The sequence below is a fragment of the Parahalioglobus pacificus genome (genome assembly GCF_014652275.1).
In the GTDB taxonomy this organism is placed as follows: Bacteria; Pseudomonadota; Gammaproteobacteria; order Pseudomonadales; family Halieaceae; genus Parahalioglobus; species Parahalioglobus pacificus.
In genome coordinates, this window is the sequence record NZ_BMYM01000002.1 from 57,672 (window position 1) to 115,202 (window position 57,531).

The window sequence follows — 57,531 nt, forward strand, 5'->3', positions numbered from 1 at the left end:
CCACCAGTGGAGACCTTCAAGGCAATGGCTGAGGGTTTTTCGAGGGGATTGCGTGCGTGGGAAGCCATGCGCGCTGCAGTCAGATAACGTGGGGGACGCTTGCCGCTGGTATCTGGATAATCGGGACATACTGCGCCGGTGATAGACCGTGGATAAACACATACCCCGCAAACGTTTTGGTCAAAACTTCTTACAAGACGCGGGAGTGATCAACAGTATTGCGTCGGCTATCGCGCCCTCTGGCAGTGATCATCTCGTAGAAATTGGCCCTGGGCAAGGTGCCCTAACCGAGGCACTGGTGCGCGCCGACTGTCGCTTAGACGTGGTCGAACTCGATCGGGACTTGCACGCCGGACTACTCGCCGCCTTCAGTATTTACCCTGGATTTACGCTCCATCGGGCAGACGCCCTTGAGTTCGACTTTGCCCAGCTGGCCATTGCAGAAAAGCCAATGCGCATCGTTGGCAATTTGCCCTACAACATTTCCACACCGTTGATATTCAAATTGCTGGAATCGGCGGGCGTTATTCAGGATATGCACTTCATGCTGCAGTTAGAGGTGGTGCAGCGTCTCGCAGCACAACCTGGTAACAAACATTGGGGCAAGCTGGGCATCATGGCCCAGTACCACTGCCAAGTTGAACAGCTGTTTGTCGTACCACCAGAGGCCTTCTATCCACCGCCGAAGGTGCAATCTGCCGTGGTGAAGTTAGTACCCTACACAACTAACCCCTGGCAGTGTGATGAACACGCCTTACGCAAGGTCGTCACTGCTGCATTCGCTCAGCGGCGCAAGACCTTAAGAAATAACCTCAAGCAAATCACTAGCGAAACCACGATGATTGACGCCGGTATCGACCCGGGGGCTAGGGCTGAAACACTGACGCTGCAACAACTGGTTGACCTCACACGGGCAATTGGGGCTTCATAGTCAGCTTCTACTTCTGCTGACATTTTCTCTACTATGCATCATCGCAAACGCGTACTTGTCACCGGCGGCGCCGGTTTTCTAGGCTCTCATCTGTGTCGGAGACTGATTGCAGAAGGTGCAGACGTCCTGTGTGTCGATAACTTTTTCACTGGCACCAAAGACAACATTCTGGACCTGCTGGATCACCCTCATTTCGAGGTGATGCGTCACGATGTGACTTTCCCGCTGTATGTAGAGGTCGACGAAATTTACAACCTCGCCTGCCCGGCCTCACCCATTCACTATCAGCACGACCCCGTGCAAACCACAAAAACATCGGTGCATGGGGCCATCAATATGCTGGGGCTTGCAAAGCGCATTGACGCCAAGATTCTACAGGCCTCCACCAGCGAAGTTTACGGTGACCCCTCCGTTCACCCTCAAACAGAGGATTACTGGGGCAATGTAAACCCTATAGGTATTCGCTCCTGCTACGATGAAGGCAAACGCTGCGCGGAAACACTGTTCTTCGACTACCACCGCCAACACGGTCTAAACATCAAGGTGGCTCGAATCTTCAATACTTACGGACCCAACATGCACCCCAACGACGGAAGGGTGGTATCAAACTTTATCGTGCAGGCGCTGGCTGATGAGCCCATCACTATTTACGGCGATGGCAGCCAAACACGCTCATTTTGCTATGTTGATGATCTGATAGATGGCTTCATACGCCTCATGGCCAGCGACGATGATGTGACTGGACCAATCAATCTGGGGAACCCCGGAGAATTTACCATCAAGGAACTGGCTGAGCAGGTCATCAGTCTCGCTGGCTCATCCTCACAGATAACCTATCACCCCCTACCCAGCGACGATCCAATGCAGCGCCAACCCGACATCACACAGGCGCGAGGCGTCTTGAGATGGGAGCCTTCAGTACCCCTCCAAGAAGGGCTGAAACACACCATTGCCTATTTCCGCCGTTAGACAGAGTCCTGACGATGACCACGTATGTTGTAGGGGACTTACAGGGCTGCATCCAGCCTTTGAAGTGCCTAATGCGACAAGTGAAATTCAACCCAGATAAAGATGTGCTCTGGTCTGCCGGAGATATCGTCAATCGAGGGCCGAAGAGCCTGAAAACCCTGCGCTGGTTCCATGAGCGGCGCGATAATATAAAAATGGTACTGGGTAATCACGACCTGCATCTGCTCGCAGTGGCTGCGGGCGCCAGGCGCCCCTCCCGATCAGACACTTTACGCAAGATCCTGGCCGCCAAGGACCGGCAAACCTTGATCGACTGGCTTCTAAGACAGCCCCTGGTTTACCAGGAACACGATCACACGTTGGTGCACGCCGGCATCCCACCTCAGTGGAGCGTCGGGGAGGCAGCAGGCTTTGCTCGCGAAGTTGAAGCTGCATTGACCGGCCCGCAGTGTCTGGATTTTCTGCATGACATGTACGGGAATGAACCCATTGTTTGGTCTGATGACTTAACCGGAACCACTCGCCTTCGGGTGATCACCAACTACCTTACACGTATGCGCTACTGCAGCAAGAAGGGAAAACTGGACCTGGTCAGCAAGGGCACAAAGCCCGACAGTCAGGCGCTCAAATCGGCAGGCATAAACAAGGTATCTGCCTGGTTTAGCCAACCCAAGCGCAAATCGGCGCACGACAAAATTCTGTTTGGCCACTGGGCCTCACTGGAAGGCAGAACGGACACTCCCAATGCTATCGGCCTGGATACGGGTTGCGTGTGGGGCGGGCACCTATCGTTGTACGCCCTAGAAACCGGCGAGTGGGTGCGGTGCCGTTGCAAAAACGGGCGATGCAAGGACTGAGTGGGTTAAGGCTCTTTGAACCCCTGCGGGTTGCTTGATTGCCACCGCCAGGTATCCCTGCACATATCATCGACCGAGCGTATGGCTCGCCATCCGATCGTCTTCGCCGCGAGTGATGCGTCGGACCAATATTGCGCGATATCGCCAGGCCGACGTGGCGCCACTCGATAGGGAATGGTCTGGCCACTTGCCTGCTCAAACGCAGTGACCATTTCCAGCACACTGACACCCTGGCCCGTACCCAGGTTCACGGGGAGGTAACCACCCTCGGTAGTTAAATACTCAAGCGCTGCAACGTGCCCCTCGGCGAGGTCCATCACATGTATGTAATCCCTGATACCGGTGCCATCGCGGGTGGGGTAGTCATCACCAAAAACGGCGAGCTCATCACGTCGCCCGACCGCCACCTGTGCAACGTAGGGCATCAGATTGTTGGGGATGCCTTGCGGGTCTTCACCAATAAGCCCGCTCTCATGGGCACCCACAGGATTGAAGTAACGCAGCGCCGCTATGTTCCATTCAGGATCCGCTTCAATAAGGCGCTTCAAGGCAACCTCAACGGCCGCTTTCGTGTCGCCATAGGGGTTCTGTGGGTTAAACGGGAAGGTTTCCCTCATTGGGTTTTCAGCCGGCTCTCCATACACCGTAGCCGAAGACGAAAACACAAACGTGCGGCATTTGCCCGTTTGCATTGCACGCAACACACTCAAGCTGCCCTCTACATTACAGCGGTAATACTTGAGCGGATTGGCCACTGACTCGCCGACGGCCTTCAACCCGGCAAAGTGGATGACCGCAGTTATGTCGAACTCTTCGAGCAGCGATGCCACCAACGCTTGATCCAGAACATCTCCTTCTACGAACTGGAAAGACTGACCCGTGATTCGCTCAAGCCGATCCAGGACGGCGCGGTGCGAGTTGTTCAGATTATCCAGGATGACCACACGATAACCCTGCGACGCAAGAGCCACACACGTGTGTGAACCGATGTACCCCAGCCCGCCGGTTACCAAAATCGACTGCGTTGCCAAACTAATCCCTACCGATTGAATCAAGACAAGGCCGAATTTTACCGACCGCCACGGCCAGTTCCAGCGCTAATTCGCATGACGGCGAATACTTGGCTGGATAAACTTGCGCCCATGCAAACCTATCTTGTTGGCGGCGCAGTTCGCGATGAGCTTCTCAACTATCCCGTGCATGAGCGCGACTGGGTGGTTGTAGGCGGCACACCACAGGCCATGTTAGACCAAGGCTACACGCAGGTGGGGAAAGACTTTCCTGTGTTTTTACACCCCGAGACTAAAGAGGAATATGCCTTAGCGCGCACTGAGCGTAAGAGCGGCCATGGCTATACTGGCTTTGAAGTTCACTACGCACCAAACGTGACACTGGAAGAAGACCTCGCCAGGCGCGATCTTACGATTAACGCGATAGCCCGCGCACCTTCCGGCGAGTTGATTGACCCCTACGGTGGCCAGCGCGATATCGAGGATCGGGTCCTCCGACACGTCTCGAGCGCGTTTATCGAAGACCCGCTGCGGGTGCTGCGGGCTGCCCGTTTCGCCGCGCGCTACCACCACTTGGGATTCGCAGTTGCGCCCGAGACCATCGCGCTCATGTTACAGATTTCCCGTGATGGAGAGTTGGGTTATCTGCCACCTGAGCGGCTGTGGCAAGAAATGCAACGCGCATTGGGAGAAAGAAACCCCGATGTGTTCATACACGTGCTCCGCAGTTGCGGCGCGCTCGCGGCGCTGCTGCCGGAACTGGATGTGCTCTTCGGTGTTCCCCAGTCGGCGGAGCATCACCCCGAAATCGATACCGGCATCCATACGCTGATGGCCCTGCAACGGGCCGCAGACCTTGATGCCGGCAACGATGTCCGATTTGCCGTACTGGTACATGATCTCGGTAAGGGCACTTCGCCGAGAGCAGAGTGGCCACGCCATATTGAACACGAGGTGCGCGGCGTTGCTCTGGTCGATGGCGTTTGCGATCGTCTGAAAGTGCCCAATCACTACCGCAGTCTGGCGCTGAGTGTGTGCCGGTATCACCTCCATGCCCACCGCGGCATGGAACTGCGCGGGAAGACGCTGCTCAACATGTTGGAGTCCATAGGCGCGCTGCGCCAGGCTGACAACCTCACTCCATTTTTGCTGGCTTGCCAGGCAGATAGCCAAGGTCGAAAGGGCTATGAGACGCGCCCCTACCCGCAAGCGGACTACCTGCAGGGAGCTCTGGCAGTCATCAAGGCAATTACGGCAGCACCTTTCAAGGCAGAAGGTCTTGAGGGGCGCGCAATTGGTGATGCTATGCGGGTCGCCAGAATCAGGGCTTTGGATGACTACCGGGAGGCCTATCGTTCGGGTTAACACCTGCTTGAGGTTGCCGGTATGTTTGCAGCTCCCTGCGGTTTTCGCTAGCGAGCCCTAATCCCTACGCCTTAACAATATTGGGCTTGGGCGCCCGGTAACGTCCTCGTGTATCCACGATCAGTTGAGCATGACTTGCAATAGCCGCGTAATCGAAAGCATCGTGATCTGTAACCAGCACCACCGCATCGAAGGCCGCAATATTCTCCGGTGACAGTGTTTCGCTGCTCAGCTCAAAACTGTAATCCCGTTTAGCCGGAAACTCGGGCACAAAGGGGTCAGAATAGGCGATCTTGGCGCCCCGCTCTTCCAACAGCGCCAAAATCTCTACCGCCGGTGATTCACGGGAGTCACCCACATTCTTCTTATACGCCAATCCCAACACCAGCACGCGGCTTTCGCTGATTGCTTTGCCGCGCTCGTGCAGCGCATCCACCAACTTGGCAATGACGTATGCGGGCATAGCGCGATTGATCTGGCCCGCCAGCTCGATAAAGCGCGTCTCAACGCCATACTCGCGCGCTTTCCATGTGAGATAGAACGGGTCTATGGGGATGCAGTGACCACCCAGGCCTGGACCGGGGTAATACGGGGTGAAGCCGAAGGGTTTGGTGGCCGCGGCGTCCACTACCTCGAAGATATCAATGCCCATGCGATCGGCGACGAGCTTCATCTCATTGACCAAGCCGATGTTCACGGCACGATGAATATTTTCAAGGAGTTTGGTCATCTCCGCAGCATCGGTCGAACTTAGCGGCACCACCTCATCAATCACTGCCTCATACAGCGCGCGGCCGACCCTCAGACATTCCTCGGTCACACCACCTACAAGCTTTGGGATCGTTTGAGTACTGAAATTGGCGTTGCCCGGGTCCTCGCGCTCCGGCGAATACACGACGTGAACCTCACCCAACTGAAGGCCGGCATCGGCCAGCCGGGGCAACACCTCTTCGCGCGTGGTGCCGGGGTACGTGGTGCTCTCCAGAGAGATTAACTGCCCGGCCCGCAGGTGAGGCTGCAAGCTATCCAGAGTGCCCCGTACGAAACTAAGATCCGGCTCCAGTCGTTCGTTCAGGGGTGTGGGAACGCAGATGATCAACGCGTCACAGCCGGCTGCCTCGCTGAAATCCGTGGTGGCATGAAATCCCTGACTGTTCGCCTGTGCCACAGCAGCCGCCGGAATGTGATCAATATAGCTCTGTCCCGTATTCAGGATACCGGCCTTGCCCGAGTCCACGTCGAAGCCGAGCACTGAGAACCCCTCGGCTACAAAGCGCAGAGACAGTGGCAGACCGACATAACCCAGGCCAATGACGCCGACCTTGGCAGCTCGCTGCTCGATCACCCTCAATAGTTGCTGCGCAGCACTCATGACGCCAATTCCAGGGGAGCATCATCACCCAATGTGCGGCCGCGCCACGCGAGTGCCAACCGGGTAAGTGGCTGGGACGGCTGATCGTAGCTTGCCCAGAGGGACGAAAACGTCTGATTCATCGTCGGATGAACGTGCCTGGGTGCCAGCTCTGCCAGCGGACGCAGCACAAACGCGTTTTCGAGGACTTCTCCACGAGGAAGAGCTACACCATCGATATCACCGGCCAGCGTTCCCACAAGAAGAATATCAATGTCGAGACGACGCGAACTAAAGCGCTTGGCATTTTTTGGCCGCCCGTGTGCGTACTCAATGTCACGCAGTGCCCGCTGCAATGCACCCACGGCAAGCTCTGACTGGGCGCGAACGACCATGTTGAGGAAAGGGTCGCCCGAAAAGCCGATCGCTTCGCTCTCGTAAACCGCCGACGTCCTGAGATCGCCGAACAATGCTGATAGCGCATCGAGACCAGCGATGAGATTCGACTCGCGATCAATATTGCTGCCGACCCCCAAAAATACTTCGGTCATCAGGCGCGCTCTCCCCGCTCAATGACCACCCCCACGTCCCGCGCCTGTGACACGGCACCGGGCTTACTCACGCGCAAACGGAGCCAGGCAACAGCGAACTCAGAGAGCACCAATGCTGCGACGTGTTCGGCGACGGACTCAATCAGTTCGAAGCTACTCGCCTCTACCAGCGCCAAAACGCCACTGGACACAGCGGCGTAATCCAGGGCATCGCTAACAGCATCCGAGGCACCCGGCGTGGCGACATCAGCTGCCATTTCCAGGTCCAATACCAGGGTCTGCTTGATAGTCCGCTCCCAGTCGTACACGCCGATAGTGGTCTCAACCGAGAGGCCCTGAATGTACACGATGTCGGTCATGCCGCAGCCACCCCGATGGGCGGCAACTCGCTCATGGGCCAGCGAGGACGCACGCGGGTGTCCTCATTGTCGCGCTCGCCAGCCAGCAAGCGTTGAGCGCCCGCGTAGGCAATCATCGCGCCGTTGTCAGTACAGAACTGGGGCGCGGGATAGAACACCATTGCACCCTTCTTGGACAATGCCTTCGCCAATTCCGCACGCAGGTTGCGGTTGGCACTCACGCCACCGGCCATTACCAGCGTGCTCAGCCCCTCCTGCTCTAGCGCTCGTCGACACTTGATAACCATGGTGCCGACGACGGCATCTTCGAACGCCCGCGCAATATCGGCTTTGTCTCGTGCTGACAGCCCACCTTCACTCTCGCAGGTGTGCACCGTGTTGAGGGTGTAGGTTTTAAGTCCACTGAAACTGAAATCCAACCCCGGGCGGTTGGTCATGGGGCGGGGAAAGTCGAAACGTGCCGGATCGCCGGATTCTGCCAACTTCGCCACGTGGGGGCCGCCCGGATAGGGCAAGCCCAGCATTTTGGCGACTTTGTCGAAGGCCTCCCCAGCGGCATCATCCAAAGATTCGCCGAGCAGTTTATAACGGCCAATACCGTCAACCCTCACCAACTGGGTGTGGCCGCCAGACACCAAAAGTGCCACGAACGGGAAGTTCGGCCGCTCTTCTTCCAGCATCGGAGCGAGGAGATGGCCCTCCATGTGGTGTACACCCAGTGCCGGAATACCCCAGGTCCACGCCAGTGTTCGCGCAAGAGTCGCGCCCACCATGAGTGCGCCCACCAATCCAGGCCCCGCGGTATAGGCAATGGCGTCCACATCAGCGGTCGTCAGACCCGCAGATTCCAACACCTGTTGTATCAAGGGAAGCGCTTTGCGAACGTGATCACGCGAGGCGAGCTCGGGAACGACGCCGCCATATTCCACATGTACGTCAATCTGACTGAACAGCGCGTGCGACAGTAGGCCCCGTTCAGTGTCATAGAGGGCGATGCCCGTCTCATCACAGGATGTCTCTAAACCTAGAACGCGCATGGAATATGGCACCATTGGTTGGCAACAGGGGCTAATTGTTCACTGCATTAACCCGCAAAGCGCGCATGATAGTTCACGGCTGACGGCAGTGAAATAGCCCCTGGGGGATACGGGCGTGTGGGCAGGAAGGCGGCGTCTGTCTAGACTGCCGCCCAGTCGCCTGGCAGTCGGCTCCGCGCGGCTGCTTGTGTCCGCCCCCAAGCCCCGAAATTCGGTGGTATTTGGGCTTTGCAAAAGCCCGTGTAGGGGTATAGAATGCGCGCCCTTTCGGACGTTGGCGGGGGATTTCCCGTCTGCGTTAGAACCCAACAGGAATGACAGAGAAGAGTTCATGCCTCACATCAAGGTAAAGGAAAACGAGCCGTTCGACGTGGCTCTGCGCCGTTTTAAGCGCTCCTGCGAAAAAGCGGGCGTACTGGCCGAAGTTCGCAAGCGCGAGCACTACGAAAAGCCCACTACAGTGCGCAAGCGCGCTGCAGCAGCGGCCGTTAAGCGTCACCTGAAGAAGGTGTCTCGCGAAAACCGCAAGCGCGTCCGTCTCTACTAAGGACACGTAGCCCTCCATGAGTGACCAAACTCTCACGGAGACCATCAAGGCGGACGTAAAGACCGCCATGAAGGCGCGTGATAAAGAGAAACTGGGCACTCTCCGGCTGATTCAGGCCGAATTCAAGCGTATCGAGGTGGACGAGCGTATCGAGGTCGACGACGCTCGCGCGCTGGTGGTACTCGACAAAATGCTCAAGCAGCGTCGGGATTCAGCCCAGCAGTTCCACGACGCGGGGCGTGATGAGCTTGCCGCCCGGGAAGAGGCCGAGATAGCCGTTATCCAGTTGTACCTCCCTGAGCAAATGAGTGACGACGACATCATCGCGCTCATTGATGAGGCCCTTGCTGCCTCGGGGACTACCGGCATGCAGGCAATGGGCGCCGTGATGGGCAGCCTGAAGCCGCAGGTACAGGGCCGCGCCGACATGGGCAAGGTCAGTCAGCTAGTGAAGGCTCGCCTCACCGCCTGACGGTTGTCGATTTATCGCTGCCCGAGCGATTCACCGCGTCAGCGCCTTCGAGTCCTCACCCCCACCCCTTAAGAAAGCTTACAAGTGCCGAATAATACGTCGGTATCGACCCCAAGTCGGCGCATTTGGCGCTAGACTGTTCCGCTATTCGATGACATTGCTCTGAGAGCCCACCAATCACCCATGGCAGGACGCATACCACAGAAGTTCCTCGACGACCTTTTGGACAGGGTCGATATCGTTGAGGTGGTGGATCGCCGGGTGAAGCTCAAGAAAGCCGGTAAGAACTACTCGGCGTGCTGCCCTTTCCATGACGAGAAGACACCCTCCTTCACGGTCAACGGTGATAAGCAGTTCTTCTACTGCTTCGGCTGCGGCGCTGGCGGCAACGCGCTTGGCTTCATCATGGACTACGAGAATGTGGATTTTCCCCAAGCGGTGGAAACGCTGGCCAGTAGCGTCGGTATGGAGGTTCCGCGCGAACCCAGCCGCCCCGGAGAACGGCCAGCAGCGCCCCAGGAGAGTAATAAGCCACTGTATGTACTCATGGAGCAGGCGGCGAGCTTCTACAAGCAGCAACTTCGCCAGCATGCATCGCGTGATCGCGCAGTGGCCTACCTGAAGGGGCGAGGCCTAACGGGTGTCATCGCAAAGACCTTTGACCTTGGCCTGGCACCGCCGGGCTGGGATAACCTGATCAAGGCTCTGGGCACAGATGCACCCTCGCGCAGCAACCTGCTGAAAGCCGGGATGGTGGTTGAGAACGAATCAGGGCGTACCTACGACCGCTTTCGGGACCGTATTGTTTTTCCCATTCGTGACCAGCGTGGCCGGGTCATCGCGTTTGGCGGCAGGGTGCTGGGCGACGACAAACCCAAGTACCTGAACTCACCTGAAACAGACATTTTCCATAAAGGCCGCGAACTGTACGGGCTGTATCAAGCCCGGCAGGCGCACCGAAAACTCGACAGGGTATTGGTGGTCGAGGGTTACATGGACGTGATTGCGCTGGCTCAACACGGTATTACCTATGCGACTGCCACCCTGGGTACCGCCACCAGTGAGACCCATTTGCAGCGACTGTATCGACACTGCCCTGAAGTCGTTTTCTGTTTTGATGGTGATGAAGCAGGCCGCAAAGCCGCCTTTCGGGCTCTGGAATCCGCATTGCCCTGCATGGAGGATGGCAGACAGGCCAAGTTTCTTTTCCTGCCAGATGGCGAAGACCCGGACACACTGGTGCGTCAAACGGGTAAAGATCGGTTCGAGGGCCTGATTGACGCTGCGCAGCCTCTTGAAGCCTTCCTGTTCGACATCATGGGGCGCGACATCGACACCTCCTCGCTGGATGGCCGGGCGCGGTACAGCAAGGCGGTGTTGCCCTACCTGCGCAAGTTGCCGCAGGGGGTTTATCGCGAGTTGATGTTCAGGGATCTGGCCGAGCGTACCGGGCTGGAGCTCAACAGCTTGATGCAGTTGGAGGCACCCGAGCCACCCCCGGCCCCTCCGCCTGCGCCCGAACGCTACGAGAGCCACGGCGCGAGCACACCCGATTCAACTCTGCCGGATGAGTATTACACCCATAGCGCCAAGATGGACTCAGGGCAGGCGATTGATGAGGGGCCCAAACAGCGACGTCCCCTGAGAAGCCTCGGCGTGGAATACGCAAACATCGCCCAAGGCGCGATTGCGCTCTTGTTGCACAAGCCCACTATTGCCAGGCAGGTGGAGCACGAAGCGCTGGATGATATTGAAGGTGAGGACGTCGGCCTACTCCGCGAGGTTTTGCAGCTACTGCACCTGCGGCCGGAGTCGAACACGGCAATGCTACTCGGGCACTGGTATGGCACCGAGCACGGCGAACTGCTCAACCGCCTGGCAGGGCAAGAGCGGCTAATCCCCACTGAGGGCATAGAACAACAGTTTGTGGATACCGTGGCCGTACTGGCGCAGTTGCCTCAGCGCTCGAAAATCGAGGCGCAGGTCGACAAACTGAAACGCGCCGACTACGCTCAGATGAGTCAAAGCGATAAGCAACAATTGCGGGAATTACTGCAGCAAAAGGCCCAGCTAGACGCGGCCAGAAAGCCCGGCCGCAGTAAGTGATCAAGCCGTAAGCAGCGAACAAAAACCGTGACAGTCGAGCCATAAGGAACGGAAATGGCCCAAAAACTGTCCAAATAAGAACAAGGACCGAATAAGGCGCCGGCCGCAGCCCGAAAAACGGTTAAAAACGTCCTGATTATCGCCAAATAGGCGGCCAAACGTAGTTAAGTACTGCAATTCCGGCTATAATGGTCGGCTACATTTTTTTTGCCATTTGCAAAGGTTTCAGTGAATGAACGACGCCGTTCAACAACAGTCCCGCCTGAAGGCGCTGATCGCCAAAGGTAAAGAACAGGGCTACCTGACCTACTCCGAGGTAAACGATCACCTGCCGGAGGACATCTCCGATCCGGATCAGGTTGAAGACATTATCCAGATGATCAACGACATGGGCATACAGGTGTTCGAAGCAGCACCTGACGCCGATGAGCTGCTGATGACGGAAGGCGACGGTTCTGCCGACGACATCGCCGCAGCGGAAGCTGCCGCAGCGCTGGCCGCCGTCGAGACCGAGGCTGGTCGCACCACTGACCCGGTTCGCATGTACATGCGCGAGATGGGTACGGTGGAGCTGCTGACGCGCGAAGGCGAGATCGTTATCGCCAAGCGGATCGAAGAAGGCATCCGCGAGTTGATGGCCGCGCTGGCACACTATCCTGGCGCCGTTAAGGTTATCCTCGACGAATACGACTTGGTTGCCAAGGAAGAGCGCCGCCTCGCCGACATCATGGTGGGTTATCTGGACCCCGCCGAGCGCGTGCCCTCTGCGCAGGAGATCGCTGAGCAGCAGGAAAAAGCCAGCAAGGGCAATGACGATGATGAAGAGGCCGATACCGGTCCGGATCCCGTCGAAGCCAAGAAGCGCTTCTCAGCCATGAAGCGTCAATACAACAAAACCGAAAAAGTGATTGCTGCAAAGGGTCGTGCTGACAAAGGCGCCCAAGCGGAAATGGTCAAGCTGGGCGAACTGTTCAAGTTCTTCAAGCTCACCCCTCGCGTATTCGATCCCCTGATGGACAGCCCGCGCAACATCCTTGCGGGTGTTCGCGATCAGGAACGTGAGATTATGCGCATTGCCACGCGTGAGTGTGGCATGCCACGTAAGGAGTTCATCGCTACGTTCCAGGGCTCCGAATCTGACCTCAAGTGGGTCTCTCGCCAGGCGCGCAAAAAAGACTATGGCCCCAAGCTGACCGCGCATAAGGACGAACTCCAGCGCATGCAGCGCCGCATCGGCCAAATTGAAGAGCAGTGCGGCCTTCCTGTTAGTGAGATTAAAGAGATCAACCGCCGCATGAGCATGGGCGAAGCCCGTGCCCGTCGCGCCAAGAAGGAAATGGTAGAAGCCAACCTTCGCCTGGTGATCTCGATTGCCAAGAAGTACACCAACCGCGGGCTGCAGTTCCTGGACTTGATTCAGGAAGGCAACATTGGCCTGATGAAGGCGGTGGACAAGTTCGAGTATCGACGCGGCTACAAGTTCTCCACTTACGCGACCTGGTGGATTCGCCAGGCGATCACCCGCTCCATTGCCGACCAGGCACGCACCATCCGTATTCCGGTGCACATGATTGAGACGATCAACAAGCTCAATCGAATTTCGCGCCAGATGCTGCAGGAAATGGGCCGTGAGCCCACGCCGGAAGAACTGGGTGAGCGCATGGACATGCCGGAAGACAAAGTCCGTAAGGTACTGAAGATCGCGAAAGAGCCGATCTCAATGGAAACACCCATCGGCGACGACGAAGATTCGCATCTGGGTGATTTCATTGAGGACAACACCATTTCCTCACCGGTAGACTCCGCCACAACCTCTGGCCTAACTGAAGCCACGAAAGATGTTCTGGCTGGGCTGACGGCACGCGAAGCAAAGGTGCTGCGGATGCGTTTCGGTATCGATATGAACACCGACCACACGCTGGAAGAAGTGGGCAAGCAGTTCGACGTGACCCGTGAGCGTATCCGCCAGATTGAGGCGAAAGCGCTGCGCAAGCTGCGCCATCCCTCTCGCTCTGACTACCTGCGCAGCTTCCTCGACGAGTAAGCGCAGGCCAACGTAAGAAATAGACGCCGTGGGCTATGCCCGCGGCACCCTCTCTGGATATACTTCCGCTCCCTTTCGGGCCCATAGCTCAGTTGGTTAGAGCAGTCGACTCATAATCGATTGGTCGTAGGTTCAAGTCCTACTGGGCCCACCACTCTTTCATGGAGCGCAAAAATGCGGTTCCTATTTATCTGCGGCTGCGGGCATTCAGGCACATCACTTCTACTTGCAATATTCTCGGCTGCGAATGATGTTCACGCCCTAACAGACGAGACACATTTTTTGCTGAGCCATTCAACCTGCGAGTTCAAGTCACAATATGGTTACCTTGCGCAGGGAGGAAACCTTATTGTTGAAAAAACCCCGAAGCATGTATATGCACTTGACAAAATCGTCGCTGATCCTGAGTGCGGCGCGTTAGTGATGGTAAGAAACCCTGTTGACGTCATTGCTTCCTTAAAAAGAGAGGTTTTGATGTTCAACAGGGTATCGAACGCTATCGAAACGACAACGAACAGTGGATTGCCCGCGAAAAGGCCCAGGGAGTAACAGTCCTACGTTACGAAGATCTCGTTCAATGGCCCGAGAAGACACTCTCCATGCTGGGTACAATTTTCAATCTGGACTTACTTTCGGCGAACACCAGGCGTCAAAAATCCGAGGAGATATTTTTCCAATCTGCCGGAGCGACGGGCGCACAAAAAACTGACGGAGCCGGTGAATCAAGTCACTTGGCGTTAAGAAATTACCAAATTCGCCAAGAGATCAAGGATAGTAATGGTGAGTGGGCGAATCGACTGACTAAGGAGGAACTCAATGAGATTCAGAAAAGCCTACACAATTACATGACTAAGCTTGGGTACGAGGAGTGTCTCAAATACTCACTCTAGTATAAAGCTGACTCGCCTCCATACTATTGGGCTAGACATCAAAAGAAACACGGTAATAACAGCCTGTCCGGTAATCTTCTCTAGAAGACCGAGGCGTCCTTAAAACGTGTTGTAGCTCTCGGATACTGTTGTGTTTGAAATCGCATGGCGTTTCGGATTTGCGATTTGCCCCAGTAAGCGGCCAAGGTACGCTTCAAAAACTGTTGTCAACCTGCTTGCTGCGCGGTAGTCAAATGAACAACGCTTAGTCTGGTAAAGGGTCGTTCTTCACCCATTTAAGCCCCACTTGAACATCCCGACCCTGAACAACTTTATCGTTCAACCTTCTCATGCACATCTCAACACAGGTTGCGCCCGCGCTAGCTTTACTTTACTCACGACTTGCGTGGAAGCTGAAGATTTAGTTGCTTATTCAACTCGCGCCACTGCCATGTAGTCTCTCTAGACTATCAATGACCATGTTAGGTTCAACAGCACCGTGCTCACTACTTTGCGTAACGGTGAGATATTCAAGGCGCGCTAATCCGGCGAGAATCTTGAAATGTGGCCGACGCAGGTCATAAGGGTTTATTTCCATAACTGCACTGCCCGGTTGCATCCATAAACAGTTAGTTAATCCAGCACCATGTTGCCCAATAACGATTTTGGCGGAGTAAAAAAGCTCAACTTGTTGACTAAACGTCAGGTGTTCAAGCTGGACATGCACCGGGGAAAGGTCTTTGGGACAATTGTCCCTTAGCGCTGCCCAAATGTCTGCCTTATTTGGCAATGATCGCCGGAGGCTACCAGACCCCTGTAGCGCGCCGGGAGGAGGGGGAGCTCGATCGATGAGTACCAGTTTATCTGGCTTTCTGTAGCCCTCCAGTGCAAGCGACGTCAAGATATCTGCCCGGAGTTGGTGTACCTCGTTTCTCCGGCAATGAATGATCTTTGGATTCATACCGAGAAGATTCAAATGCTCTGAATCAGGGCTTCTCTTAGCAGCGGAGATAAAGTCGAATCTGTCCCCATAGACTTGCCCTACAACAGACCCTAAAGAACCAATACAGGGCAGCGTTATCGCATCGTCGCCTAGACGCTGCCTGACGAGTACACTTAACGGGAGCATTAGATCAACAATGAAGTGGTAGTAGTTATCCATCCCGCCCATGCCAGTCTTCGGCGGGTACAACCGCAAAGCAACACTACCTGCCCGGCGGCTAGCAGCTGCAATCGCATAGATATGCTTGAGTGAGTAACGTCTATACTGCCGACGCCTAAAAAAACGACGGAGGCGATTGAGGTTGAAATCTGTCATCGATCCCAGAATACCCCTTCAAAATCGCTTTGTTTAGTGCAGCTTTGCTGCGCTGAAGAGTGTCTCATTAACAGTACCAAGTCTAGCAGAGCATACAAGACCAGATCCAACTTATGCGGCGAACTGATCCATACAGTCTAGCTATAACCACTGCGAAGCCTAAGTTATCATTGTCGCCTAGCCATTTTGACCAATAAGCCGTGAAAACTGTCTATCTCCATATTGGCAATTTTAAGACTGGAACTTCAGCAATCCAAAAATATTGCTCCGAGAACCGGGATGCGCTTCTTAAGGCTGGGTGCTGCTACCCCCTCTCCGGCCGCCCGCATGGACAAGTCACAGGCAACAGCCATAGTGCGCTATCACTAAGCTTGTTGCAGGAATTGGGCGTAGGAGTTCCCCTCTGGTATCGGGACAGTGCAAGTTACTCGCGGGTTGCCCATGGCGTTCGTGAAGAGTTAAACATGACGTCGGTGAACAACTTCCTTCTCTCATCTGAAGAGCTCTATAGATTTGCAACGCTGAAAGCTGAACACAAGGATGTGACTCAAAGGCAACTACAGGCGCTTTTCCAGAATTTTGAAGTGAAGGTAGTAATGTATGTGCGGGAGCCGCTAGATTTCGCCAAGTCATGGTATAACGAGGTCAACAAGTCCACGCTACCCATAGGACGCTTCTCCGACTTCCTATTCAATCTTCCACTTGGATATATCGACCCCCGCATTAACGCCGAGTTCTGGCGTGAGTTGTTTGGCCATCAGTCGCTTATTTTAAGGCGATACGATACGCAATCGACGCGACATATCGAAGGATTGTTGGAAACCCTTGGATTAAACGCCGGTAGCCTTCCCTCGCCTTCCGAGGAACGAGTACACAAAAAGAGAGATGAGAACACTCTTGAGAGAGATCGTCTCGCGAAGATTCACGCAATAAAGTCCGAGAAAGAGAGACATTGGTGGTTGACACGGAATTCACTAGCAACTGACGAGGGTGTGACCACGCTCATGAAGAAACTCGAGGGTATCTCCCAAGGCTATGAGGCTTTCTGCAAGATGGAGGGGATAGGGCCAAGTCAGAGCAAACTGACCCTAGAGGCCGTGCTTCAACATCAGAAACGAGTAAACCCAGATAATGTGACGCCACCCTCGAAGTTGCAAACCCAGGTTCAAAAAATGCGAAGCCGCTTGCGGCGGAAGCTTAAGCGATAAGTCTGGAGAGGTCGCAAGTGGATTTGAATGTTATCTCTTACATAGCTCGTGGTGGGCCAGTAAGGACGTGTGATGGCCAAGCCATAAGATGAATGTGATTCACCGGCTGATCTCGTCTGATGATCAGCTCAATATCCCCCAGGGGGGCTTTTTTACCCGGGTGAGTGGTAGCGCCAGAACTTCAGGGCGCGAACTCTCATTGGGGGCGGGCGCCTCGGTAAGCACCCTCACTTACTACAATGCTTTCTCTATCTCCAAATGGCGGAGGCATACAGATCTCTCTGATCTTTCCTTAAGGCTGCTGGGTGAGGGCAAAATTATGGTTGACGTGCTTACTGCCACCGTGCCACTCCCTGAGACACCCTTGCTTGATTTGGAAAGGGCATTTGCTATTCCAGCAACTGAAGAAACTCTGCTTACTTCCATCACGCTCGACCTCAAAGGGACGGAACAGATCGCTTGCGAGCTCGACGTTCGAGAACTTTCAGGCGAGATGCTTTTTTTTAGAATTACTGCGGGTTCGGAGGTAACCCTCACCGATTTAGTGCTAGTGACAGATACTGAGCCTATGCGTGAGCCAAAACTCGGCATCGTAATCACCCACTTCAATCGCCAGGAAGCACTCGCAAAAGCTACCGAACGACTGGAGACAGCCTTCGCGCAATCAGAGCAGTTAGCCACTTCGGCCAAGGTTTTTGTGGTCGACAATTCAGATAATTGTGGGCTCGACAACAGTGCCCACCGCACGATTATCCCCAACGAGAACTACGGAGGCGCGGGCGGTTTTAGCCGCGGTCTTTTAGAGCTGGTAGAGAATGATAGCTACACGCATGCACTGTTCATGGATGATGACGCCTCATGCCACCCCGAATCTATTGCTCGGACACTGTCGTTTCTCAGCTACACAAAGAGCCCCAAGCTAGCGGTCGCCGGAACGCTGCTACAGGAGGAGGATCACTCAACGGTTTATGAAAGCGGCGCTTACTTCGATGGCATTTGCCACAGAATCCACAAGAATCTAAATATCATAAACAGTACCCAAGTAATACTGAACGAACGCGAGGGCTTCAAACCAAACTACGGCGGCTGGTGGTTCTTCGCCTTCGATATTCGCGAGATCTCTCACTTTCCATTCCCATTTTTTGTGAGAGGTGATGACGTTGCGTTCTCGATCACGAATCATCTGCAAGTAGTTTGCTTGAACGGAGTCGCGGCTTTCGGTGAGACATTTGAGTCAAAGCATTCGGCGATGACAGCTTACCTTGATACACGCGCTCACATTGTCCAACAGTTGGCTGTGCTGGGTCATAGTCGATACGCCGTTCTGAGAGGTTGCTTGCGCTTCTTTGTTATTTCGCTCTTTTCATACCGTTATGGTAGTGCCGCGGCGGTGTGTCTGGCCCTTGAGGACTTACTCGCCGGCCCAGATTTCTTTGCCAACAACCTAAGTATGTCGGCTCGTCTTCCAGTGCTGAAGGAACTCTCTAGGGGCGATTATTCTGTGAAGCTGGAGGAATCGCCACGAAATATGGCGATCTACACCTTTGAGACCGACCGCTTGCCTCGCAAGCTGCTGCGGCTTGCCACTATGAATGGTTTCTTGCTGCCTGATTTTTTGCTCAGGAAGAACCCTGTATTTCAAAAACCTGGATTCAAAGCGCGGTTTTCACAAGTGTTCGGCCACCAGAGCATCTACTATTCCGATTCAACTGCTTCATCCGGAGAGCTTGCAGTCATTGACCGTAAGAGGATGCTGGGGCTTGCTTTTCGGTTTGGAAAAATCTTTGCAGCGATACTTTGGAATTTCGTCACGCTGACTAAGATCTATAAGGAAGAGTTTGGGGCGCTCGCCAGTAAAAAATTCTGGGCCTCTGTGTACGGCCTGAATCGCTAGAAATCTGACTGGACCGTTCACGTTAGTGTCAATACGTTGGGGTGTTCTCCAGGAACCATGCATACGCGTCTTTTAGTCCGTCCCTCAACTCGTACCGGGGGGCCCAGCCCAAGCCGCGCAACTTTGAACTATCCATAAGCTTACGAGGCGTTCCATCAGGCTTGCGCGCATCCCATTCAATCCTTCCCGTGTAGCTCACCACATCGGCGATGGTTTCAGTGAGCTCTTTGATACTGCAATCAATCCCCGTACCCACATTCAGATGACTGAGCATAGGTTGTGTGCACGAGGTGAAGTCTGCCTGGCTCAGGTTCATTACATAGATCGAGGCTTCGGCCATATCGTCAACATGCAGAAACTCTCGCAGGGGTGAGCCCGTACCCCATGCCGTCACCGTCTCGGCGCCCGCGACTCTGGCTTGGTGAAAGCGGCGAATCAGGCCCGGAATGACATGAGAGTTTTCTGGATGAAAGTTGTCATTGGGCCCGTAAAGGTTAGTGGGCATTACAGAGCGGTAGTCGCGACCAAACTGGCGGTTATATGACTCACAGAGCTTGATGCCGGCGATTTTTGCCACAGCATAGGGCTCATTAGTGGGCTCTAAAGCGCCCGTTAAAAGCGCCTCCTCGGTTATTGGTTGCTCGGCAAGCCGCGGATAAATGCAGGAAGAGCCGAGAAAAAGCAGTCGTTGCACGCCCGCCTCATGGGCAGCGTGAATCACATTGGACTGCATCATGAGATTGCGATAGATGAAATCCGCAGGGTACGTGTTGTTGGCATGAATACCCCCAACGTGCGCCGCTGCGAGATAGACCTGATCGATACCACCATCGGCAAAAAAGCGCTTTACCTGTTGCTGATCTGTCAGGTCTAACTGGTCGCGGTTGCGGAGAATGGGCTCCACATTAGCATCAAGCGATAGCTGCCTAAGCAAAGCCGACCCGACCATGCCGCGATGGCCAGCGATATAAACTCGTTGGACCGATGTCACAGTGCGCTCTCCCTGTCCTTCAGCAACGTGACCTCATTCACTGCTTGGTGTCGCGACATCAAATCCATGCTCTCTGAGAAGCGCGCTCTGCCGAGCGGCCTGCAGGTCTGACTGGACCATCTCTGTACACATCTCTTCTACCGATATCTCCGGCTCCCAGCCCAATTCCTCCTTTGCCAGGGCAGCATCCCCTAACAAAGTTTCAACTTCCGCGGGTCTGAAGTATTTCGGGTCGATACGAACAATCACCTCACCTGTGGTGACCCCCGGGGCAAAAATAGGGTCGGCTGAGGCCACTATGCCAATCTCCTCTACGCCATTTCCCTCGAAACGCAGCGATATACCCGCAGCGTTGGCCGCCAGTAGCAAAAACTCCCTTACTGAGATCTGCTTGCCGCTGGCGATAACAAAGTCTCGGGGGCTTTCCTGCTGTAACATCATCCACTGCATCCGGACGTAATCTTTCGCATGCCCCCAATCTCTCATCGCATCGAGATTGCCCATGTACAGGCACTTTTCAAGGCCGCAAGCGATATTCGCAATACCGCGTGTAATTTTTCGCGTTACAAATGTTTCGCCACGCCTAGGTGATTCATGATTGAACAGAATGCCATTGCAGGCATACATGCCGTATGACTCCCGGTAATTGACGGTGATCCAGTAGGCGTAGAGCTTCGCAACACCATAGGGCGATCGCGGATAAAACGGTGTGCGCTCAGTTTGAGGTGATTCTTGCACCAGACCATAGAGCTCAGAGGTAGATGCCTGGTAATAACGCGTTTTGTCCTCTAGCCCCAGAAAACGGATAGCCTCCAGTAGGCGGAGCGAGCCCAGTGCGTCCACGTCAGCCGTATATTCAGGCGACTCAAAGGACACCGCAACGTGGGATTGAGCCCCCAAGTTGTAGATTTCATCTGGCTGCACCTCGTGGACGATTCGAGTGAGATTGGAGGAGTCAGTGAGATCGCCGTAGTGCAGTCTAAACCTGGAATCAGCAACGTGAGGATCTTCATAGATATGATCAACGCGCGCTGTATTAAACAATGAAGCGCGTCGCTTGATGCCATGAACCTCATAACCTTTTTCGAGAAGAAGTTCAGCAAGGTAGGAGCCATCCTGACCTGTGATACCAGTAATAAGGGCTCTTTTCATGCGGTTCCTATGCTTTGTTGTTCCAACAAATCTTGAAATATTTGCTGTTCATTTTAATGCTCGTCTAGTACTCGATCGTCATGATGGGGGTCAGCGCTAGCGCTCTGGGTTCAAGCAGAACGTAAGCGCCTCGAGGCCCCGCGGTCGAAAAACGCTCGACGGAAACTAGCTGGTTTCTTTGAAGTCGCTACGCAAATAAGGCTCGCAAAGGGTAAAATGGTAACGTGTCTACCACCATATCAACTAGGGTTTTCTAGCTTTCTGACCTCTGCGTGCCCTTTTGTTAACACATCGACAAACCACTCCGCTTACTATGTCGTTTAATGCATAGCATCTGTATTTCCGCCACTACTTTATCCGTGTAGCGCTTTCAGAAGTGAAGGGGATGAAAAAATCACGATTATTCATCGCTATTAAGCCGCATCAGAGCGTCCTCAAAATCTCCATACAAGAAATCCACGCCTGCGTGGGATAGGTGGTATCTATCGCGCATCAAATTTATATCACTTTGTATAACAGGGCATACTTTTGGCTCGCCCGAGCAGAGAATCTCAATTGGGTCGATGACTATGAAGTCGCTTTTTGATTGGGCGCTCTCCATAGATTTAAAAAATCGGTTCATGCCAACAGCAACCTTATTCCGTACATGTTGACTCATATCGATTTCAAGGGGACATAGTCGACGGTTGAACCACTCTCTATGGCTGCACTGTTGAATTTCGTGGTTGGTTCCCACTAACAATAGAGAGGCACCCTTACTCCGCACCAGCAGTTGGAGCCGCGTAATTTCTTCCGCGTACGCCGAGTATGAGCGTTCGACATCATCCTCATCAAGCATAATGTACTGATCCTTCTGGTAGTAAAGCCTGTGCACTAATACATCCCCCGCCTTCAAATGGGAATGCAAATTCAGCAGTAGGAAATGCGAATCGGCGTAACAACTCTGTGGATTAGAATTTGGAATCAATTCTTTACGCAATGGATAAGGGCAGCCGTATCCAAAAAGCATCCTAAAGTCGTAACCATTCTTTACAGCTGCGATGGCCATATGGTCGGAAATAGCATTAGCGAAGCTATCTCCAATAAGCACTAACTTTCTGCCTTCCGATGAAAGACATTTCGCAATGAAATCTTCGTCAACAACGGGCGGTTCATTATCTTTACTCAAATGGTGCGGAGTCATGTTGCATGATCGTCGACGCTCACTGATTTCTTCGCGAATCTCTGAGTAATCAGCAGCTGCTTCCAAAATCCTGCTCTCCATACTCTCCGCTATTTGCGCGGGCGTGCGCTCAGAGCCAAGATAGACTCCTGAGGGCTCTCTTGATGTTAATGCGTATATAAGACCTGCTACGGCTAATGACGCCGCTAATCCCATCGTGAATACTACAGAGCTTTTATATGCGGAGGTCTTGTAGCGCAGAGGTAATTCAACAAACCTATAGGAAAACCAAGCCAAGGATGTTATTAGCGAGAGCTGCAAAAACAAGGACCAAGCGCCATCACCGAAAGTCCATCTCGCGGTAACTATCACACCCCAGTGCCAAAGATAGAGAGAGTAAGACATCAACCCAATCTTAACGAGAATCGGATATGCAAGCAGAGTTGAGAATGACGGCCGCACGTGTAACTGCGCAATCAAGGTGCAAGTTAGGAGAACCACCAGCATCGTGCTTAGCCAGATCATTTGCGAGGAGAAAAATAAAACTCCGACCAGAGCCAGTACCGTAAGGTTACTTTGCGAAGGCAGTTTTTGTGCCACTCCAGTCTCTCGCCTCTCTAGTAGCAGTGCGAGCATACAACCTGCGCCCAACTCCCAGAATCGGAACGGCAGTAAATAAAAAGCGTAAAGCGGCCTGGACTCTACAATCCATAAATACAGCGCTAGCGACGCAAGAATCGAACAAGAGAGAATTAAGGTCGTTACAGCGCGCTGAGACTCACTGCGCACGAACATCGTGGCTGCAAGCAAAAACAACGGATAGATTAAGTAAAACTGCTCTTCGAGCGCCAAAGTCCAAGTGTGTGTAAAAAAATTAAGCTCAGCGGCCTGTCCAAAGTAATCGGTTGCAGTGGCGAATAGATACAGATTTGATACCGCAAAAATAGACGCGATTGCTGTAGCACCACTATGTGCTGGCTCGGGGTTAAAGAGCGAAAGAACTACGCTAGTCACTAGAACGAATAGCAACAATGCAGGCGTTAGTCTCCGGATTCTGCGTGAGTAAAAATCCAGCAAACGACTCAGCAAAGTCTTCTCAGAGTTTGCCTCTCCACGGAGCGATCTGGTTATCACGTAACCGGAGATAACAAAAAAAATATCGACACCCAAAAAGCCAGAAGGTAACCACCCGGAATTTAGGTGATTCGATATGACTGCAAGTACTGCAATTGCTCTTAGGCCATCGATTGCTGCGATGTATTGGGGTTTTTGGGAGTGTTGCGTCAAGCTGCAGGCTTCCAGGCTATAAATTTCTCTGCCGATTATACGCTGCGATCAGCCTCCATAGTATTTCGATTCTATAAGCTATTTACTTTCGCCAACTACATCAACAGGCAAGGCAGTCTACATACGACTTAGCCGTTACGGATCTACTTATATAATTGCTCGTAAAACGCTTTGTCAGATTGAACCGTCTATGCATCTACACCCACGATACAGCGCCGCGACTAGCTATTTGCAACATTATCAGCGCGACTGAATCTAATGTTAAACCTCGAGGATTAGTGGTTATCCAATGATCGCTGCACTGCAACCCGTAGCGAAGATCCATTGATTCTGTCTTTCAACTGATGGCGCTAGCTAGCGGCTGATCCTCACTCGATAGATGCCTTCTGCCTTTATAGATAAATACCCGTCTCTCGGGGTGTAGTGAATCGAAGTTTACGCCATACGGCATCGCCGACTATCTCTTTAAATAAGCGCCCAGTAATGTCCATAGGGATCTTCAGCGTTAATTTTCAGCCCAGCACCCTCGCGCATCCAGCCAACGCGCAGCCCTGTACAAATAACAGCGTTAGAGGTCGTCCTTTAGCCCAGAATCTCGATATTAGAAGTGCTACTGTGTAGAGATCCTAAAGTATCGCACTATGCGTTTGATCAACGACATGACACGACGCTTAAAAGCGCTAACCGGGGTCTTACACTTCAGCTCAGCTTTCTCCTCTTGATATTTAGCCAGCAACCAGCTTGCCTCCCGCTTAAAGTCTTCAGTCAGGTCACTCCTCCCTACGATTTCTCTGAGCAATCGAGGGGTAGGACCCTCGTCAAACCGTATGAATCGGCGCTTCGCGTAGCCCGCAGACAGATAATCCAGCAATGGTTTACCTTGCGCTTGCTCGAAGCTGAGCCTTACAACGCTGGCTTTTTCAACATCTTGACAAGCAAGGGCACAAAAATAGCTTAAAATCGGGTAAGTGGTATGTTGCGGGTCCAGTTCAGCGGCTTCCGTCACGTAGGACAGAAGTTGCTGCGGAGTCTCCTCCGCTGATGCAGTCACGTAGAGGCAATAACAAACAAATGCACGCTGAAGAGATGAGTATTCAGCAAAGCTCGGAGAGGCTTTTGCCTCAAGCAGTGCTTGGTGCTCAGCGTAAGTGGAATATATATCCGACGCCACCACGAGTTTTGCCCTGCCTACCAGTTCCGCCAGTTTTGTCACAGCGGTATCACCGCTGCTGACTATAAGCTCACAGTCAGACATCAGCGCAACATCACCGACCATTGCGGTAGCGGGTGCTATGCCATCAGGCAGCAGATCACGCGAGCTAATGACATTCGGTATCTCACTCGCCAGGTACTCGAGGTCGTTCGAGGTAGCGCCAAAGACAATAACGCCGTAACCCTCCTCTACGTATCGCCGGCAGGCGGCTTCGGCCACAGGTAAAGACAAGGATTTAAGCCGACCAAAATTGGCGACAAGCCGCGTATCGCCGTAGATGATGTCGCCACCGCGCACATGCACAGCAACACGCCTAGTGGGTAACTCCAGTGCGCGCACGTAGGAAAACGTCTCAGTAACACGATCGTTGAAGAGACGATCGAAGAAGAACGTATTTACCTCTGACTGACTCATAGCCTGCTCTAGATCAGGGAAAACGCGATTGGCGGCGAGCCAGCATGGGCGCACTAACCCAGCATTACGTTCAACCTTAGAGAAGTCGTCTACAACGAGACGCAAATATTCCCCACTGTCAAAGTCGAAGCTATGCTCGCGCCGCAACCATCCATCTGTCGCCAGAAGGTACCGAGCTAGAATTTCGTTAGATAGCAGTTCTGACGCGAACTCGGGCACCGCATGCATGTCACTGCTCGTCACAGCGAACAGCGACCTAAGTGCACTATCATCAGGCCATACAAAGGCGAAGTCGCGATTGAGGTGCCTGGCACTGAAGTATCCGACACATATAGCGATCAGGCGCTCGCACAGTCCGTCCTGACGACATGCCACGATCATGTCCGGGCGAACTGATAACTCTTTAAGCTGGTTGCCGCTCACCTATACTCCGTTTTCTTGCCACGACTCCCGAGTAGCAAAAATAGACTTGGGTCACTCTTTGCACCTGGGCCCTCTCAGGCTAAGACCCCGAATTCATCGGACTAGTCATCATACATGCACACCTATGCGGAACAAATCAAGCGACAACAAAACGCGGGGTTAATCCCTTACTCAAAGAAGAACTTCATGGAGGATGAACTGGGGGTACCGTGCTCGCATATTGCCGAACGGTTCTTGTTTCCCAAAAATCCTAAACACTCATCTTGAAGCTGCGAATATCAATCGAGTGATAATTGGATGCGTTAGATGGATGTGGCGTCCCACGAAGTCAAGTAAATAGCCTAATCTCAAACGTGGCAACGGCAAAATCCAACAAGTGGTCATGAATTTGCACGTCATCGCCCCATCCCCCACCTGTTCCCCAAAGGTCTGAGCAAACTCACGGTGCAAAAAAGCTCTATGTACAGGTTTCAGTCGACCCGCTATCATCGCTCTTTGCCACTAACATGCCGGTGCTCATTCAAGAGTATTCGGAATTTAATCAACGAAAAATTGGCCCGTGAATGACCCTAGCACGCAAGTAGTGAGGTTTGGCTACAATAAAATGTTGACATCGTTAGACGTAGTTGTGCCCGTGTATGGCTGCCCTGAAGCACTACCCACACTGGTTCATCGTCTAGAGAAAGTTCTATCTGAAGTCGCCAGCTACTTCCAGATAATACTAGTCGATGACAGATGCCCCAAGGGGTCTTGGGAAGAAATTGTAAATCTGAAGGCCGGGCACACTTCACTGGTTGGTATTCGTCTTTCTCGCAACTTCGGCCAACACAATGCGATTACCGCCGGATTAGAACACTCCACCTCTGATTGGGTTGTTGTGATGGATTGCGATCTACAGGATCCACCGGAGGAGATCCGAAAGCTAGCAGATAGTGTAAGAGACGGAGACGTTGATATTGTTTTTGCGAAGCGCCATCAGCGGAAAGATGGCTTTCTAAAACGAAAGAGTTCGCGGGTATTTCACGGACTGCTGTCGGCACTTGCAGGTATTGAATCCGACCCCGCCATCGGCAATTTTTCAATCGCTAGTAGGAAAGCGATCAATGCCTATTTACGCTTCCCCGAGCGTACGAAAGCCTTCTCAATACTCCTGAGGAGTCTTGGTTTTGACGTGTCTTGTGTGGATATTGCGTCCGAAGAACGCCACTCGGGCTCCTCTAGCTATACCCTTCGCAAGCTTCTCGTCTTGTCCGCTGACATCGCCATTTCACACTCAGACAAGCCACTCTGGATAATGATAGGCTTCGGCTTCTTCTTGTCCGCAATATCGCTAATATTTGCAGGCTATCAATTTTTTAGGTGGCTCATCGCTGACGTGAGTGTTGAAGGTTGGGCGAGTCTTATCGTTTCTATTTGGTTTTTGGGCGGCATGATCATCGCTTTAGTCGGAATCGTCGGCGTGTACGTTGCTAAAACATTTGACGAGACTAAAGCAAGGCCGCTTTACCTTGTAGATAAGGTTTTGAGGTGATGTAGATTCACCTAACAGGATTGAGTGCAACCTCCACCCCTTATCGAGTGTTGAGCCAATGGCTATAGAGCCGATACCGTTTAACAAACCATACATGACAGGCTTAGAGATTGAGTCGATAAATGAGGCTCACGCATTGGGCAGTTTGAGTGGTGATGGCACCTTCACGAGGCGATGTCGTGAATGGCTTGAGCAACTAACTGGAACCCAAGCACTCTTGACTCACTCATGCACAGCTGCGCTTGAAATGAGTGCATTGCTTCTAGACATTCAGCCTGGCGATGAAGTCATCATGCCCTCGTACACTTTTGTCTCAACCGCGAATGCTTTCGTGCTTCGAGGTGGAGTTCCGGTGTTTGTCGATATCCGACCGGATACATTAAATCTTGATGAAACCAAGATTGGTGACGCTATTACACAAAAGACTAAGGCTATCGTACCCGTCCATTACGCAGGTGTGAGCTGCGAGATGGACGAGATAATGGCGATTGCGGCGAGAAACTCCCTGGCTGTAGTCGAGGACGCTGCGCAGGGCGTGATGTCCAGCTATCGCGGCAAGATGCTGGGCAGCATCGGTGATTTCGGTGCCTATAGCTTCCACGAAACCAAGAACATCATCTCCGGCGAGGGGGGCAGCCTACTGGTTAATCGAGAAGAATCCCTTAACGACGCCGAAATCATTCGCGAAAAGGGAACAGATCGCAGCCAGTTTCTCAGGGGAGAGAGGGATAAATACAGCTGGCAAGACCATGGATCATCTTATCTACCAGGCGAACTGATCGCGGCGTTCCTCTGGGGACAAATGCGCCGAGCGGACGAAATCACGTCAATGAGGATGGAAGCGTGGGAACGTTATGACGAACTGCTGGGGCCACTGAAAGCATCTCTCGATTGTCAGACTCCGACGATACCTGCACACGTCCAGCACAATGCCCATATGTATTACGTGATACTCCCCCGGGGGGTAGACCGCGACTCCGTTCTAAAGTACATGCGCGAACAGAAAGTTGGCGCAATCTTCCACTACGTGCCGCTGCACTCAGCCCCTGCGGGTAGAAGGTTTGGCCGGCAGAGCGGAGAGCTCGAAAACACAGATGACCTCGCGTCTCGCATCGTAAGATTACCGCTCTGGTGTGGCATAAGCGAATCACAACAATGCTATGTCGTGGATTCCCTGAAGGCTGCGATCAATGCCGATTAGCATTTGTACGGACATCGCATCAATGAAGGTTGCTAAATTTCTCTTCTGGGGCGCCATGAACAACGGAGTGGCATATGCGATTTTCGCTGCCATTTTGTTTCTCACTCATAATCATATTATTGCTGCCATTTTAACCTGGTCGCTCGGTGTCGCTATTAGCTTTGCAACCATGTCAAAGTTCGTATTCGGAAACAAAGACTGGACCAAAATCTATATATTCTGTGGCTTTCACGTTGTGCTATTGATTGCGAATCTATCTTTACTAGAGATTTATCACCAATTAGGAGCAAATTTATACGTTGGTGGTCTCATCAATATTGCTGCGATAGCAGTAGCCAGCTTTTTTTTCATGGACCGCATTCTCTTCAAGGGGTGAATTGATGAAAGCAGGTTTTTATCACTCTACAAAACACCTAACTGAAGAGCAGCTTCATGCAGCAAGCGCCGAATGCGTTATTTGTGGCTCGCGTGAACTTAAGCGCCTGAGCGATCTGCAAAAAAATCCCAGCGTGTTCCTTCTGCGCTGCGAGACCTGCAGTTGCATAAGCGCATCAAGGCTACCTACTCAAGCGGCGCTAAATGCCTATTACGCCACGTACTACGATCACGAAGTTTTTGAAACTGCGGAGGAAGCAGTAACTTTTCACGATATTGAAAGCTTCGCTAAAAGGATTTCAAAAGTCGTTGAACCTTATCTAAACGGTCGCACTCTCAATATTTTAGACTTCGGAGGAGGTAGTGGGGCTCTATCGAAGCGGTTTTGTAAGCTCCATGCTAATAAAGGTAAGAAGACGGAACTTGACCTTGTGGATTATAGTCTCGCTCGAAGGTCGTATGACCTCCAGGGCATTGCGGTTAGTGAATACGCAACTATCGAAGATCTACTTAAGAACCTTAATAATGAAAAATCTAAATACGATCTAGTGCTCGCGAGTGCAGTCTTGGAACACTTACCAAACCCGACAGAGGCTCTCAGACAACTCTCGAGGCTATTGAGGAAAGGCGGGGTTCTTTATATTAGAACCCCTACCGTATATCCAATTATGCACACTTTATCTAAAGTAAATGTAAGCGTAGATTTTACCTTCCCCGCTCACATTCATGACATGGGAGAAGAGTTTTGGAGGTACTACTTTACTGAGCTAGCACCACACTCAATGCGGGTCATTGTCAGTCGACCTTCTCCAGTGGAAACCAGTTTCCGGGGCAGCTTTTTTCGCACCTTGGCTGCACACGTGCTTAAGTTTCCTTGGCGACTTCTGGGGAAACACTACACACTCGTGGGCGGCTGGGAAGTTTTTGCTCGGAAATCTCAGGATTGATTGACTTAGTCTTTGTATAGCCCACTTACTGCTGAACTAGTTTCACGAACAGAACGCATCCGCATTTTCTTAGGGAGTTTAAGTTCTTTTTGAATTCAACAAGTGAACGAGCACACAGATAGCCGATGCAAATGATTCTTTTCGCGCCACGCATACCGTCACAGGTCGAAAGCAGAGCTTTCGTAATACTGATCAGTTTCTTGCGACCAAGCATGGCAGAAAGGACTATTTATTGGTGTTAGGGTGAATCACTATGAGTGTAATTGGCTTGGAAGCATTTAGCTCTACATTGATCAAACGTGACGATGGAATTTGGCATTCGGATACTTCACGAGAGATATCCTATCCAGTTGACGGTCATGCGGCCTGTGCTCAAGTAGAGGCTGAATCCTTTTGGTTTAATCATCGGAATGAATGCATAGCAGCGATGATAGACAACCACCCTCCGGCAGAAGGAGGCCCAATCTTTGATGTTGGTGGTGGCAATGGCTGGGTGACGCTACATATGCAGAACTGTGGCTACGATAGCGTGCTTGTGGAGCCCGGGATTGCAGGTTGTCAGACTGCCATTTCGCGTGGTGTAGAGAACGTCGTATGCTCTACCACTGATGACGCAGAATTCAGTTCGAACTCAGTACCAGCGATAGGCCTCTTTGATGTAATTGAGCACTTGCCGGACGACGTTAGTTTTCTAGATTCTATCTGTTCTCTAATGTGTCCGGGCGCAAAACTCTACGCCACAGTTCCAGCTTACCCACGTTTATGGTCACAAGAGGATGTAGTCGCTGGCCACCATAGGCGGTATACACTTGATACGTTCTGCAAACTTCTCGAATCAACCGGTTTCGAAGTGCTGTACTCTACCTACATCTTTCGATTCCTGCCTGTTCCAATACTCTTACTTAGAACCGTCCCTTTTCGTCTGGGCATTGCACCAAGAAATTCATCGCCGGATAATTCATTGAACGACCACACCACGCGCAGCTCTATAAAGAGTCGGGCGATCGATTTCGCATTGGCTGGAGAGCTAGCCAACATTAGAAGCAATAAGAAAATGTCATTTGGTGGTAGCTGTATGGTGGTCGCGATTAAGCGATGACTCGCCAGCTGCGCAGGATTCTTCTGTCTTCTTGGCGCAGAGGGTTACTGCAAGTCCATACAAACAGAAAAATCATACGGACCCGTCTTGCACGAAAGTACTCGCTGCCAGATACCCAAGGGTGCTGTAAATCTTGCTCCCAGACTTGCATAAATGTTCATAACGGGGATGTTCTTTACGCTGAAGCTTGCTTGTCCAAGTCGATATCCCCTGTCAGCGTAAGCGATTAATGCAGCCCGATAAAGTAAAGCACCGGATATCGTCGCATCCCGGTGCTTCATCGCAAGGGTGAGGCTAAGAGAGTTCTTGCCGTCGGGCGCGGACAAAAACCAACCCTGAGTCTCGCCCTCCGCTTGAATTTCCAGGCAACACTCAGGGTGCCCTTCCACTAAGCTGGAGGCCCACATCGCGTATCGATGATTGACTTTTTCTTCGTTTACGCCAGGAAGAGAAAAGAAGCGCTCACTGGCAAAGGTCTCAAGCCGATTCACGTCCACATCGAATATGGATTCATCTGCAAATCTGCACTCAAATGCTGCCGTACTACTCGTGTCTTCGATCGTCTTTAGATTCAAACGAAAATTGATCTGTGTGTCCACTTGGCAGAAGCTCGCGTCAACCAGCCGTTTTGGAGATACCGCGTTTAAAGGGCCCGCATACTCAGCCCACGCAAAGTTACGTAGCATCTCTTCCTGATCGTCAGGCTTACACTCAAAGAACTTGGGGCTATCAATGATTGCTACAGGGCTTCCCCACCAATTCGAGTTGAAATCATGCTGACGAATCATCACGCTACCTCAATCGACTGAAAACAGCCTGCCCAGAAATCTTGGCCGTCCCAAACGTGATTAAAGTGATGCATCTTTCCAACCGGCACAAAACGATGAATCTTCGTTGTTGACAAGCGAGATAACCACTCTCCATGAGAAGAAGGAGAGCAGCAGTAACCGACTGTCTGAGTATTTGTTGGCAGATACTCGAGTGCTTCGTCGAGCGAACAGCTCACTATATTCATACACAGATGCGATTCAGCAGGTTCGAGCTGCATATTGCCCAATGCAATAACTGCCTTATTTCGGGCAACCAGCGAGGCATTCCAACCATTGGCTAACGCCCACTGGCATGCCATCACATTATCTGATGCATGATGAGGATCGACATCGTCAGCAATGATGCTGGGCCACATGTCCAGAAGTCGCCCACGGAATTCCTCTGCCTCGGCTCGGCTGCTGTTCAGCAAAACAATACGTTTTGGCGACGTGCAACCGGCGCGCCCGTAGATTGCGAAGATCTTGATCAGCTCACTAAGTGACGCATCGTTCATATGGTTGTAGTCGATCCAGGCTTCAGAATGTTTGTCTACGAAAGAAAACCCAACGCTCGTGGGAGATTTACTTTTAGCATGGACGCTGCCTGCAGCCTCATCTGAGCCAAATACCATTCGAACCGCCGCGCCTTCCACAAGCTTATCAATACGGTCATCGCCCCGATCGAGAAACAAACACTCCGTTCGCTCATCAATATACTCGCGAAGCTGTGTGTTTTCTGTCTCGATAGCAGCAAAATTCAGGAATGCTCCGACAAGATTGGCAGCGCGAGAGCCCAATTTATACCTCGCGGGTTGGCCCGTTAGCGAAAGCAATATCGCCACCAAAGGACCCAAGAGAGATACATTATTCGGAAGCCATACGGCTATAGATCCTCTGGGTACATAGACCTCATGGGGGATGCTCTGCGTTTTGGCAAATTCACCAAATGTCGAGTAAACCGGAGCGAGCAGAGATTTTTCGTCCAGGAAGGCAATCAGATAGGCCCACTCATCCCGAGTAAAATCCGGATGTAACCGTCGCGTCATCTTGCTGCGCAGGCTGGCCCACGCCGCGACAAGATCCGATGGATCATATGCCAAGCGGGCAGCAATAGTCCTTTCACCGCGCTGAAAGTAGTACAGGCTAGACATTAGCGCACCCGCGCACTTCTGCTTTGGGCACTCGACCCAGTAGCTCGAAGCGTTTTCCCGGCCTACCACACTCGCATGTGCCGCTGACGACTCGGCCGAGGTCCTCTGTTAATACACTATGGTATGGAGCGCCTCGAGCAAGGACGTTCATGAGCTGTAGTTGTCCGACACGATCCGTGACACTTTCACCGCTGTAAGGGTCCCTAACGAGCACATCTGCCCAAGCAGGCACATGCCGATATCCGTGCTCACACAGCGGATAGATAATTCCTACTTGCTCAACCAATCCGTAATAGTCAATGACCTTTGAGCCAGGAGCGAGGCCGTCGAGCAATGTGTCTTCGAACTGTTGTCGACTTACAGCGACATTTTCAAGTTTCTTCCAGCCGCCGGAGTGGACAAAGTGAACTTCCTTACCCAGCAGGAGACTACGAATACTCTCAGGAAACCGCTGCTCTGCCCAAGCCTGCCAAAGAATCCAGGTAAACCCGTAAACCATCAGCCGCTGGCTGGATTCAAGTACTTCTTCCAGAGCTCCCCACTTCATGGATCCCGGGTCACTGGCGTCATCTAGCAGGAAAGAGAGTTCAGTAGCCAGGGGCCTTAAACTCAGGGCGGCGGCAATCCGTGCGCTCATTTCACCCCGAGTACGAAGTGATCTGGGGCTGTCGAGGATCAACAGGGGTCTGGGCTCTCTTCCCAGAAAGTCTTGAAAAATTGCGAGCGTACTGGCCGCCTGCAATTCAGAACTGGTTTTATCGAGTCTGATTTCGCTAGAGACTCCCGAACTGGTCGCGGACGATTTCAATACTCGCTCATGCGTCAAGCCAGGTGAATCCGTTTGCAGCAGAACCCGCTTAAACAAACCCACGTGAACATAGGGCAGATCCTCGCTTTCTGAAACGTCAGTGGTTACGTCCGCAAACCGCCGATACGACGCACATCCGTCAAGGTGCAATCTATGCAGCTCGTGCATCTGTCGCAAAAATTCGTCGCGACGATCAGCTGTGTAGGGCGGGACCTCGAGGAGCGAACTCATCCAGCACCCCACATCTCAAACCACTCAAGGTCGTTGCGCTTCACGGTCGTACTGTTCAAACGACTACAAGGGTCTCGAAGTACCTGCATCCAGTGCTCCCGTAGGCATGGCAGCGCCTGCTGATAGGCCGAAGCATCGAACAAATCTCTAAGTGTTTGTTGTACCGCATCCATATCAATGTGAAACCTAATGCAAGTCTCGGCAAGCTTAGTCGACCGCTCTTGATTGAATGACATGACGGGGTAGAGGTAGAGCGAACACAGTCTGGCATGTCCCCAGTTCTTATCTGGAAAACGCGCACTTAATGGCAATTCCAGGGTATGGGCAATCCCGTGCACCAACCCCACGCCCGCCTCTGCCTGATAAGAGCAGGCCAGCCTGGATAGCTCAAACCACTCGGGGTGGTGGTCGAGCGACAAACCCGAGAGCTCCCTGATTACATTCGCGAGCTTTTGCTTTAAGGACTCGGTTGCCAGTGGTGAGATAATTGCCTCAAGAGCATGAGACCAAGTGTCTCCGCATGCAAACCGCTGCATCTGAGGTCCCACGGTACTTCCCAATTCCGGCAGGCTCACATAAAAATCTGGCCTTAGAGCCTCATCCAACTGAATAGTCTTTTCGCTGCCGGAATCCACAACCATAACTGGTGAGACCTCGGCACCTGAACCCCAAATCGTCGGTATGGCGACCAGCGTCGCTTCGGGCCGCTGCTGCATTCTCAAGCGCTTTACGTTGTCGATAACGGTCCCACCTCCGATCGCGATGATCAAGTGGACGTTCTCTGGCAGTTCATCTGAATAGCTATGGACTGGCTTATGGAAAAGCTGATGCGCACGATCAGCCTGTGAAGGGCCGCTGATAACGTGAGTTGACTCGTCAATGCGAGCCAGCAATGCGTCCAGAGAGAGCTCAGCAGTCATTGCTCGAACTGGATACCGTTACTCTCGAGTAGCTCGATTATCTTATCAACGCTGTCCAGTGCAGTCGCTTCGTCTGTGCTGGGGTGATAGCCAAAAGTATCCTGAATACCTACTGCCACAGAAACAACACCCAATGAGTCCCACGTTTCCACATCTTCTCTCTTCAGCTCGAAACTGAATTCATCCTCATCAATGAGCAGAATATCCAGCATGAGCTCTTTGAGTTTCTCTCGATTCTCCATCTAAATATGTTGTCTCCATAAAACATGTTCATCGCCTATCGAGGCGATGGAAACCAAGTCAGGCTTGCCATTCGCAAGCTCTGGCAGCTTGTCCATACCAACGATGTATAACGGCCATTGTGCTCGATTGTGCTTTTTTCGAAACTCGCTCAACAAGGCCCTCATTTGTTGCTTAGATGGCTTTGGTGCAAGCGCGATCGCACCAGCCTCTTCTCCATGTGTATCCACAGTTTTGAAGACTGCAGATTGGCCAGGCCAAAAATCCTCCACTGTTCCACCGATCGTGAATAATGAGATCTTTTCCCCATATCGATTGAAAACCTCGTTTGTTCTGCCTGCCAACTGCCAGCTTTCGCCGTCCGCGGCAGGATGGCCGATATCCCCTGTAGGTATCCATTCGCTAGCGTCGAAAAGATGGAAGCCATCAGCACCTACTGTAGCCACGGCACCGAAGGGGCTACGGAAAAACAGGGCGCCTTCCACGCTTTTGAGTTCTACTCCAGGCAGTGGACTGCCTACATTCTGCGCATCATTGGATGCGCCCGCCTTCCGGACCGTCAGCCTTGGCAGAGCTTCAGCACATCCGAAGTTATTGAAGATCACTGCCTCAGGGAACATACGGTTTAAAGATTCAAGTTTGTGCTGTGGAAAACGACCTCCCGCAAAATGAAGCCTGATCACACCCGGGAAACTACAGTCTGCAAGTTGAGACTCCATGAGGCTAACTTGGCTACCCACTAGGCATAGCATGGCGTTATCCGCAGCAATCAGGTCTTGTCGAAATTGGGCAGGTGAGCTTAGTCCGGGAGAAGGCCTGAATCGCCGCCCTTGCACCTTTGCCCATAACCACTGGTTCACAAACGCATAGCTATACGTCAGCGGTAAAGCGCATATCGTCTCGGCCACAGGTGCACTATCCTGTATCTCATGAAGAACTCGAGTTAAATCCTCAGATCGTGCCCTACAACCAATCACCACCTTGGGCTTCCCAGTGCTACCTGAGGTGAGCAATGCAAAATGGTCCTTACTCAACTCTTTTGGTAAATAGCCCCTATGCCGGAACAGAGGGGCGTCGTCCATCGACATATGTGCAGGTACGAAGACGAAGCTCTCTGGATTGTTCCATGCTTCCTCAAGTAACCCTGCATCAATGGCGGGGCCACTTGCGCGGATAATACGCATGACGGGTTCTCGGTGACGTTAAGGGTAGAAGTATCCTATAAATCGTAGATCTAGGACAGGAACCTAGTCTCGTGCCAACTTGGAATTGGACATTCGCTATTGCTTCAACTGTGAGATATAGGACACCGAATATATCTCAAGGTCACAGTCATTTTCATTACCTAAGCGATGGATCTGAATATTTCCAAAGCGAGAGGTTTCTAGCTCTTTGATGCTCGCTATCTTATTCATGTACTCTCTGCTCCTGTCTTCGCTATTGATTGTCGCGTCGGAGCGCCGGAATCTATCCATAAATGCAGATGCGGTGAACAACCGATGTGGCTGGCCATCGCCGATCTCCGTGAGGATATGCCTTGGACTGTATTTCTGTCCTGAGTTGAGTGCATAAATTCTGGGCGTATACACGGTAAACACGTCACCCTCGGCCAGATTCTTCAGGTGCCATCGGTAAAGTGGTAGGCACCTATAGTCCTCCAATTTTTGGGCGTGTACCCGTTTGATTCCTTGTTGCCCTCCCTCGTACACGAGTATCAAAGAAATGACTGTTGCTACGGTCACTAAAGCTGGCTGAAATCGAGAGGAAGGAGACCAGACAATCAGAAAAAGCATCATAAGTGATGGTATCGACATGAGGCCGTAATGGACCGTTTGAAGGTCCAGTGGCCTGGCAAGAATAAACAAAATCGGGCTGCATGCGCTAAGCGCCAGTGCAAATATTAAAATTCGAACGGCACTGACACTCACCTTCTGCTTAATACTCTCGATGGTACTGGAGCGAGCCAACAAAAATATGCTGCTTGGCAATATTGCTGTGTAGAAAAATTCCACCAAGTATCTGTGCATGTAGCCGAAAGTAGCATCTGTTTGGAAACGCCCACACCACGACTCACTTTCGCAACTAGCATTCGTTAGCAGCTTTTGCACCATGTCAAAATTCTGAGGATAGCCTAGTAGCCCGAAAGCCATGGCCATTGCAGGGATGAAGAACAACAAGTCTTTAACCTTTGAGCTAGACAGCCAAATCAGAGGCAGAAGTCCAAAGATAGAGAGAATAGCGGTGGGCTTTCCCTGCACTGCAATTCCAAAGGCGACGCCAGAGAATAAGAGCATCATACTTGATGGCCTGCGGAAGATATGGGTTAGGAGTGCTAGTGTCCCCAGCCCAACGAAACCGGCTACCATGATGTCTGGATAGGCCCTCAGCATCCAGCGCGACGCTGTTCCAGACAGGATTATGGCTACGAGCGGTAGAGCCCAAGGCCAAGAAACTCCAAAAAGTCTGAAGAAAGAATAGGTAAAAGCTAGGAATACGAGAAAGTTCAAACAAATCAGCGCAAACAAGACACCGTCAGTTGGGTACCCGAGTTCGATCTGTAGATCGGTCAGTGGGCTAAATAAGATCTGAACAAAATTTCCCAGCTTGTAGTAACTGCCTCCGTATCCAATCCAGCCTCTTTTTATGAAAACCGAGGACTCCTGCGTTGTGCCAATATGCAGGGTAGAGTCCCAATTTCTCTCAAAGTGATCTATGGACCCCAACCACACAATATAACAAAGGCCAGCGACGAGTATCGCTAAGAAAGTGATGTTTAAAAGCCTGTTCGTACGCATATGACGTAACCTTGGTCAGCTAGAGAGGTCGCCTCATCGCGCTTGCTCTCTGCACCGGAGCCTGGCTGCGAAAAAGACATGCGCCGCGTGCGCGTTCGCATTTTCTCGATTGCGCCAGCTTCGCGCTGGCCGCTAGTCTAATTTGGTGTATGCACATAGTGAAGATCTGGCTCGGAGTATTCGTTGGCAGTCTCCGCCTCGATGACCAGTTGTCATCACAACTAGGTAACTGAGGAGGAAGCTACTCCCCTCCGGCGAGCCCAACAACCAAACGAGATGTTACTATTGCTTTGTACTCAACCGGGGCATGTGTCGGCCTATCATCCTACCGGCGCTGCCAATGACTGATTATCTATGGAACAGACTGAGCTTATTTTCTTGATATCGCAGCCTCGAAGCGGGTCGACTCTTACGCAGAGATTGATCGCCACTCATGAAGAGGTGTTTACTCGCAGCGAACCGTGGCTAATGCTTCGCGCCGCTCAGAACATCATTATATACGGAGCATTTCGCGCTGGTCGATGAAACGCTCGCACGATCAAAACACCTCTATATATTCCGACGTAGTGAACCTCTCGACACCTAAAGTGCTGGCCCATCGTGTACAAATATGGCGGAATGATACAGATAGGACCGCAATCGGTAACCCTGCTCACTCAAACATCGATATACAGGATTACAGTCTGGTTTGAGTAAATCTAGCCCCTTGATCTCAACAACAATGTTGGAAGGTTTGTAAAGATGGAAAGGAAAGGACTGGAGAATTCGTAGTTCATGGTGCTCTACATCGACTGTCAGTAAGTCGATTTTTTCAAACTCACCACTTCGCTCCCCTAGCAAAGATTCTATCGTCATAACAGGCACTTTAACCTCAGCTATGAGTTTCGCCCCCAAAGCGGTGGCGTCTGTTATATTTCGCTCCTCTAGCGAATTGAATGCAGGCTCATCAAACATGTAGTAAGTGAGGGAGCCTGGCTCCTCATTGTCCGAAATGGCAACCTCGAGGTTAATATCTTTGGGTCGTAGATTCTCGAAAGCCTGCATTCCACCGGGCAAAGGGTCAATATTAATCCCGCGCCAACCACGCTCATAGAGCTTGTATGTGTTGGAAAACCTGGTCGGGTGGTGCGCTCCAATATCGACAAAGAACCCAGTTGAGTTGCGGTTGAGACGAGCTACGATAAGGTCCTCGCCCTCTTGAGCGTAGGCGTCTTGCGGGACTATGTCGTCGCAAAAATACTCATTTTGCAGCTTATCTATCAATCTATTAAGCTCTTGGTAGTCCGCTTGGTTTAATGTGTGATAGATGCGCAATAATCCGGACCAAGTGTCTCGTGTCATTGACACCTTGCCCCGCTGTAAGTAGCCGATATTGTTGACTTCTTGGAGCACATAGCCGAACTGCTTGACCGTAACTTTGGGCGCGTCCCTATCTCCATGGATTGATAGCGATTCAAGCTCAAGCTTTACAAGAGCGGAAGCGACAGCTCCCCTCTCTCGCACGCCGACGGCGTCTGAGACGAGAAACTCCGAGATCGTTTGCCCAGAATCTCTTCTAGCCACCAAGTAACGTAATGCTATAAGTATGAGTTTTACGGTGTCAGCTAATCGCTTTATCATGGGAGAATCCTACACGCCTACCATCTTCAACTTACGAGCTCGAGCTGGTTCCGCACGATCGCTCTAGAATTATTGCATGATAGGTCCTGTACAACTTCCGTGCCTAATCAGCATAATGAGAGGATTCGCAGACGTTTCTAGTTACGGCAGCTCGCTGAAGTCGAACTGCTGCAACGCATCGCGTCGCCTGAGATCGTTACACAATAATCCTAAAAGTGCTTGACTGCCATGAAGCCAGCAATCGTTGTTATTGCATACAATCGTCTCGATGCCATGAAGAGACTTTTGCACTCTATCCGTGCGGCCGAATTGCCGGGGGACACCACCCTAGTTGTGAGTGTTGACTATAGCGGCGATCCTGAAGTGGCCGAATGTGCTAAAGCGTTTGAGTGGCAGCATGGCGAAAAACGAGTCATTGCACATAATTCCAACCTTGGCTTACGAGCTCACGTACTTTCATGCGGAGACCTTTCGCGGGTTTATGGATCAGTAATTCTGCTCGAGGACGATTTGTATGTTTCTCCCTTTTTCTATCGCTACGCTTGCCTCGCCCTTGACCGGTACTGCAGTGACGATCGCATCGCGGGGGTCTCGCTATATACTCATCGGTGGAATGAGACCGCCTGCCAGAAGTTTACTCCACTGGAAACGTCCGAGAGTGACACATTCATACTGCAACTTGCTTCTTCATGGGGCCAATGTTGGACGAAAAAGCAATGGGAGGGCTTCATAACCTGGTATGGCGATAATTTAGATTGGCCCATGAAAGGTACAGAGTGGAGGGGTAAGGAAATGATACCCGGCGATGTGGCTCGATGGCCCGATTCCTCCTGGAAGCGCTATTTTATTCGGTATCTAATTCAAACTGACCGCTATTTTGTTTACCCAAAAAAATCATACTCCACGAACTTTTCAGAGATCGGTGTGCACCACACCAAGAAGCACTCAGTGTTGCAGGCTCCTCTCGAGATTCGACATAGACACCTCAACCTGCTTCCGTTTGATGAGATCTTTGAGAAATATGATGCCTTCTGTGAGCTTTGCCCCGACTCTCTCAAGCGACTGGCCCCCTTTCTGGATGAGATCGATTTAGAGATTGATCTCTATGGCCAGAAGCCGCTCTCTAAATTGAGCCGAGAGTACTTACTAACCATCAAAAAGAGTACAAAACCAACTCATTCCTTCGCTATGGACTTGAAGCCGCATGAACTCAACGTTATTCATAACCTTGGCGGTGACCATTTTCATATTAGTGCGAAGAAGGACTGCGAGTCAGCCACAAAAATTTCCTACATTGACAGAGCACGCTACTACTTTGACATTCATTCCCGGTACGATACTGAGCTTTTGGCTGAGACAACTTTACGGAACTCGCAGTCTGGCAAGTCCAGGATCACCGTTAGATTTCTCCGGAGGCTAAAGCGCATGGCGGAAAAGACACTTGGTTTTTTCTAATTGAATTGAAGTAAGTGGCTTCCTCTGAAAAGTTTTCAATACACTGCGTAATTTGAGCGAAATCCGAATTTTTTATCGCTGGTTATCAAGCTCCGATTCGAGCGACACAAATCTGCAAATAGGAATAGGGATAGGGATAGGGATAGGGATAGGGATAGGGATAGGGATAGGGATAGGGATAGGGATAGGGATAGGGATAGGGAATGTTAAGCCAATCGATACAGTCCATAAGGCAAATAACGCGTGCTTTTGCCAGACTTCTGAAGATCTTCATTTCTGCAGAAAAACCTCGGATAGTCTACTATTTGGATAACTTCCCTAAGACTTCAGAAACTTTTATCCTCAATGAAATTGCGGTCCTTAAAGACATGGGAGTTGAAGTCGAGATCGTTGCGTTCAATGATCCTAAAGAGCCTCACGTCAATGCTTTGGTGCTTAAGCACGCATTGCCACAACACACCTACTATATTAACGCACAGAGTTTTCTCGATAGGGCTTGCAACCAGCTCGTTGCATTGGCGCCCGCCGTTCTCCACTCTCATTTTGCTTACGAAGCAGCATGGTCGATGGTTCGACTAGCCCATCGCTATGGGCGCTCGTGCTCAGTCACAGCACATGCCTACGATATATTTAGGAGCGATATTTTACGTAGAGGCATAGCGGCGCCAGTGCTAACTGGAGTTGATGTCGTAATAACGCCCTCTCACTACAATAAGCGCTATATACACCAGAATTTTAAGATTCCTCTCGGGAAGATTCATGTAGTGCGTGCTAGCATTTTTCTTACAGAAGACGCGACAATCGGAGTCCAGAACGACGTCGTCTCGGCTGGAAGGCTAATAGAAAAAAAAGGATTCGTTACCCTTCTGGAATCCATGGCTTCACTACAGGCATCTCATCCCATTAAACTTAAAACCCTCATCATAGGGGATGGGGAGGATATGCGTGATCTCAAAGATTTCGCACGAAAGTTGGGCATTGAAGATACTGTTGAGTTTGCAGGAGAACTCACCAATGAGGAGACGATCGCTAGGATAGGTAGTAGTAGAATTTTCGTACTCCCATGTTGCTTCGCGGCCGACGGCGATGTGGACGTTTGTCCTCTTGTGATTCAGGAAGCTATGGCTATTGGAGTTACAGTCGTTTCTACCAATATCGCTAGTATTCCTGAGTTGGTTGAAGACGGTATTTCTGGCTTGCTTGTTCCTCCATCGTCCCCCGTCGAACTAGCGCAGGCAATAAAACGGCTTTTGGATAACAGTGAGTTAATGGCAACACTCAGCAACAACGCAAAGAAAAAAATAAAACAAGATTTCGACGTGGAGCATCAGACAGCTGAGCTAGTGTCCATCTGGCAGAAAGAACTGGGCTTGACCAAACATGACTGATTACTTAATCAGCATTGTTACTCCGATCTTCAATGGAGCCAAGTTCATTCGTGAAACTCTAACTCGCCTCCATCGGCAGCTAGAGGGGATTGAGAGCCGAGTCCAACATATCATTGTCGACGGCGGCTCAACCGATGGGACCGTCCAAATCATACGAGAGCTGACTAGCACACGAAGCAATACAATATTTATATCCGAGGACGACAACGGCCAATCAAATGCGATGAACAAGGGAATCATGCTTGCGCAGGGACAAATGCTTTCCTTCCTCAACGCAGATGATTACTACGAAAACAACACACTACGTAGGGTCTTGGAAATAATTGAGGCCGTGAAACTTACTGAAGATCTTTTCATTGTCGGTAACACACGGGTAATCAACGCGGATAAAGATGATTCGCTCATATCGATCAATCGCCCCGTTCACTTTGGCTTCCCAGCGACGCTGGAATATTGGCGATATGCTGTTTTCCCAGGTAATCCGACAGCATACTTTTATCACCGAAATCTGCATCAGCTTGCTGGTTTGTATAACGTAGCGGAGCACTACGCGATGGACTATGAGTTCCTTTTAAAGTCATCAAAATACGCACGGATCATTTACTTCGATGAAATATGGGGCAATTTCCGTTACTACAAAGGCACTAAAACCGAAGAAAGCGTTACCTCAGGCATGAATTTGGTCAGGAGGCAGCGCATAACAAACTCCGTGCTCAAGAACGAGCCAAAAGCAGTGAGATTCTCTTTTAAGTTTAAAGAAGCGGTTTTTAAGGCTAGGCATAGTTTCAAATAACCCGAACAACCAAGTTTCTTGCATTTAAAGACTAAGAGTCACCGCTGATATACACTCACCACGGACAGACAACCTCGGGACCCACCTCCCCTTGGCAGGGTGCCTATTCCCTTAAGAATTTAGTAAGCGTGCCGAATGTTTCGAAAAAAATGCAATATCTGTTCGGGTAGAAAGTTCGTGCCCGGATACAACGACCGCCTAAGCACAACAGGGCTTGCACCACAGTGTAAGAGCTGTGGTGCCGTTGAACGACACCGGATTGTCAGAGCATTGTACAATGCTCTCGAACCCCTCACCTCGGAAATGCGAGTTTTACAATTCGCACCAGACAACACACTAGTTCCCGATAACTTCCTGAGTTATACGTCGTCGACCTACAAAGGTGAGAACTCCCTGGACATGATGCACACAGGGTTGGCAGACAGTACTTTTGACCTAATTGTATCGAATCATGTCATAGAACATGTACCAGACGACCTGAAAGCCCTGTCAGAGTCTCTTAGGCTTGTGGGCAAAAAAGGTATCGTGCATGTCTGCGCGCCCACACCGGCTGATACACCGGAAACCGTCGATTGGGGGTTTCCTGATTCACAGAAAACACAACATTATCGTAACTATGGAGCCGACATGGGGTGTCGGCTGCTGGAGTGTGATCCTAAGTTAAACTGTTTTGCAGTCTTTGGAATTGACTCCATTACACGCGTCTCGGACGTGGTGTTTTTCTTTTCTCGCGACAATAGTCGTCTCAACGACTTTTTGGCAAGACTTCAAGCCGCTGGATTTATGTGCGTATACTTGCAGCTCGCAGGCAAGTAACCCATTGCTATTCAGTTGTAAAAAATCGTACTTTGACTTACGTCGCCGTCGCCGTCGCCAAAAATCGTCGGTATTGTTCAACTATGTTGCATAGAAGAATATTTAGTGGAGGCTACCCGAGCTGTTAACTGGCAGGGAAAGGAACTAGGCGTCATATCTCTCGTCGAAGAACACGGCAGGGTTGGATTAAATGAAGCCTAAGATAGCATTTTAGCCATGGCTTTAAGGCTTTAGACATCATTGACTGTTTGTATAGAGACCATGGGACAGTGCCACACAGACTCCTTGGCTTTTTATGCTGAAAGTCAGGTGTTACGTCGCAAACTTTCGAGGGGCAAGAGAAATCACCCAGCGCCTCCTCACTCGTGCTACGGCGGGAGAGTTTTCTAATCACCTTGGGTAAAGATGCTGGAACTTGATACCCCTCTGCTTTTGCAAAGCACGAACGCTATGTCCCTCACCCAAGCAAATGCTTTAATTTCCGCCATGCCCTCACTGGGAACGTCAGCATTTGGTCAACTGTCCTCAGCCAAGCGTATGTGTGAAAAGAGTTCTTCCAAATAAACTTAAGCAAGCCGTGCTCGAAGATAGCCCTTACTCCGTAGCGATTATAAACAACCCGAAGCCAATCGAATCGGTTCCGGATCAGGTGCTGATGGCCATATCCTCCCAGCTCGTAATTAACTATAGAGTGATCAAGTTTCCTATAGTTATCTCCGTGAAGGTGAACCAAATCAAAGTACCAGTTGAGTTCGGCCTTGAAACGATATCGGGTGTCGTATAAAGGCACCCAAGCTCGCCGCACAAAAAGCGCCTGATGACAAACGACCCTGGTACCGAATTGCAAAAGCTGCTCTTCCGTGAATTCGTACGGGCAAAGCATAGAGCTTGGACCGGTTTCATCGAAGATTGTGATGCCACCATAGATTATGGGTGGCAACAGGCTTACGGGAGAGGAAAATACCGTATCAAGTGCGCATTCAGAACTAAAACAATCTCCTGCATTCAGAAACTGGAGATAATCACCCCTCGCCGCAGCAATGCCCTTATTCATTGCATCATAAATTCCCTCATCCGGTTCGCTAATGCAGTAGTCGAGGCGTGAGGAGTAATTTTCTAAAGACTCGATTGTTCCGTCGGTAGAGGCTCCATCTATGAGGACAACCTCATAATCTTGATAGTTCTGAGAAAATACGCTGTCTAGCGTTCTCTCGATGTCGCCGCCCGCATTAAACGTGACTATTACGATGCTGAGCGTCGGCAAAGTGGGCCTCCTGGAATTATCGTTTCTTGGTCACAATGCTCAGTGATCTTGACGCGCCACGCTCATGCAGCCTGCGCTGTAAAGCACTATTAAATTCCAAACCGTATAGCCCCAGACATTCGTCCCATTGCTCTTGAGACCTAAACACCACATGTGGTGCTGGCCTCTCCTCCTCACCGACGCAGATTTTGTCATGAATCAGAAAAACTCCACTATCACTAAGGTGGTCGCTCACCACTCGAACCGCCGCTCGAAACTTTTGGTTGCTAACTAGATGAATAAATACCGTTCTCTCTAGGATTATGTCGAACCTAGTGCCTCGTAGCGCAAGAGTCGTGAGATCTGAACACTGAAAGTTGCCATTTGGATGGCTACTGGAAGCAATTTCTATTGCCGTTGGGGAAACATCCACCCCAACGTATTCCAACCCTCGCTCTATGATCGGTGGCGCCATCATTCCTATGCCGCAGCCCAAATCAAGAGCTTTCCCGCCTGAGGCGACTCCTAGGCTGTCCAGTATCGCTGCCATTTGCTGTCTGGCGCGCTCGTAGATAGCGTCATTCTGAGTGCGAGAGAGTGAAAGGTTGCCAACTCCTTGGGAATTCTCACGAAAATCATCATGACGCTTTCTCCAATAAGCATTTGTGTCAAGTTCCGTCATGTAGCGATCCTTCAAGAAGTAAACCATTAGGGTTCAAACTAGAAATAGTCTCGATGCTTTTTCAGGCGACTACTTCGCTTGATAAAAAAGAAGTCGCCCCCCGTCAGTGCGCTGTCATATGGTCGGTACCTGACATCCACAATGTCGTAAAGGACGAAACTGTGACGCTCCATATATGCAATTAGCTGAGCAGGTGTTGTCCTGTGTTCGTATGCATCAAGGCAGCCAAACTCAATAATACACAACTCGCAGTGTGCCAGTGCCCGCGTAGCACCTCGCAGCGCTGGCAGTTCCGCTCCCTGTAAATCGAGCTTAATCAAGTCCGGCAAAAGGCCGTGCTCTTCGCAGATATCGTCGATCGTGCGCACCGCAACATCCAGCCGTCGCGTTGCCTCACCCTGCACGTGTCCCAACAACGATGAAGCCGCCAAGGCGGTGGTTTCGTTTCCGTGCTTCGGGTTTTCCCAAATGTTGAGCTGCATGGTGTCGGCCTTTTCACCCACAGCAGCTTCAACCAAGCTAGTTTGCGCTGAGAATGCGGCCGTATGCTCCGCAATCCGGGGGTAGAGCTCGCTATTGGGTTCAATCAGTATCAGTTGGGCGTCGGGGAAAATCTCATGCACTTCCTGGGCCCAGCGGCCTATAAAGGCCCCGCAGTCAAAAACCACGCCCGGTTTATATCCGAGGCTGGCAACGTGCGCGAGTCGGGCCTCGCAGGTTGGAAGAGCGTGCTCAACACGCACCTGTACCTCGGGCGCAGGCAAGATCATCCGTTTTATCTTGCGAGCCGCTTGTCGAGCGATATTCATTAGCACCTCAAATCATGGCGGGGTCGTTCGGTCGAAATCATACACAGCAGCGGTGAGCAAAGGAACCGAGCCGCCAAATTTGTGAGGCCATAACCGTGTGAAGCCCATGGCCCAGAAACTCGCGGGCATTCGGGGCGAGTATTGTTGCCAATCTATGAGATACTCCGCACTCGATCCAAGATTTGCAGAGCAGTAACGCAGGAAGCAACACATTATGGCCACCACGGGCTACCTAAGGGAGCACTCGAGCGTACTGCTGTGGTCCATGCGGCTGTTCGATGTGGGCCTCTCGCTACTGTGCTCATACGCGGCCTTTATGGTGGTATTTGAGGGCAATCGCGAGCCGCCAAGCTACTTGCTCTACCAACTTGCCATAATCATGGCCCTCCTACTGCAGCTTGTTGTTTTCCACGTGTCGGATCTCTATCGACCGTGGCGGGGTGAAGGTCAGCTCAAAGAATTCACCCAGCTCTTTCTAGCCTGGCTTGTCGTTTTCGGCATTCTGGTGTTCCTCGCCGTCATTACGAAAACTTCCTCAACCTTCTCCCGACAGTGGCTACTGATGTGGTTCACGGGCGGACTTGTAACCTTGATGGCGTCTCGCCTTGTGCTCCGAGGTGTGCTTCGACAGCTGCGGGCGAATGGCTACAACCTGCGGCATATCGTCGTGCTCGCCAAAGGGGAAGTCGGCGACCGTGTGCTGGATAACCTGGCTACCTCACCTGAAGCCGGCTTGAATGTATTAGGCTATTTTTCGCCAACCGATGCTAAATCCGAAACTTTCAAGGGGCGCACCGGCACGCTCGATGACGGGCTTGAATATATCCGCAGCCACAGGGTGGACCAAATCTGGCTAGCGATGCCCCTTCGTGAAGAAGACGAGATTCAACGCATGCTGTCTGAGCTGCGCGATATCACGGCAGATATTCGTCTTGTGCCTGACTTCTTTGGGTTTCGCCTGATCAATCATTCCATTAGCAACATTGCTAACATGGCCGTTGTTAATGTGTCGGTTACGCCCATGGATGGGGTCAATCGATGGGTCAAGGCCGTGGAGGATCGGATACTTTCGCTGGTGATCCTTACGCTCATCAGCCCCCTTCTACTTGTGATTGCTATCGCCGTAAAACTCAGCAGCCCAGGCCCGGTGTTTTACCTACAGGAAAGGGTCAGTTGGAACGGTAAGCGTTTTAACATGATCAAATTTCGATCAATGCCAGTCAACGTAGAGTCTGAGTCAGGGCCCGTATGGGCGTCTGCGGAGGAGCAGCGAGCCACTGGAGTGGGTGCCTTCCTCAGAAAAACCTCCTTGGATGAACTGCCCCAGTTTTGGAATGTTCTGATGGGCGACATGTCCATCGTGGGGCCGCGCCCCGAGCGACCTGTTTTCGTTGAAAAGTTCAAAGATGAAATCCCGCGCTATATGCAAAAGCACAAAGTGAAGGCCGGCATAACAGGCTGGGCGCAGGTGAACGGCTGGCGCGGCAACACCGATCTCGAAAAACGTATTGAGTACGATCTCTATTACATTGAAAATTGGAGCCTGGCTTTCGACATCAAAATCATTCTGATGACGGTAGTCCGGGGTTTCATCCACAAAAACGCCTACTGATCCAAACGAGGGTGGTACACAACATGGCCAAATATCTGGTAGTCGGCGCTGGTTTCAGCGGCGCTGTCATAGCACGCGAGTTTGCCAGCGCGGGGCATAGCGTAGATGTTGTGGATGCTCGTAGCCATGTTGCCGGAAATTGCCATACCGAGAGAGATGCTGATTCTGGCGTTATGGTGCATAAATACGGGCCGCATATCTTCCACACTGATAACGAGCGGGTCTGGGAATACCTTAACCAGTTCACCACCTTCATGCCCTATACGAATCGAGTTAAGACAACCAGCGGCGGCAAGGTGTATTCCCTTCCCATCAACCTGCTCACCATCAACCAGTTCTTTGGTAAGGCCATGTCTCCAGATGAGGCGCGGGCATTCATTGAATCTCAGGCCGACATGAGCATCAGCAATCCAGAGACCTTTGAAGAACAGGCATTACGTTTTGTCGGGCCCGATCTATACGAGGCATTTTTCAAAGGCTATACCCAGAAACAATGGGGTTGCTCGCCCACTCAACTGCCGGCCAGTATCCTTAAGCGCCTGCCGCTGCGCTTCAATTACGATGACAACTACTTTTTCCACAAGTACCAGGGCATGCCAGTGGATGGCTACACCGCCATCGTTGAGGGCATCCTGGACTGCCCGAACGTCAGTGTGACCCTGAATCACGACTTCGAGAAGTCACAGGGCAAGGGCTATGACCACGTTTTCTATTCGGGGCCGCTGGATGGCTATTTTGGCTACTCAGAGGGGCGGCTGGGTTACCGCACACTGGACTTCAAAGAAATCAGGGGCGATGGGGACTATCAGGGCTGTGCGGTGATGAATTACGGCGATGAGTCGGTCGCTCACACTCGCATCGCTGAACACAAGTATTTCTCCCCTTGGGAGGCGCACGAAAAGACGGTGTGTTTCGCAGAGTACAGTCGCGCCTGTGAAGAGGGTGACATTCCCTACTACCCCATTCGATTGACCGAAGAGCAGGCACTTCTTAAGCATTATGTAGACATCGCCAGCAAAGCTTCGAACGTCACTTTTATGGGGCGCCTGGGCACTTACCGCTATCTGGATATGGACGTCACAATCGCAGAGGCACTCAGTGCCGCTGATCAGGCGCTCGCGCTTATCGCAAAAAAGGAACCTATTCCGCCATTCTTCACACAGCCTCTCTAGCACTATGACCGAACCAAAGCAGCTTGTCGCGGTCATCGTGACATTCAATCGGCTGGACAAGCTGAAAGTCACACTCTCGCACACCCTTGCGAATCGCTTTGCCCACATCGTAGTAGTCAACAATGCATCTACTGACGGTACCGACCAATGGTTGGGCAGCCTCGCAGATCAGCGGCTTCACGTTATCCACAGCGAAAAGAATCTAGGCGGTGCCGGGGGCTTTCACATCGGCTTTAAGTATGTCTCAGAACAGCTCAACGATGCAGATTGGCTGGTGTGTTTCGACGATGATGCTTACCCCGAAGCCAACGTGGTAGACGTCTTTGAGTCGCTGGATATCCCCGATGGGGCGGGCAGTCTGGCGGCTGCAGTGTATCTGCCCGATGGAGAGCGGATCAGTGAGATGAACCGTCCCAGCAGAAATCCCTTTTGGCATCTCAGGCACTTCCTTGGCACAGCAGGCAGTGGGCGCAAAGGCTTTCACGTGCGCGACTCCGATTACCTTGCATCGGGCCACATAGAAATTGACACGTCGTCTTTTGTAGGGTGCTTCGTCCGCGTGCGGAATATACGGCAGGGACTGATCGGACTACCGCGCAGCGAACTATTCATCTATGCCGATGACGTCATCTATATTCTGGAATCCCGGAAGGCAGGCTTCAAACACCTGTTCGTTCCAGCGCTTCGCTTCCGACATGACTGTGAAACGCTCATCGACCAACAGGACGTGTATCACCCGCTATGGAAAGTGTATTACACCTATCGGAACCGTCTTGAGCTATACCGCATTGCGTCCACGTGGCTTTACCCGTTGGTTCTGCTGGTCAAGATACCCAGTTTCCTGCTGACGGTGCGTCACTATGATCCTGCAGAACGGGGCACGTTTTTGAGGCTGGCGAGAGCGAGCATCATGGATGGATTACGGCGTGACTACAGCAAGCCTCACACAGAAGTGCTTGAACTCGCTAAGGTTGAGCAGAGCTAGTCTACTGACGCAGCGAATCTCGGTACTCGCTCAATACAAACTCGGGCTCGCCTTCCAGCCTTAATCGGCCCTCATCGATCCAGATGACCCGGTCACACAGGCTTTTCACCTGCGCGTCCGTGTGAGAGACAAAAACGACGGTTTGGTCGCCGCTGATGCGCTCCCGCATTGCCTGCTCAGCCTTGGCTCGGAATTCAGCATCACCCACACTCAACACCTCGTCGACGAGGAGGATATCCACATGCGTCAGTAGCGCCGTGGTGAACCCAAGGCGGGACTTCATGCCGGCGGAGTAAGTCTTCACCGGCTCCTCAAAGGAGTCGCCCAGCTCAGAAAACGCCTTTATCTCCTCCAGATAGCTCTGGGCTTCAGCTTTGGAGGCACCCTGCAACATCGAAGACAACAGTGCGTTATCCCTGCCGCTAAGATCAGGCTTGTGCCCCAGACCTATCGTCAGCAAAGAGGCGGTCTTACCGGGGTACTTAATGACAGTGCCACTTGTGGGGCCGAGAATATCCGCCATGATGCGCAACATTGTGGTTTTACCCACGCCGTTTCTGCCAATAATTCCGAGGGTTTCGTTCTCGTACAACTTGAAGGAAACGTCACGCAGCACATGGTGGATGCCGTCATCAAAGCTGTCCTTGCTGGCCTCGAAGTTCAGAGAGACGTTCTGCAGTTCCAGCATGACTTTTCGCTCATTCACCCCAGTCACGTGAGCACCTTGAGCGCCAGGTAATGGGTGTACCTGCGCATGAGATAAACCATTGCTACGATGACCGCACAACACACCACACCCAGTACCAACAAATGGGCGAGGTCAGGTGAGCCCTTGTACATCAACACCTGCCGGTGTGTATCGATCAAAAACGCTAACGGATTCAATGTGAGCAACCAATCGGCCTTCTCCGCATTCTTTACGTCGCGGACATCCCAGAAAATGCCGGAAGTGAACAGCAGGAATGTCATCCCCAGGGGAATGAACTTCTGAAAATCGCGCACCATACACACTAGGTATGCGCCCACGAGACTGCTGGCCACAATGAATAAGTACATCACCAGCAGCACCGGGAGCATCCATAGCCAGGATAATGCCGGGTATATCCCAAACACCGCCAACAGAAACACCATTAACAGATACACCGTGGATTGCCGATATAAGCTTTCCTGCACCGCCGACATGGGCCAAATGGACTTCGGCATCTTCACCTTTCCAATAAGCCCCTGACTGGAGACGATACTACCTGAGGCCTGAACCACCGTTTTGGAATACCAAATAAACGCGAATTTGCCCACGGCAAGGAATACGATAAAGTCGCCCGATTTTTCGCCATTATCGAGAATCAGCGCGAACACAATGTAAAACACGCACACCCACATCAGCGGCTCGAGGAACCACCAGAGCACGCCGAGCTTATACTTTGAAGTGTCCGCCTTCAAAAGCATTCGTGCCTGCACATCGATCAGGCTGAAGTAGTGGTTAAGTGTCATGAATAATTTCGAATATAGATTTCACTGGCCCATGTCACATGAGCACGCTGGGGCGGGAGTCTATCAAATTAGCCGGTCTCAGGAAGCCGAATCTGTCGGGGTGAACGTTCAAGTCCACTACCAGCTCCATGGTCAAGCCGGCTTGAATGTGACCGCCTGATTGAGGCGCCCGTTATTCGGCCTATTAAGAGGTCGGCCTGACTAAATCGGGCGCTCCAGTAGAAACCCTCCAAAAAGCCAATAGGCTGGTAACCAGCAGTGCCGGTACAACGTAAATCAGCGCTCGGTTCACCTGGGTGAAATCGAGGGCAAAGCGATAACGGTCAGTGAACACATAAACAGCGACGATAAACGCTAGACCCAGCCACGATGCCATAGACAGATAAAGTGAATCCACTGGCCACTGTCGCGTCACGATCACTACTACAAGCATTACCGCAACCAGGTACCACATCAGATTCCACTGAATCATTTCCAAAAGGGTCTCTACAAATGCAGCCCCAACGGGATGAACATTCAGGCTATATCGCCCGATGTAGGGAACATCGATCTGATCCGCACTAATTTCAAGCCGGCCTATGCCTGGCATGGTGATATCCACACCGATTACGAGCACCGCAGCCGCCAGCACCCCCGCTATTCCGGCGAGCCCTACGAGCAATTTAGTAGATATTCCCGTGGCGCTAAGCACCGCAAGTCCTAACAGCAGCCCGCCGAGCACCAAGCCGGGAATTTTCAACGTCATGCACAGTACAGCCATCGCCGCTGCCAGCGCCAACCATCCGAGCGATCGTGTGTTATGAAATACGTTGAGTGCCAATGCACCCCCGGTGAATGCCGCAGCTACCCACAGGTCCGAATAACCGCCCAGCGCAGTGTGCACATTCAGATATGGCAGGCTTAACACAAGATAAGCAGCTACGCATGAAGCCGCGGTGGAAGCAGTGAGCAGGCGGACGTGGCCAAACACCACCAAGCCCAGACTGATCAACGCGAGTAGCCAGGGAAGCTGCAAGGCCGGTGCCTCTGCGGTACCCGCACCCAGCTTCATCCACAGCTGCAGCAGCGGTACGGTTTCGGGGTACCGCCAGGCGTTCCCTGCGCCAGCGGTATACACCAGTGACTCCGACTTCAACCAATCAGATGGACTCACCCAGGGGGTAAGCTCTCCGAAGTGATACCAGACCATGGCCTTCGGGTCCCAGTTCATCCAGGCATCCCAAGGGAACAGCGGTCTCAGCATGATTTCCTGATAAAGCGTAACCAGTCGCCAAAGTATGAGAAGGGCCAATATGGCAATCACTACGCGGGCAAGAACCGTGAGTGATGTGACGCCCCCACCCGCTGGTGCCATTGCCCGAAACTGGCTCAGCTGAAGCACAACCGGTATGACTGTAAGCACCGCAACGCCCGCAGCAATGCCCACAAAGGACTGCGACAAACCCGAAATCGCCCAAAGGCGCATGAGCAGTGTCAGCAGCAGTACACCCAGCAAGTAGCCATAACCCAGCACCAGAGTTATCGAACTCGAGAATGAAGACAGCGGCTGCGCTTGAAGTGACAAACTTAACAACAAGCGCGCCCATGCTGCCCCCATCACCCAGGGAAGGAAGAGCGCAGTCACTAAACCGAGGAAGGATACGGACTCAGTCATCAGCCGCCCCCCTTACGCGATAAACGCTGCCCAGAGGGTGACTATCCAGGCGCGACGCCGGTACATCGTGCGTCTGCCATGTAAGCTGCTGCGCGGCTTCGTCGTATTGCAGCTCTGGGTTCTCCCCCAGAGCCAGTATGACGTCACCCTCTCGCAGGTTATTCACCCTTGGCAGCCGGTCATAGTTATGAATGTTGTGCGGCAGCAGGAAATACTGCAGCTTCAGCCGTCGGTACGTCATGCGCGGTGTGTTTTCCAGAAGAAACACGCGTGTGCCCACCTCCGGCATTACCTCCCGCTGAAGGTGTTGGGCATATTCGTAGAGGTCAGGACTCAAGTCCGCGCGATGCCGGTCCGGCATAGACTTGCCTGCAAACTGATAGCTGGTGCGCGCAAGCTGGGTAGACAGCTGGAGCTGCCACAGGGCATCCAGCGCCAGCCAAGGCACCAGAATCACCGTCGCAAATGCTGTAGTCATGGCCAGCGGAGTGATGCGCGACACAATAGCCAGAATGATCGCAGCAATCAGTGACCACGCGGCGAACAGCGTTGTTGGGTATTGCAGTGCAGAAGGCATAATGCCGCGGATGGCATTAATTGAACGATGAGACCACCCTCTAAAACCCGTCCATTCGTTCCAGATGACAGCGGCCGTTGAGGCAATGCTCACTGGCGTGAAGTGCATATTGTCCAAAGTAAACGGGGTGTCGCCGACGTCTCCGTAAACGCCTAACGCAACCGCGGTGACTCGACCACGCCAATCGGCGCTTTGCCGCAGGTTGAACCAATAACGGCCGTCTCGCGCCTGTTGCAACGGCAAGCCAAACACAGCGCCGGGCCTGTCTTCCACGCGCCAATAAAGTACCGTATTCAGGCTGGCTTGCAACCCCCGCACGTCCAACCGCAAGAAAGGCAGCTGCTCTGCCTGCAAATCAACCGTCGCCTCAAGGATGCCTTCGCCATTCTTTAACGCGAGTAATACACTGCTGTCGTCCTCGTACCGGCCCTCATCAAACACCAGGGGGCGAAAGTCGCTGCCGGATAGCGCAACCGACCGCGCAGGCTCACCCGCAATCTCTAACGAGTACGGGTTCAAAAGCTCGAAGCTCAGAAAATAACCACCCCCCGTACAGAAAGCAGCCAGAACCAAAGCAAGAAAGGCAGTCGCCAGCGTCTTCAATTGAATGTTTCCAGCCACTGTATACATCCGTGTCAGATTTGGTTTGCCGCGTTCAGAGGATGCGACATAGGCTATTGGCTTTCCCCACATTCGTTATCGCATGCCCAGTCGCGCATGTTGCGACTCATTACCCCACTTAGTCTACTCTCACTTCCCATAGCCGTCGCGTTATCTAAACATCGCAGCAGCTAACCAAGTGGATAAAAGCGGCCTACGATGCGCGTCATTGGCCGCTGCACAGCCTGAGAACGCAGTCACTACAGGCATGCTCACTTACTCAGCGCGGCGCCCGAGGAAAAGTTCGACTGCACTTCCTGGCACCATACTGCAGACCTGCCCTCATATACCGAACTCGCACGCGCGCTGATGGTTTACACTGCTCATATCGAGGGATATAGGAAAGTAAGCATGAGAGTGTCGAAAATCCTTACGACGGTCGCTGTGATCGTACTCGCAACGAGCTCGCTTCCAACGTGGGCGCAGCCCGCCCTGGTTTTCCAGTCAGACTTTGGTCTAGAAGAGCCCGCCGTCGCTTCGATGAAAGGCGTCGCCTATGGCGTCTCGCCAGAACTCAACATATTCGACAACACCCACGAAATACCGGTTTTCAACATCTGGGAAGCGGCATATCGCTTGAACCAGGTCGCCAACTATTGGCCGGCGGATACCGTGTTCGTCTCGGTTGTCGACCCGGGCGTGGGCACCAACCGAAAATCCGTGGTCCTGAAAACCAGGAACGGTCAGCTATTTGTAACGCCCGACAACGGGAGCCTGACACTGGTCGCCGAATCGTTGGGGATAGACGCAGTGCGGGAAATCGATGAAAGCAAGAACCGGCTTAAAGGGTCGGAGCGCTCTCATACCTTTCACGGGCGGGATGTCTATGCCTACACCGGCGCCAGGCTGGCCGCCGGAGCGATCAGCTTCGAAGAGGTTGGCCCCTTGCTCAAGCCCGAAGTCGTTAGCATCAGCTACCAGAAGCCCGAGATGACTGATAAGGGCATTATTGGCAGCATCCCTATTCTCGATGCGCACTTTGGGAATGTTTGGACCAATATCAGCGCCGATCTCTTCGACACGTTAGGGGTATCTGTGGGCGAAACCGTTCAGGTAAGAATCCGGGAGGGCGACACAGTGCTCTTTGAGCAGCGCGTTGAATTTGTCAGTTCCTTCGGCGGTGTTGCGCTAGGTGAGCCGGCCATTTACGTTAATGACATCCTCAACATCGGCCTCGCACTCAATCAGGGGAACTTTGCCGAGCAGTATTCGATTCAGCCAGGCGGTCAGCGCGTTATCGAGTTACACCCTTAGCTAAGCCGCCACCGCTGGGCCGCTCCGTCAGGCTGTGGAGCAGCCACAACTCCGACCGAACGGCGAAATTCTAGGCCGCAAACGCCTTGGCACAGGCAGGCCTGGCCAACAGCCTGTCCGCATAGGCACTGAGATTTGGGAAAACCTCATCTGTCACGATACCCAGACGCTTCGACATAATGCAGGCATGGCCAAGCATCGTATCGGCCGCAGAGAAGTCGCCAATGATGTAGTCGCGGCCTGCCATTGCCTCTTCCACGGGCGCCCATGCTTTTGCCAGCAAACGCTGAGCCTGTTCGCGCACCGTCGCATCCTGACGGTCCGGCGGCAGCAACAGCGTGTGCACCACGATGGTATTGACGGGCGGCATGACCATGCCTTCGCAGTAGTGAAACCACTGCAGATACTCCGGAAATGCAGGGTCATCCACCGCTGGCTTCAAGCCACCGTTCTTGTGCCGCTCCAGGATGTATTCGGCGATGGCGCCGGATTCAAAAATACTCACATCACCGTCTTCCAGAACGGGCACCCGTCCTAGGGGGTGCCGTGAACGGTGCTCATCGGACTTCAGATCCTTGGGGTGGAAGTCCATACGGTTTAGCTCGTAGTCCAATCCAAGCTCCTCTAACAGCCAAAGGGACCGGCTGGCGCGGGAGTTCGGGGCGAAGTGCAGTTTTAGCATGAGAGTCCTTGCGGCGTTTAAGCGCGTTTATACTAGCGCGCAGATTACGCGCTGCACGCACGCGGGCCAAGTCCTTTGAAACTGGAACCTATGCATCAGGCCATGGTGCCCGGAGTAAGCTTGAAACCATCACCGCTAGCCACGAAACGACAGCCTTCGTTCTCAACAGAGACCGTAAGCCGCGCCCCGTGCTGCGCAAGCGAGCCGCGCTCAGAGAGCGGCAGAATGCATGTAAGAAAAAGAGTTCAGTTCACATGACCACCAAACGCCCCAACCCACTGGACCGATTTGCTAAAGACCTTCCCACTGGGAAGCTGGAATGGATTGGCCTGCGCAGCCGCAGACGCGCGCCCATGACCGAGGTGCAGCGTGTGTTGGCGATCGCTGACCGGGGCCTTCAGGGGGATCACCGCACCGAGAAAACTCCGGGATCTGGGCGTCAGGTCACACTGATCTCACGTGAGTTCATTCAACAAACCCAGCATTTCCTCGGGGAATCAGATATTCATCCCGGTCGATTACGGCGAAATTTGGTGATCAGCGGTATCAACTTGCATGCGTTGCGGCATCAACGCTTTAGTATTGGTGAGGCGCTGTTTGAGGCCGGTGCGCTCTGCCACCCCTGCTCGCGCATGGAAGCCGAACTGGGCAAGGGTGGGGTCGCTGCAATGCTAGGCCACGGCGGCCTGTGCTGCAAAATCATCATCGGCGGCGAAATCGCCATTGGCGACGCTGTGAGGGTGGAGGCAGCACCTATCACAGACGACCTATTCACTGGCTGAGAACTAGTCCAGCCGCCAGGTACGTTCGTAGATCACTCAAAGTACCCGCGCAATGGTATTCGTACCGCTGCGCCGGTGGTACTGCGACACAGGATCGCTTGAATTTGCGAGCGTATACTGGCAGCGTTCGCAGACTAAAAAAATAAACCAGGTGGGGCCGTTCAGGCTATCAGCCCGATGACCTCACCGCTCATTCTCATCGATAACAGCAGTAGGGAT

General features: G+C 52.2%; 53 protein-coding genes and 1 tRNA gene (1 of these 54 cut by a window edge). 28 read left to right on the forward strand and 26 right to left on the reverse strand.

Features of this window, described 5'->3' with window-relative positions:
• The 4 genes from IE089_RS09005 to IE089_RS09020 all read left to right on the forward strand — a co-directional run.
• Positions 1 to 87 carry the 3' end of a hypothetical protein gene (locus IE089_RS09005; protein ID WP_189477491.1) on the forward strand. 1,731 nt of this gene lie to the left of the window's left edge, so 87 of the gene's 1,818 nt are visible here — the last part of the coding sequence; its start codon lies off the left edge, out of view; it ends in the stop codon at positions 85 to 87.
• Positions 88 to 148: 61 nt separating this feature from the next.
• Complete coding sequence (rsmA, locus tag IE089_RS09010; protein ID WP_189477492.1) at positions 149 to 931, forward strand: 16S rRNA (adenine(1518)-N(6)/adenine(1519)-N(6))-dimethyltransferase RsmA; 783 nt, start codon at positions 149 to 151, stop codon at positions 929 to 931.
• Positions 932 to 964: 33 nt separating this feature from the next.
• Positions 965 to 1,900 (forward strand): UDP-glucuronic acid decarboxylase family protein, encoded by a 936-nt coding sequence (locus tag IE089_RS09015; RefSeq protein WP_189477493.1) that lies wholly within the window; start codon positions 965 to 967, stop codon positions 1,898 to 1,900.
• A 14-nt stretch (positions 1,901 to 1,914) separates the two neighbouring features.
• Positions 1,915 to 2,757 (forward strand): symmetrical bis(5'-nucleosyl)-tetraphosphatase, encoded by an 843-nt coding sequence (locus IE089_RS09020; protein WP_189477494.1) that lies wholly within the window; start codon positions 1,915 to 1,917, stop codon positions 2,755 to 2,757.
• A gap of 5 nt (positions 2,758 to 2,762) precedes the next feature.
• Here the strand turns inward: IE089_RS09020 and galE are convergent, their stop codons facing one another.
• The gene (gene galE / locus IE089_RS09025; protein ID WP_189477495.1) at positions 2,763 to 3,788 is read right to left on the reverse strand and encodes a UDP-glucose 4-epimerase GalE; all 1,026 of its coding nucleotides are present in this window, start codon (positions 3,786 to 3,788) and stop codon (positions 2,763 to 2,765) included.
• 111 nt (positions 3,789 to 3,899) lie between these two features.
• Here galE and IE089_RS09030 point away from each other — a divergent pair, with 111 nt between their 5' ends.
• A complete protein-coding gene (locus tag IE089_RS09030; RefSeq protein ID WP_189478309.1) occupies positions 3,900 to 5,132 on the forward strand; it encodes a multifunctional CCA addition/repair protein in 1,233 nt (410 codons plus the stop codon).
• A 64-nt stretch (positions 5,133 to 5,196) separates the two neighbouring features.
• Here IE089_RS09030 and IE089_RS09035 read toward each other — a convergent pair whose 3' ends face one another.
• From IE089_RS09035 to tsaD, 4 genes are read right to left on the reverse strand one after another with little or no spacing between them, the layout of a single operon-like run.
• Entirely contained in the window at positions 5,197 to 6,504 is a 1,308-nt protein-coding gene (locus IE089_RS09035) for a nucleotide sugar dehydrogenase (RefSeq protein ID WP_189477496.1), read from the reverse strand.
• On the reverse strand, positions 6,501 to 7,034 hold the full coding sequence (gene folK, locus IE089_RS09040) for a 2-amino-4-hydroxy-6-hydroxymethyldihydropteridine diphosphokinase (protein WP_189477497.1): 534 nt from the start codon (positions 7,032 to 7,034) through the stop codon (positions 6,501 to 6,503). The genes IE089_RS09035 and folK overlap by 4 nt, the downstream gene beginning before the upstream one ends.
• Positions 7,034 to 7,393 carry a dihydroneopterin aldolase gene (gene folB, locus IE089_RS09045; protein ID WP_189477498.1) on the reverse strand — a complete coding sequence of 120 codons (360 nt, stop codon included), beginning with the start codon at positions 7,391 to 7,393 and terminating at the stop codon, positions 7,034 to 7,036. Before folB ends, folK begins: the two co-directional genes overlap by 1 nt.
• A complete protein-coding gene (gene tsaD, locus IE089_RS09050; RefSeq protein WP_189477499.1) occupies positions 7,390 to 8,430 on the reverse strand; it encodes a tRNA (adenosine(37)-N6)-threonylcarbamoyltransferase complex transferase subunit TsaD in 1,041 nt (346 codons plus the stop codon). Before tsaD ends, folB begins: the two co-directional genes overlap by 4 nt.
• A gap of 331 nt (positions 8,431 to 8,761) precedes the next feature.
• On the opposite strand from tsaD, the gene rpsU reads away from it, so the two are divergent.
• From rpsU to IE089_RS09080, 6 genes are all read left to right on the forward strand, one after another.
• On the forward strand, positions 8,762 to 8,977 hold the full coding sequence (gene rpsU / locus IE089_RS09055; protein WP_189477500.1) for a 30S ribosomal protein S21: 216 nt from the start codon (positions 8,762 to 8,764) through the stop codon (positions 8,975 to 8,977).
• Positions 8,978 to 8,993: 16 nt separating this feature from the next.
• The gene (locus IE089_RS09060) at positions 8,994 to 9,449 is read left to right on the forward strand and encodes a GatB/YqeY domain-containing protein (RefSeq protein WP_189477501.1); all 456 of its coding nucleotides are present in this window, start codon (positions 8,994 to 8,996) and stop codon (positions 9,447 to 9,449) included.
• Between the two features lie 183 nt (positions 9,450 to 9,632).
• Positions 9,633 to 11,555 carry a DNA primase gene (dnaG, locus tag IE089_RS09065; protein ID WP_189477502.1) on the forward strand — a complete coding sequence of 641 codons (1,923 nt, stop codon included), beginning with the start codon at positions 9,633 to 9,635 and terminating at the stop codon, positions 11,553 to 11,555.
• A 232-nt stretch (positions 11,556 to 11,787) separates the two neighbouring features.
• On the forward strand, positions 11,788 to 13,599 hold the full coding sequence (gene rpoD / locus IE089_RS09070; protein WP_189477503.1) for an RNA polymerase sigma factor RpoD: 1,812 nt from the start codon (positions 11,788 to 11,790) through the stop codon (positions 13,597 to 13,599).
• Between the two features lie 77 nt (positions 13,600 to 13,676).
• A tRNA-Ile gene (locus IE089_RS09075) sits at positions 13,677 to 13,753 on the forward strand.
• A gap of 20 nt (positions 13,754 to 13,773) precedes the next feature.
• On the forward strand, positions 13,774 to 14,148 hold the full coding sequence (locus IE089_RS09080; RefSeq protein ID WP_189477504.1) for a sulfotransferase domain-containing protein: 375 nt from the start codon (positions 13,774 to 13,776) through the stop codon (positions 14,146 to 14,148).
• A gap of 753 nt (positions 14,149 to 14,901) precedes the next feature.
• On the opposite strand, the gene IE089_RS09085 is transcribed toward IE089_RS09080, so the two are convergent.
• On the reverse strand, positions 14,902 to 15,630 hold the full coding sequence (locus tag IE089_RS09085; protein WP_189477505.1) for a glycosyltransferase family 61 protein: 729 nt from the start codon (positions 15,628 to 15,630) through the stop codon (positions 14,902 to 14,904).
• A 620-nt stretch (positions 15,631 to 16,250) separates the two neighbouring features.
• On the opposite strand from IE089_RS09085, the gene IE089_RS09090 reads away from it, so the two are divergent.
• Both IE089_RS09090 and IE089_RS09095 read left to right on the forward strand, forming a co-directional pair.
• The gene (locus IE089_RS09090; protein WP_189477506.1) at positions 16,251 to 16,994 is read left to right on the forward strand and encodes a hypothetical protein; all 744 of its coding nucleotides are present in this window, start codon (positions 16,251 to 16,253) and stop codon (positions 16,992 to 16,994) included.
• A gap of 88 nt (positions 16,995 to 17,082) precedes the next feature.
• Entirely contained in the window at positions 17,083 to 18,888 is a 1,806-nt protein-coding gene (locus IE089_RS09095) for a glycosyltransferase (protein ID WP_189477507.1), read from the forward strand.
• 28 nt (positions 18,889 to 18,916) lie between these two features.
• On the opposite strand, the gene fcl is transcribed toward IE089_RS09095, so the two are convergent.
• From fcl to IE089_RS09115, 4 genes are all read right to left on the reverse strand, one after another.
• Positions 18,917 to 19,879, reverse strand: coding sequence for a GDP-L-fucose synthase (fcl, locus tag IE089_RS09100; RefSeq protein ID WP_268247996.1), 963 nt, complete (start codon positions 19,877 to 19,879; stop codon positions 18,917 to 18,919).
• 33 nt (positions 19,880 to 19,912) lie between these two features.
• The gene (gmd, locus tag IE089_RS09105) at positions 19,913 to 21,031 is read right to left on the reverse strand and encodes a GDP-mannose 4,6-dehydratase (RefSeq protein WP_189477508.1); all 1,119 of its coding nucleotides are present in this window, start codon (positions 21,029 to 21,031) and stop codon (positions 19,913 to 19,915) included.
• A gap of 400 nt (positions 21,032 to 21,431) precedes the next feature.
• Positions 21,432 to 23,480: an acyltransferase family protein gene (locus IE089_RS09110; RefSeq protein WP_189477509.1), complete on the reverse strand. Its 2,049-nt coding sequence runs from the start codon at positions 23,478 to 23,480 to the stop codon at positions 21,432 to 21,434.
• Between the two features lie 610 nt (positions 23,481 to 24,090).
• Positions 24,091 to 25,335: a hypothetical protein gene (locus IE089_RS09115; RefSeq protein ID WP_189477510.1), complete on the reverse strand. Its 1,245-nt coding sequence runs from the start codon at positions 25,333 to 25,335 to the stop codon at positions 24,091 to 24,093.
• Positions 25,336 to 26,134: 799 nt separating this feature from the next.
• Here IE089_RS09115 and IE089_RS09120 point away from each other — a divergent pair.
• From IE089_RS09120 to IE089_RS09140, 5 genes are all read left to right on the forward strand, one after another.
• Entirely contained in the window at positions 26,135 to 27,061 is a 927-nt protein-coding gene (locus tag IE089_RS09120; protein ID WP_189477511.1) for a glycosyltransferase family 2 protein, read from the forward strand.
• 58 nt (positions 27,062 to 27,119) lie between these two features.
• Entirely contained in the window at positions 27,120 to 28,262 is a 1,143-nt protein-coding gene (gene rffA / locus IE089_RS09125) for a dTDP-4-amino-4,6-dideoxygalactose transaminase (protein WP_189477512.1), read from the forward strand.
• Between the two features lie 22 nt (positions 28,263 to 28,284).
• A complete protein-coding gene (locus IE089_RS09130) occupies positions 28,285 to 28,638 on the forward strand; it encodes a GtrA family protein (protein WP_189477513.1) in 354 nt (117 codons plus the stop codon).
• A gap of 4 nt (positions 28,639 to 28,642) precedes the next feature.
• Positions 28,643 to 29,584 carry a class I SAM-dependent methyltransferase gene (locus tag IE089_RS09135; RefSeq protein WP_189477514.1) on the forward strand — a complete coding sequence of 314 codons (942 nt, stop codon included), beginning with the start codon at positions 28,643 to 28,645 and terminating at the stop codon, positions 29,582 to 29,584.
• 253 nt (positions 29,585 to 29,837) lie between these two features.
• The gene (locus IE089_RS09140; RefSeq protein ID WP_189477515.1) at positions 29,838 to 30,683 is read left to right on the forward strand and encodes a class I SAM-dependent methyltransferase; all 846 of its coding nucleotides are present in this window, start codon (positions 29,838 to 29,840) and stop codon (positions 30,681 to 30,683) included.
• Positions 30,684 to 30,727: 44 nt separating this feature from the next.
• On the opposite strand, the gene IE089_RS09145 is transcribed toward IE089_RS09140, so the two are convergent.
• From IE089_RS09145 to IE089_RS09175, 7 genes are all read right to left on the reverse strand, one after another.
• Positions 30,728 to 31,474, reverse strand: a complete 747-nt coding sequence (locus IE089_RS09145) for a hypothetical protein (RefSeq protein ID WP_189477516.1) — start codon at positions 31,472 to 31,474, stop codon at positions 30,728 to 30,730.
• Positions 31,471 to 32,643: an acyl-CoA reductase gene (locus tag IE089_RS09150; protein WP_189477517.1), complete on the reverse strand. Its 1,173-nt coding sequence runs from the start codon at positions 32,641 to 32,643 to the stop codon at positions 31,471 to 31,473. The genes IE089_RS09145 and IE089_RS09150 overlap by 4 nt, the downstream gene beginning before the upstream one ends.
• A complete protein-coding gene (locus IE089_RS09155) occupies positions 32,636 to 33,682 on the reverse strand; it encodes a LuxE/PaaK family acyltransferase (RefSeq protein ID WP_189477518.1) in 1,047 nt (348 codons plus the stop codon). The genes IE089_RS09150 and IE089_RS09155 overlap by 8 nt, the downstream gene beginning before the upstream one ends.
• Entirely contained in the window at positions 33,679 to 34,602 is a 924-nt protein-coding gene (locus tag IE089_RS09160) for an iron-containing alcohol dehydrogenase (protein WP_189477519.1), read from the reverse strand. The genes IE089_RS09155 and IE089_RS09160 overlap by 4 nt, the downstream gene beginning before the upstream one ends.
• The gene (locus IE089_RS09165) at positions 34,599 to 34,844 is read right to left on the reverse strand and encodes an acyl carrier protein (protein WP_189477520.1); all 246 of its coding nucleotides are present in this window, start codon (positions 34,842 to 34,844) and stop codon (positions 34,599 to 34,601) included. The genes IE089_RS09160 and IE089_RS09165 overlap by 4 nt, the downstream gene beginning before the upstream one ends.
• A complete protein-coding gene (locus tag IE089_RS09170; RefSeq protein WP_189477521.1) occupies positions 34,845 to 36,026 on the reverse strand; it encodes an AMP-binding protein in 1,182 nt (393 codons plus the stop codon).
• A gap of 96 nt (positions 36,027 to 36,122) precedes the next feature.
• The gene (locus IE089_RS09175; RefSeq protein WP_189477522.1) at positions 36,123 to 37,139 is read right to left on the reverse strand and encodes a hypothetical protein; all 1,017 of its coding nucleotides are present in this window, start codon (positions 37,137 to 37,139) and stop codon (positions 36,123 to 36,125) included.
• A gap of 852 nt (positions 37,140 to 37,991) precedes the next feature.
• On the opposite strand from IE089_RS09175, the gene IE089_RS15850 reads away from it, so the two are divergent.
• Positions 37,992 to 38,162: a sulfotransferase gene (locus IE089_RS15850; RefSeq protein WP_189477523.1), complete on the forward strand. Its 171-nt coding sequence runs from the start codon at positions 37,992 to 37,994 to the stop codon at positions 38,160 to 38,162.
• A gap of 57 nt (positions 38,163 to 38,219) precedes the next feature.
• On the opposite strand, the gene IE089_RS09185 is transcribed toward IE089_RS15850, so the two are convergent.
• The gene (locus tag IE089_RS09185) at positions 38,220 to 39,257 is read right to left on the reverse strand and encodes an FkbM family methyltransferase (protein ID WP_189477524.1); all 1,038 of its coding nucleotides are present in this window, start codon (positions 39,255 to 39,257) and stop codon (positions 38,220 to 38,222) included.
• Between the two features lie 228 nt (positions 39,258 to 39,485).
• On the opposite strand from IE089_RS09185, the gene IE089_RS09190 reads away from it, so the two are divergent.
• The 4 genes from IE089_RS09190 (at position 39,486) to IE089_RS09205 (ending at position 43,709) form a co-directional block, all read left to right on the forward strand.
• Positions 39,486 to 40,712, forward strand: a complete 1,227-nt coding sequence (locus tag IE089_RS09190; protein ID WP_189477525.1) for a glycosyltransferase — start codon at positions 39,486 to 39,488, stop codon at positions 40,710 to 40,712.
• Between the two features lie 203 nt (positions 40,713 to 40,915).
• A complete protein-coding gene (locus IE089_RS09195; protein ID WP_189477526.1) occupies positions 40,916 to 42,100 on the forward strand; it encodes a glycosyltransferase family 4 protein in 1,185 nt (394 codons plus the stop codon).
• A complete protein-coding gene (locus IE089_RS09200) occupies positions 42,093 to 42,893 on the forward strand; it encodes a glycosyltransferase (protein WP_189477527.1) in 801 nt (266 codons plus the stop codon). Before IE089_RS09195 ends, IE089_RS09200 begins: the two co-directional genes overlap by 8 nt.
• Before the next feature lie 270 nt (positions 42,894 to 43,163).
• Positions 43,164 to 43,709, forward strand: coding sequence for a class I SAM-dependent methyltransferase (locus IE089_RS09205; protein ID WP_189477528.1), 546 nt, complete (start codon positions 43,164 to 43,166; stop codon positions 43,707 to 43,709).
• A gap of 457 nt (positions 43,710 to 44,166) precedes the next feature.
• Here IE089_RS09205 and IE089_RS09210 read toward each other — a convergent pair whose 3' ends face one another.
• From IE089_RS09210 to IE089_RS09220, 3 genes are read right to left on the reverse strand one after another with little or no spacing between them, the layout of a single operon-like run.
• The gene (locus tag IE089_RS09210; protein WP_189477529.1) at positions 44,167 to 44,973 is read right to left on the reverse strand and encodes a glycosyltransferase family 2 protein; all 807 of its coding nucleotides are present in this window, start codon (positions 44,971 to 44,973) and stop codon (positions 44,167 to 44,169) included.
• A 16-nt stretch (positions 44,974 to 44,989) separates the two neighbouring features.
• Positions 44,990 to 45,634, reverse strand: coding sequence for a class I SAM-dependent methyltransferase (locus IE089_RS09215; protein ID WP_189477530.1), 645 nt, complete (start codon positions 45,632 to 45,634; stop codon positions 44,990 to 44,992).
• Between the two features lie 38 nt (positions 45,635 to 45,672).
• Entirely contained in the window at positions 45,673 to 46,443 is a 771-nt protein-coding gene (locus IE089_RS09220; protein WP_189477531.1) for an FkbM family methyltransferase, read from the reverse strand.
• A 214-nt stretch (positions 46,444 to 46,657) separates the two neighbouring features.
• On the opposite strand from IE089_RS09220, the gene IE089_RS09225 reads away from it, so the two are divergent.
• The 3 genes from IE089_RS09225 to IE089_RS09235 are packed head-to-tail and all read left to right on the forward strand — an operon-like array spanning position 46,658 to position 50,212.
• A complete protein-coding gene (locus IE089_RS09225; RefSeq protein ID WP_189477532.1) occupies positions 46,658 to 48,055 on the forward strand; it encodes an undecaprenyl-phosphate glucose phosphotransferase in 1,398 nt (465 codons plus the stop codon).
• Positions 48,056 to 48,078: 23 nt separating this feature from the next.
• A complete protein-coding gene (gene glf, locus IE089_RS09230) occupies positions 48,079 to 49,227 on the forward strand; it encodes a UDP-galactopyranose mutase (RefSeq protein ID WP_189477533.1) in 1,149 nt (382 codons plus the stop codon).
• Positions 49,228 to 49,231: 4 nt separating this feature from the next.
• Positions 49,232 to 50,212 carry a glycosyltransferase gene (locus IE089_RS09235; protein WP_189477534.1) on the forward strand — a complete coding sequence of 327 codons (981 nt, stop codon included), beginning with the start codon at positions 49,232 to 49,234 and terminating at the stop codon, positions 50,210 to 50,212.
• Between the two features lies 1 nt (position 50,213).
• Here IE089_RS09235 and IE089_RS09240 read toward each other — a convergent pair whose 3' ends face one another.
• The 4 genes from IE089_RS09240 to IE089_RS09255 form a co-directional block, all read right to left on the reverse strand.
• Positions 50,214 to 50,927: an ABC transporter ATP-binding protein gene (locus IE089_RS09240; RefSeq protein ID WP_229802696.1), complete on the reverse strand. Its 714-nt coding sequence runs from the start codon at positions 50,925 to 50,927 to the stop codon at positions 50,214 to 50,216.
• Positions 50,924 to 51,703 carry an ABC transporter permease gene (locus IE089_RS09245; protein WP_229802697.1) on the reverse strand — a complete coding sequence of 260 codons (780 nt, stop codon included), beginning with the start codon at positions 51,701 to 51,703 and terminating at the stop codon, positions 50,924 to 50,926. Before IE089_RS09245 ends, IE089_RS09240 begins: the two co-directional genes overlap by 4 nt.
• Before the next feature lie 184 nt (positions 51,704 to 51,887).
• The gene (locus tag IE089_RS09250) at positions 51,888 to 53,357 is read right to left on the reverse strand and encodes a hypothetical protein (RefSeq protein ID WP_189477535.1); all 1,470 of its coding nucleotides are present in this window, start codon (positions 53,355 to 53,357) and stop codon (positions 51,888 to 51,890) included.
• Entirely contained in the window at positions 53,350 to 54,555 is a 1,206-nt protein-coding gene (locus tag IE089_RS09255) for a hypothetical protein (protein WP_189477536.1), read from the reverse strand. The genes IE089_RS09250 and IE089_RS09255 overlap by 8 nt, the downstream gene beginning before the upstream one ends.
• A 390-nt stretch (positions 54,556 to 54,945) precedes the next feature.
• On the opposite strand from IE089_RS09255, the gene IE089_RS09260 reads away from it, so the two are divergent.
• The gene (locus IE089_RS09260; RefSeq protein ID WP_189477537.1) at positions 54,946 to 55,848 is read left to right on the forward strand and encodes an SAM hydrolase/SAM-dependent halogenase family protein; all 903 of its coding nucleotides are present in this window, start codon (positions 54,946 to 54,948) and stop codon (positions 55,846 to 55,848) included.
• A 70-nt stretch (positions 55,849 to 55,918) separates the two neighbouring features.
• On the opposite strand, the gene IE089_RS09265 is transcribed toward IE089_RS09260, so the two are convergent.
• Positions 55,919 to 56,530, reverse strand: coding sequence for a glutathione S-transferase family protein (locus IE089_RS09265; protein WP_189477538.1), 612 nt, complete (start codon positions 56,528 to 56,530; stop codon positions 55,919 to 55,921).
• A 254-nt stretch (positions 56,531 to 56,784) separates the two neighbouring features.
• Here IE089_RS09265 and IE089_RS09270 point away from each other — a divergent pair, with 254 nt between their 5' ends.
• Positions 56,785 to 57,312, forward strand: a complete 528-nt coding sequence (locus IE089_RS09270) for an MOSC domain-containing protein (RefSeq protein ID WP_189477539.1) — start codon at positions 56,785 to 56,787, stop codon at positions 57,310 to 57,312.
• The last annotated feature ends 219 nt before the right edge of the window (positions 57,313 to 57,531 follow it).

What these genes read in the sequence shown, in the direction of transcription:
- IE089_RS09015 (WP_189477493.1), top strand. Translation starts at nt 965, where the DNA reads ATGCATCATCGCAAACGCGTACTTGTCACCGGCGGCGCCGGTTTTCTA.
- IE089_RS09020 (WP_189477494.1), top strand. Translation starts at nt 1,915, where the DNA reads ATGACCACGTATGTTGTAGGGGACTTACAGGGCTGCATCCAGCCTTTG.
- IE089_RS09030 (WP_189478309.1), top strand. Translation starts at nt 3,900, where the DNA reads ATGCAAACCTATCTTGTTGGCGGCGCAGTTCGCGATGAGCTTCTCAAC.
- IE089_RS09035 (WP_189477496.1), bottom strand. Translation starts at nt 6,504, where the DNA reads ATGAGTGCTGCGCAGCAACTATTGAGGGTGATCGAGCAGCGAGCTGCC.
- folK (WP_189477497.1), bottom strand. Translation starts at nt 7,034, where the DNA reads ATGACCGAAGTATTTTTGGGGGTCGGCAGCAATATTGATCGCGAGTCG.
- folB (WP_189477498.1), bottom strand. Translation starts at nt 7,393, where the DNA reads ATGACCGACATCGTGTACATTCAGGGCCTCTCGGTTGAGACCACTATC.
- tsaD (WP_189477499.1), bottom strand. Translation starts at nt 8,430, where the DNA reads ATGCGCGTTCTAGGTTTAGAGACATCCTGTGATGAGACGGGCATCGCC.
- rpsU (WP_189477500.1), top strand. Translation starts at nt 8,762, where the DNA reads ATGCCTCACATCAAGGTAAAGGAAAACGAGCCGTTCGACGTGGCTCTG.
- IE089_RS09060 (WP_189477501.1), top strand. Translation starts at nt 8,994, where the DNA reads ATGAGTGACCAAACTCTCACGGAGACCATCAAGGCGGACGTAAAGACC.
- dnaG (WP_189477502.1), top strand. Translation starts at nt 9,633, where the DNA reads ATGGCAGGACGCATACCACAGAAGTTCCTCGACGACCTTTTGGACAGG.
- rpoD (WP_189477503.1), top strand. Translation starts at nt 11,788, where the DNA reads ATGAACGACGCCGTTCAACAACAGTCCCGCCTGAAGGCGCTGATCGCC.
- IE089_RS09080 (WP_189477504.1), top strand. Translation starts at nt 13,774, where the DNA reads ATGCGGTTCCTATTTATCTGCGGCTGCGGGCATTCAGGCACATCACTT.
- IE089_RS09085 (WP_189477505.1), bottom strand. Translation starts at nt 15,630, where the DNA reads ATGGATAACTACTACCACTTCATTGTTGATCTAATGCTCCCGTTAAGT.
- IE089_RS09090 (WP_189477506.1), top strand. Translation starts at nt 16,251, where the DNA reads ATGACGTCGGTGAACAACTTCCTTCTCTCATCTGAAGAGCTCTATAGA.
- IE089_RS09095 (WP_189477507.1), top strand. Translation starts at nt 17,083, where the DNA reads ATGAATGTGATTCACCGGCTGATCTCGTCTGATGATCAGCTCAATATC.
- gmd (WP_189477508.1), bottom strand. Translation starts at nt 21,031, where the DNA reads ATGAAAAGAGCCCTTATTACTGGTATCACAGGTCAGGATGGCTCCTAC.
- IE089_RS09115 (WP_189477510.1), bottom strand. Translation starts at nt 25,335, where the DNA reads ATGCATGCGGTGCCCGAGTTCGCGTCAGAACTGCTATCTAACGAAATT.
- IE089_RS09120 (WP_189477511.1), top strand. Translation starts at nt 26,135, where the DNA reads ATGTTGACATCGTTAGACGTAGTTGTGCCCGTGTATGGCTGCCCTGAA.
- rffA (WP_189477512.1), top strand. Translation starts at nt 27,120, where the DNA reads ATGGCTATAGAGCCGATACCGTTTAACAAACCATACATGACAGGCTTA.
- IE089_RS09130 (WP_189477513.1), top strand. Translation starts at nt 28,285, where the DNA reads ATGAAGGTTGCTAAATTTCTCTTCTGGGGCGCCATGAACAACGGAGTG.
- IE089_RS09135 (WP_189477514.1), top strand. Translation starts at nt 28,643, where the DNA reads ATGAAAGCAGGTTTTTATCACTCTACAAAACACCTAACTGAAGAGCAG.
- IE089_RS09140 (WP_189477515.1), top strand. Translation starts at nt 29,838, where the DNA reads ATGAGTGTAATTGGCTTGGAAGCATTTAGCTCTACATTGATCAAACGT.
- IE089_RS09150 (WP_189477517.1), bottom strand. Translation starts at nt 32,643, where the DNA reads ATGTCTAGCCTGTACTACTTTCAGCGCGGTGAAAGGACTATTGCTGCC.
- IE089_RS09155 (WP_189477518.1), bottom strand. Translation starts at nt 33,682, where the DNA reads ATGAGTTCGCTCCTCGAGGTCCCGCCCTACACAGCTGATCGTCGCGAC.
- IE089_RS09160 (WP_189477519.1), bottom strand. Translation starts at nt 34,602, where the DNA reads ATGACTGCTGAGCTCTCTCTGGACGCATTGCTGGCTCGCATTGACGAG.
- IE089_RS09165 (WP_189477520.1), bottom strand. Translation starts at nt 34,844, where the DNA reads ATGGAGAATCGAGAGAAACTCAAAGAGCTCATGCTGGATATTCTGCTC.
- IE089_RS09170 (WP_189477521.1), bottom strand. Translation starts at nt 36,026, where the DNA reads ATGCGTATTATCCGCGCAAGTGGCCCCGCCATTGATGCAGGGTTACTT.
- IE089_RS09175 (WP_189477522.1), bottom strand. Translation starts at nt 37,139, where the DNA reads ATGATGCTCTTATTCTCTGGCGTCGCCTTTGGAATTGCAGTGCAGGGA.
- IE089_RS15850 (WP_189477523.1), top strand. Translation starts at nt 37,992, where the DNA reads ATGGAACAGACTGAGCTTATTTTCTTGATATCGCAGCCTCGAAGCGGG.
- IE089_RS09185 (WP_189477524.1), bottom strand. Translation starts at nt 39,257, where the DNA reads ATGATAAAGCGATTAGCTGACACCGTAAAACTCATACTTATAGCATTA.
- IE089_RS09190 (WP_189477525.1), top strand. Translation starts at nt 39,486, where the DNA reads ATGAAGCCAGCAATCGTTGTTATTGCATACAATCGTCTCGATGCCATG.
- IE089_RS09195 (WP_189477526.1), top strand. Translation starts at nt 40,916, where the DNA reads ATGTTAAGCCAATCGATACAGTCCATAAGGCAAATAACGCGTGCTTTT.
- IE089_RS09200 (WP_189477527.1), top strand. Translation starts at nt 42,093, where the DNA reads ATGACTGATTACTTAATCAGCATTGTTACTCCGATCTTCAATGGAGCC.
- IE089_RS09215 (WP_189477530.1), bottom strand. Translation starts at nt 45,634, where the DNA reads ATGACGGAACTTGACACAAATGCTTATTGGAGAAAGCGTCATGATGAT.
- IE089_RS09220 (WP_189477531.1), bottom strand. Translation starts at nt 46,443, where the DNA reads ATGAATATCGCTCGACAAGCGGCTCGCAAGATAAAACGGATGATCTTG.
- IE089_RS09225 (WP_189477532.1), top strand. Translation starts at nt 46,658, where the DNA reads ATGGCCACCACGGGCTACCTAAGGGAGCACTCGAGCGTACTGCTGTGG.
- glf (WP_189477533.1), top strand. Translation starts at nt 48,079, where the DNA reads ATGGCCAAATATCTGGTAGTCGGCGCTGGTTTCAGCGGCGCTGTCATA.
- IE089_RS09235 (WP_189477534.1), top strand. Translation starts at nt 49,232, where the DNA reads ATGACCGAACCAAAGCAGCTTGTCGCGGTCATCGTGACATTCAATCGG.
- IE089_RS09245 (WP_229802697.1), bottom strand. Translation starts at nt 51,703, where the DNA reads ATGACACTTAACCACTACTTCAGCCTGATCGATGTGCAGGCACGAATG.
- IE089_RS09250 (WP_189477535.1), bottom strand. Translation starts at nt 53,357, where the DNA reads ATGACTGAGTCCGTATCCTTCCTCGGTTTAGTGACTGCGCTCTTCCTT.
- IE089_RS09260 (WP_189477537.1), top strand. Translation starts at nt 54,946, where the DNA reads ATGAGAGTGTCGAAAATCCTTACGACGGTCGCTGTGATCGTACTCGCA.
- IE089_RS09265 (WP_189477538.1), bottom strand. Translation starts at nt 56,530, where the DNA reads ATGCTAAAACTGCACTTCGCCCCGAACTCCCGCGCCAGCCGGTCCCTT.
- IE089_RS09270 (WP_189477539.1), top strand. Translation starts at nt 56,785, where the DNA reads ATGACCACCAAACGCCCCAACCCACTGGACCGATTTGCTAAAGACCTT.